The organism is Desulfosarcina sp., assembly GCF_041551955.1.
Taxonomy (GTDB): domain Bacteria; phylum Desulfobacterota; class Desulfobacteria; order Desulfobacterales; family Desulfosarcinaceae; genus Desulfosarcina.
Genome location: NZ_JBFELV010000001.1, coordinates 1 through 54,467, shown reverse-complemented (window position 1 = coordinate 54,467; position 54,467 = coordinate 1). Strand labels below are relative to the sequence as shown.

Here is a 54,467-nt window from a genome sequence, read left to right as displayed (position 1 = left end):
GAAGCGAAGGGTCGAGGACTTGCGTAACGCCTGTGAAAGTGCCGATGACGGCCAAAGGGCGGATATGGCATCACTGGTGGATCAAATGAACGACCTGGACTCGGAGACCATCGTGCGTCAGTTTCTGCGGCCGGCAGCCAATCCCGATATCCCCGATCCCAACCAGGTCCACGAGGACCCGAACACCCCCGAAATGCTCGACCTGACGCCCAGACAGCTGCTGGAACGGGTCACCAGCCTGCACACCGGCTATCGGGTCACCTTGAACCTGACGGACTTGCTTCCCGAGGACGTGGTGGAAATTCTCTACGACTGCGAAGGTCTCATCAGCCGTTTGGAAATTTTCAACCTCAAGGATTACACCACCGGCAAGACCTGCTACATCGAGGAGATCAGCGAACTCCAGCTGGCGCTAAACGAGGGCAATGCCATCAACCTGAAGCGGGTCATCCGGCGAATCATCGGACGGCTGGCCACCGCCAAGCCCTTTTCCGGCAAGACGGAGCGCATCGAGAAGCTGGGCATCATCCTCCACGATATCTCCGCGTTCACGGCCATGTACAGCTCCATGCATCTCAAACCGAGAATCGGCAGCGACTCGACCGGCCACTCTTCACGCATGTACGGCATGGGTCTGGCCATTTTAGAGACACTTCCCCCCAGCGCCCGCCGGTTGTGCAAGCACCGCCAGCACGTGGCGCCGGGGGAGATCCCCTGCGCGCTCGGCGACCCGTCGGAACCGCCCAACCGGGCCATCCGCAGCGTGATTCCTTTCCAGATACCGGTCTACAAGCGGGTCACCTACATCCCCTATCGAAGTCCCAAAGGATCTCAGGGACTTCACCAGCGTCTGATCCAACATCTGCCCTTACTCAAGGTACTCGGCAAAAGCCGTCTGGTCGACTGGCTGGTCCAGACCCACCTCACCCGCATGCAACCTGAGGGGAACATCGTCACCTTAGGGGGTATTGCCGACCGTTCGGATAACGGTCTGCGGCTGGAGTGCAGTCCGGCAGCCGCGCCCAAGCCCACCATTACGCCCTTCTACCTGAACAGTACGGTGAGAAACGGGCTGAAAATACTCATGGGATTCATTCCGGCCTTTCTTAGCTTCTATCTGACCAACTCATGGTGGGTGCTGGCCTACCTGGGGGCGTTCATCTGGTTCGGCATCACGGGGGTCAGAAACATCGTCCAGTCGGTGCTGGGCGGCGGTGGCGTCAGCCGTTCACCGCTGCTGCGCTGGAACGATTACGTCAGTTGGGTGAGGATATCCGATTCACTGCTGTTTACCGGGTTTTCGGTACCGCTGTTGGACTATCTGGTCAAAACCCTTTTTCTGGATCGACTCATGGGCATTACGACGGCGACGAACCCAATGGCCCTCTACACGGTCATGGCCGTGGCCAACGGCATTTATCTGTCCAGCCACAACCTGTTCCGGGGACTGCCCAAAGGCGCCGTGTATGGGAACTTTTTCCGCAGCATCCTCTCCATTCCCATCGCCATCGTACTCAACATGCTCATCGGCAGCCTGCTGGGGATGCTCGGCGTGACGGGTATCGACGGGCATCTGCAAAAATGGGCGGCGGTCATCTCCAAGGGGGCCTCTGACACCGTGGCCGGGGTGATCGAGGGAACCGCGGACCGGTTCAGCAATATTCAGACCCGCTTCCAAGACTATGCGGACACCCTGTCCCAGCTCTTTGACACTTACGGCCGCCTGGAAGCCCAGCTGCCGGAGTTGAATGTATGGGAAACGCTCGATTCCATCGGCAAGGAGCGCATCGATGCCAATGCCGATGCCAAGGACTTGGAAAGACTCATCGTCATCGGGGCACTGGACCTGCTCTATTTCTGGATGTATCAGCCCCGGGCCCGCACGGCCCTCAAGTATCTCTTTAAAACCCTTTCCAATGAAGAAAAGCGAATTCTGGCAGGCTGTCAGACAATCCTTAAGCGCGAACGGGAAATCAGCCAGATGTTCATTGATGGCGTGGTGGGGATAAACTTCTCGAAGGGGCTATCCTTTTACCTGCAGTGCGCACCCGGCTATCTCAAAGCCATGGAGCGGCTTTTTAAACCCATCGCCGGCACCTCCGTCGATTGAAGGCTGCCTATTCCGCCGCCGGCTTTTTAAAGTCAAACAGGTCGGTGCGTTCCCACCGCCAACCTTTATCCCTCATGCATTGGCGGATCAACCGCATCTCGTCGAAGTTGTCATAGGTATCGGGCTCATCGCGAATGCCCTCTCTGACCGATTGCTGGCAATCTTCGTTGTCGATGGTCCACTCCCGCTCACTTTTAGTGGGATGATAGGGTTTGTGGGTGCATGACGCCAAAAACAGTGAAAGTACCAACAACGAAAACGAAAACCATAATCGTCTGTTTTTCATTTACCACGTTCCCGCATGATCAATTCGGGCAGGTTACCCAACTCCCGGTTGCTGATCCGCTTTCCATTCATAAACACCGACGGCGTCCCGCGAACACCGATTTTCTTCCCATTTTCGATGTCTTCCTGGATGATTCGGCGGCTGGATGCAGACTGGCGGTCCTGGTTGAACTGTTCCATGTTCAACCCCATCCCACCGGCGATTTCCAAAATTTTTTCATCGCTGAGCTGCTGGTGATTCTCGAGCAGTTGGCTGTGGAATTCCCAGAATTTTCCCTGGTTGCCCGCAGCCAGCGCCGCCATGGCACCTGGATGGGCGAATTGATGGTTGGAAAGCGGGAAGTGTTTGATTACATAGCTGACGTCATTGGGGAATTTTTCCAGCACCTGCTGGATGTATTGCTCTAAACGAGCACAATACGGTCACTGGTAGTCGTCAAACACCACGAGGGTGACTTTCGCATCCCGGAGCCCCTTGACCGCCCTGCCGGACAGATCGATATCGTAAATGCGGCTGAACCGGATGATGTTGATCCGGGATGGTTCAGCGGCGGTCAGGACCAACCGGTCCGGGTCCTGATAGGCGATCCGGTCGAACTGTTTTTCAACCGGAATGCGGTCCAAAACGACTTGATCGGAGCTCGAATAGATCAGCACCTCCCCGGATGTCAGGACAAAGACCAGTTCTTCGGCCGGATTGGTGGTCACATCCAGAATCGCTGCGTCCATGTCGGTCTTGAGGACGCTTTCGACCTCGAATGTGGCATGCAGCGACGCTGGAAGCAGCATAACCATGAAAAAGAGAGCCAATTTCATTTTTCTTGACATGTAAATCCTCTGGTTGGTGTTGAAAAAGGGGGATACCGGATTGATCGATCGGTCGAGGCCGGCATCAATTGAACCGGAATGATAGGATGTACAATACACCGAAAAAGGGGGCCGGTGCAAGACACAACGCTCCCTTGTCGATGTTTTCGTTGGCAAGTCCCAGAATTTCTACTTCCGTTTTCGAACCTCCGACCCCAGTCTTCGGTCATCCGTCGCCTGATTTCAGGCCCAGGTCCCGGTGATCAGTGCGTTTCAAGCCGTCGATCAATTGTTCGACGGCGTAGTTGTAAATGCGACCGTGATCCTCTCCCTCTAATACGGTCTCCTCCAGCTTCTTGAATTGGGTCAGCCCGTGCAGGGCCCCCCAGAACATGACGGCGTATTTTTTTGGATCCACCGGTCTGAAGATGCCGTCGGAGATACCCGTACGGATAAACCCGGCGATCAGCCGCAGGATGTGGCTGCCTTTTCGGTCGATTTTCTGTTTCAGGTCGCTGCCGAGAATCACCGACGGGGTGGCCAGAAAGTAGTTGATGATGTCGAAATAGTCCTTATGCTCGCTGCTGAAACGCAGGTAGGCCAACCCGGTTTGACGAAGTTTGTCCCCGGGTGCCGTGTGGGCCCGGCCGATGGCGGCGATCTCGCGAAAGAGGATATCCAGGCCCTCCTCCTGAAGCGAGTAGAATATCTCCTCTTTGCTCTGGTAGTAGAAATAAATCGTGCCGATGCCCAGTTCGGCCGTCCGGGCGATCTGATTGATACTGGTGGACTGAATCCCCTTTTTGAACAACAGCCGTCTGGCAGCCGCCAGGATCTGCCGCTTGCGCGCTTCTTTTTCCCGCTCCCTTCTCTCTTTGAGTCCCATAATTATCCTAATGAGGATGAAAACCAATTCATCGTTCGCTCGATACGGTTCAACGCTTCAGTTCCGCCTTGAGCCGGCTGGCCATGCGGCGCTCATAGAATGCCGGCGCCAGCCGACTGATCCAATAGGCCATTTTTCCCATCCCGGTGAGCACCAGCAGGTCTTTTTCTTTCTCCGCACCGCGAAAGATGGCTTCGGCGGCATGCTCCGGGGTGCCCTGCCTGCCGATCCTCGATTGGGGGTGACGGGTGACCGTGCCATCCCCCCCCAACGCCCGATCCTGCAGTCGGGTCTTGATGAAGCCTGGACAGACCACCATGACGTGAACGCCCTGATCCCTGACCTCGCTGCGTAGGGAAGTGAACAGGCCATGCATGGCATGTTTGCTGGCGGCGTAGCCGGTGCGGCCCAAAAGCGGTGCCAGGCCGGCGATACTTTCATTAGAGATGATCAGGCCGCGCCGCTGGATCAGGCTGTGGATGGCCGCCTTGGTGCAGTATAGGGCGCCGAAAAAGTTGACCGCCATGACCTGTTCGTACACCTCGATGCGGGTCTCGGTGAAGGCGCTGCGCTGGGTGATGCCGGCGTTGTTGAACAGCACGTCGATTCCGCCGAAACGGTCGATGACGGACTGTATGGCCGTTTCGCAGTCGGCACGTCGCGTCACATCACAGGGAAGGCCCATGACCCGGCGGCCGGCTTGGCTGAATTGCCGCTCGCAACGGGCCAAACGCGCTTCGTCCATGTCCAGCAGGGCGCAGGTCGCTCCGGCCCGGGCGAATCGTCTGGCCACGGCCAGCCCGATTCCGCTGGCCGCGCCGGTCACGACGATGACCTTGTTGGAAAATTTTCGTCCGGCCACGCATGTCTCCTTTGTTGATTGACGCAGCCCCGCCTGCCAATGCGATCACACCCGGGACGCTTCATGATCCGCCCGCTCAGGGTCAGGCAGCGGGCGACGGGTGAAGATAAACGCCGTGGCCAGACCGGCGATAATATGCCACACCCCCCACCAGGCCACCAGGATGGCCATGCCGCCCAGCCCGTCGAAAAAATTGAAAACCAGCACCAAACCCAGGGCCGAATTCTGAATGCCCACCTCGATGCAGGTGGCGCGTGCGTCGCGTTCATCCAGCCCGGCCAACCGCCCCGACCAGTATCCCAGGTTCAGCGCCAGGGCATTGTGGACAAACACCGCAAACATGACGATGCCCACATAGCTGAGAAAATTGTTCCAGTTGGCCGCCAATGCACCGCCGACAATCAGGATGAAAAAGATCAGCGAAAAGATCTTGAAGGGGCGCCGCACCCGGTCGGCCAGGTTGGGGAAAAAACGGGCCAGCATCTGCCCGATGATCAGCGGTATGCCGAGGATGACGAAAACGGTGATAAACACATCCACGGGACTGAGGCTGACCCGGCGCAGAATGTCGGCCGTGGCCGGATTGAGGCTGCCCCATATGGAAAGGTTGAGCGGGGTCATGACAATCGCCGCCACGGTCGAGATGGCTGTCATGCTGATGGACACCGCGCAGTTGCCCTTGGCCAGGTAGGTCATGATGTTGGACAGATTGCCACCCGGGCAGGCCGCCACCAGAATCATCCCCAAGGCCATGGAGGGATGCGGTTTTAATATCAGGGTCAACAGGAAAGTGAATGCCGGCAGCAGGATGAACTGGGCCATCAAACCGATGCAGGGCGCTTTGGGGGAGACCAAAATGCGCTTGAAGTCGTCGAGTTTCAGGTCCAGGGAAACGCCCAGCATCATCAGGCCGATGGCCGCGTTGATCGCCATGAGCCCCTGGGGATTGAAGTTGAGCCGGACCTGATCGATGGCGAGCGGTTCCATGGGATGTCTCCTTGGTTGTTGTCCGAAGCGAATAACGGAAGCCAGATGACGGATGTCGGAGTTCTGACGTCATTTATTGGGCGAACGGTTATAACCTTTCTGGATAAGCACCTACATCTTTCCCGATCGTGCGGCCGCCCACAACCAGTTGCCCGGTGGATCCACATTGGCATCGGGATCGACGACCACATGAATCACGGCAGGCTTTCCCGAGGCTACTGAGCGTTCCAGGGCCGGCAGGATCTCATGGACAGCCTCCACGTATTCACCGTGGCACCCCATGGCGGTGCCCACCTGGTCGTAGCGGACCGGCGCATGGTCATGGCCGAACCAGGCGGCTTCGCGACCGAACTGGCGCAGTTGGGCGCTCTTTTCCATGCCGTAAGCGCCATCCACGGCCACGAGGATGATAACGGGCAGACGGTTGCGCACGGCGGTTTCCAGTTCCTGGATGTTGAAGCCGAAGGCGCTGTCGCCGGTCACACAGTACACCGGTCTATCCGGACAGGCCAGCTTGGCGCCAATGGCGTATGGCAATCCCGTACCCAGATGCCCGTAGTTCATCGAGTAAATCACCGAACGCGATTTTTTGGCGACATGATAATGCAGGTCCCACAGGGTGGTGTTGCCCCCATCCATCACGAAAATGGCATCGTCGCTGAAAAAATCGTTGCAGGCCTTCAAGATCTGACCGGTCAACATGGGCGTACGCGCCGTGTCGGCCACCGCGTCATCCAAATCCTTTTGAAACTGATCCTGAAGAGCCCTGAGTTCTTTGATTTTAGCATGATGGGGGCGCTTTTCCGTCAGCTTCTGCACTTCATCCAACAGCTGCGCCAACACCAGCTGCGCGTCCCCGATCAGGGCAATATCGGTGGGCCGGTTGAGCCCGATATTGGTGGGCTCGGTGTCGATCTGGATCAGGCGCTGCTTGTCCGGTTCGCCGAACATGGGCGGCTGGCCCCACATATTGAGCTCTCCCAGCCGCGTCCCCACGGCCAGGACCAGATCGGCCTGATTGTTGGCCACGATGCGTGACATGCAAGTGGGATGAAAGCACAGGGGATGATCGTCTGGAATGATGCCGCGGGCCCGGATGGTATGGGTCACCGGGCATCCCAGGTGGTCGGCCAGCCGTTGTACCTGCTCGCCGGCATCGGCACGTTCCGAGCCATTTCCACAGTGAATGTTGATCAGATCGGCGTTTACCAGCATTTCCGCCGCTCGTTGAACGGTCCCGGGGTCTGCCGGCATCCGATCAACCACCCGGTATCGTTGCGGGGCAACGATGGTCACGCCGGCGTCGTCGCCCTTTTGGGAGATGATATCTTCCGGTATGAGGATGTGGGTGGGACCGGGTCTGCCCGACATGGCCGTTCGGAAGGCGTGGCGCACCATATCGGGAATCCGCTTCCAGTGGTCGATTTTCCCGTTCCATTTGACCGCCGGCCTGAACACGTCCAGATGGTTGCTGACCTGCATGCCTCCCTGGTGGACGTATGAATCGGAAATGTCGCTGCGGCGCGTCGTGGTGATGGCCACGACCGGGCTGCCTTCGGCCTGGGCACACATCATGCCGGCCACCAGGTTGGCCGCCCCCGGACCGGCACAGGCCATGACCACCGCCGGCCCTCCGGTCACCCGGGTGTAGGCATCGCAGGCATGGGCGGCGGCCGCTTCATGACGCGGAACCACCAGTCGCATATTCAATTCGTCACCGAGCCGCTCCAGGGCTTCGATCACCATCATGTAGGTGCCGTCGGTGATGGCGTTGATATGACGCACCCCTTCGGCGTGCAGGCACCTTAGTAGCAGTTCCCCTCCGGTTATTTCAGCCATGATCCCTCCAGTATCCGTCGTTTGATGAAATGATTATCATGCCGGCCGCCTTGGGGTATTACCCGTCGGCTCCCCGGACGCTAAAGCTCCATAAGTTGTCCGCCGGTGATGTTGATGGCCTGGCCGGTCATGTAGGCGGCGCGGTCCGATGCCAGAAATACCACCAGGTCGGCGACTTCATCCGGACGGCCGATCCGGCCCAAAGGGATGGTCTTGCACATTTCCTTCTCCCTTTCTTCTATAGTCGAACTGAAGAACTGAGCTTCCAAACCGAAGCGCCATTTTTCGAGGTCCGTGGCAATCTGTCCCGGGCAGACGGCGTTGACCCGCACACCGTTGCCGGCCAATTCGGCGGCCATGACCTTGGTGAGCATGATCACGCCGGCCTTGGCCACGGCGTAGGCGCCGTTGAACAGGGCCGGCACCTTGCCCGCCCGCGAAGCGGTGTTGACGATCACGCCCCCACCCAGGATCATCATCGGCAGCAGCGCGCGGCTGACGCGGAAGACGCCATGCAGGTTCACGTCGATGGTCTTCATCCAGGCACTTTCGTCATAGGTATGCACGGCATTGGGTACGCCGAAGGTGGCGCCGGCATTGTTCACCAGAATGTGAACGGCGTCGAACCGCCCGGCGATGGTTTTCACCATGCGGGCGATGCTGTCGGGGCGGGTGACGTCAAGATTGACGGCCATGGTTTCGACCGCATGGTCCTGGGCGATCTCTCGGGCGATATCGGCCATTTCACTTTCATCGCCGGTCCTGACCGCCAATTCCGGGTCCGCATTCAACCCCAGGTCGGCGATGACCACGTTGGCCCCTTCGGCGGCCAGTTTGCGTGCCACGGCATAACCGATACCGGACCGTTTACCGGAACCGGTCACCACCGCGGTTTTCCCGGCGAGCAATTTATCCATGTTTCCTCCTGGTCGTTGGTGTGATGCAAAGATGATAGGAATCAAGACAGCTTATCGAGCACCGTTCGGTATTTGATCACTAATCTGATTACGAGTCATGGTCAACAAAAAAAATAAAGCTTATGACACCCGATCGGATCGATGACCTGCTCACCGGATTGACCGGCTTTTGGGTCAATCCTCATGCAACTGGGGTCAGTCGCTATCGGGGAACCAACATTATGCGCCATGCAGCCTTGCACAGCTGAGATGAGGATGATGATTGCTTGCCAATATTTTTCTTGGCAGGTGACTTGCAGTGAGAACGGCTGGCAAAGGTTGTCAATGTCGAAGCGTGAACCACGAGACATGCACAAAATAAGGTTTATACAGCGTTTTTTCTATATTCTTAATTTATATCTGGCGACAGGGAGGCGATGAGAACGAATGTGTTTGTCGATGCAAAAAGTGAACAAAGCGTACACCAGAGTGAAGAAATTGAAACTGACGGATAGGTTTGACGGTTCACGGACTGATTACCCAAAGGAGACGCAATGACCCCTCACAACATTTCGAGACGAACATTTTTAAAGTACTGCGGCAGTGTGGCAGCGGCGCTGGGCCTTTCCCAGACCATGATCCCGCAGATTGCCCAGGCCCTGACCAGCGACAACCGCCCCCCCGTATTGTGGCTGCACTTCAGCGAATGCACCGGGTGCAGCGAGGCGTTTTTACGCGCTGCCGACCCAGATGTGACGGCCATCCTGCTGGATGTCCTCAACGTCACCTACCATGAGACCATCCAGGTGGCCTGTGGTGAAAAGGCCGAATACAACCGCGACCAGACCGTACTCAACCACGCCGGTGAGTTCATCTGCATCGCCGAGGGCTCCATTCCCACGGCAGACAACGGGGTTTACGGCATGGTCGGCGGGCGGACCATGCTGGACATCGCCCAATCCGTGATTCCGCACGCCAAACACACCATCGCCTTCGGGACCTGCGCCGCTTACGGCGGCCTGGCCGCAGCGGCACCCAATCCCACCGGTGCCAAAGGGGTCAAAGACGCCATCGGTGTGGACACCATCAATATCACCGGCTGCCCCCCGCATCCGATCAACCTGGTGGCCCTGGTTACCAGCTACCTGCTCAACAACCAGATGCCGGCCCTTCGATCGGACGGGCGGCCCACCTTCTGCCACGGCCAGACCATCCACTCCAGCTGCACCGTTCCCCATGGCTGCATGGAAGGGTATAACTGCAAGGGGCCGCGATCGTATAACAACTGCCACAAGACCCTGTACAACCAGGAGTCGTGGTGTGTGCAGGCCGAACACCAGTGCATCGGCTGTGCGGAACCCAATTTCTGGGACGCCCATGCCCCCTTTTACAACCCCATGTGGGCGTCCATGTTCCACACCTACCGCAAAGATGCCGTGGCCCACGAGGAGCAGACCACGGCCTCCTGCAATCGCTGCCACGGCGGCAATATTTTCGAGGACGAGGAATCCCAAAGCGACAATCCGCGGAAGTTCCAACAGGCCATGCATCGGGAACACGATATCAACCTGGACAGCAACCGCAGCTGCGCCAACTGCCACTCAGAGGCTCCCGGGGGGACATATGCCCCGATCGATGATTAACCGGCAGCCCATCCAATGGCCATTTCGATGAACAACATATCAGAACCAATCAATGAGGAGTTCCAGCATGGCAGATCCTAAAATTATCACCAGCGTCAATTCCATTCAGGTTCCCGAGGGCGGGCAGGCGACCTTTAACGTAAGACTATCCTCAAGGCCGAGAAAAAGAAGCCTTGAGGTCAACGTAGAGCAGGTTTCCGGAGATGAAAACATCGAGGTTTCATCCGGCCGAGAGATGACCTTTTCAAGAAGAAATTACAACCAGTGGCAGACCGTCACCCTGGCTGCCTCCGAGGACAGCGACCACGCAAACGGCCAGACCTCGTTCAGACTTTCCGGAGCAGGGGTCACGGCTGCGACGGTATCCGCAACCGAAGTCGACAACGACAGCTCCGTCCCCACTTATCAGATTGTCACCGATCGCAACTCGATATCGGTTGTGGAAGGTGGCACCGCCGTCTTTCGGGTCAAACTCAGCGCCAATCCCGGCCAATCCGTTTCCGTGACCGTCGGCCATGACAGCGGCGATCCCGACCTGTCGGTGGTTTCCGGCCTGACCTACCTGTTCGACGCAACCAATTGGGATGATTTTCAGCCGATCACCGTAGCGGCCGCCGAAGATGGGGACGACACCGGCAGCCAGGCCACCTTCGCCCTGTCTGCTGCCGGAACCCAGACGGTTTACGTCAATGCCAGCGAACAGGACAACGACAACGGCAGCACTCCTCCCGGGCGCGTGGTCATCGACCCCGTCAGCCGGATCGAAGGGCACCTGCGCATCGAGGTGGAAGTCGATAACGGCCGGGTCAGCAAGGCTTGGTCCACCGCTACCCTGTTCCGGGGCGTCGAAACCATTTTGACCGGCCGCGATGCCCTTGACGCCCCCCTGATCACCCAACGCCTGTGTGGTGTGTGCACCTACGTCCACGATCTGGCCTCGGTGCGCGCCATTGAGGATGCGGTGGGGGTTCAGATTACCGACAATGCGCGCATCGTCCGCAACCTGATGCTCGGCGCCCAGTTCCTGCACGACCACATTGTCCATTTTTATCACCTGCACGGACTGGATTGGGTCGACATTACCAGCGCGTTGAGCGCCGATGCCGCGGCCACAGAAAACCTGGCCCGTGCCATCAGTCCGAATGCCGACCCCATCGATTTTGCCGGCGCCCAATCAAGACTGCAGGCGCTGGTCGCTACCGGCAACCTGGGTCCATTTGCCAATGGCTACTGGGGTCACAGCGCCTACGTCATGAGTCCGGAAGAAAACCTGCTGGTCACGGCCCACTACCTGGAGGCCTTGCGGAAACAGGCCACCGCCGCAAAAATGATGGCCATCTTGGGAGGAAAGAACCCCCACCCCCAGTCTACTGTGGTCGGGGGCGTCACCTGCGGCGGTGAATTGTCCGCCGATCGGTTGAACAGCTTTCGCGCCTACCTGGAGGAGACCCGTAAATTCGTCAACACGGTGTATCTCCCCGATCTCAAGGCGGTGGCAGCCAAATACCCCGAATGGGCAACCGTCGGCAGCTTCTCCAACTTCATGGCCTGCGGCGAGTTCCCCGTGGGTCCCAATGTCCCCGCCGACCTATTCATGCCACGGGGGTTGATCATTAACGGCGATATTTACAATGTACAGGCGTTTGATCCGATCCATATCAGCGAACACGTGGCCCGATCCTGGTATGCCGGATCAACGGATTATCACCCGGAGGTGGGGGAAACCGTGCCCAACTATACGGGTATGGACCTTGACAGCCGCTACAGCTGGCTCAAAGCCCCTCGGCAGGATGGTGAGGCCATGGAGGTAGGCCCCCTGGCCCGTGTGCTCGTGGGCTACGGCTTGGGCCAGGCGGAATTTGTCAATCCCGTTCATCAATTCCTGATTGATACAGGCTTGAGCGAGGCGAATCTGCTGTCCACACTGGGTCGAACCGCTGCCCGGGGCCTTGAAACCGCCATCATCGGCGACGCCATGGTGGGCTGGCTGGACAAACTGGAGAACAACCTGTCATTGGGCAACAAACAGATTTACCAGCACTATTCGATGGGAACCAGCTCAGGCACCGGCTTTCTGGAGGCCCCCAGAGGGGCGCTGGGGCACTGGATTAGCATTCAGGGGTCGACCATCGACAACTACCAGATGGTGGTGCCGACCACCTGGAACCTGGGGCCACGCTGTGCCGAGGGGATTCCCGGGCCGTTGGAGCAGGCCCTGGTGGGGACTCCGGTGGCCGACCCGGCCAGCCCCGTCGAGGTGATCCGGGTGATCCACTCCTTTGATCCGTGTATTGCCTGCGGTGTGCATGTGATCGACACCCGTGCGGACAAAACCTACTCGGTGAAAGTCGTTTAAAAAAGTAGAGAAGGGCTCGAGATTATCAAACTGGTGATCTCGAGCCCTCACCCAATGGCCCCTAAGGACATCTTCCACCTGAATCCCCGAATTCAACTCTTTCATTTGCTTTGGATCGGCGACATCCGTTGAAAGTTCCCCAATGCCCTTTGCGGGTCACAACCAAACCTGACAAAAAGAATTGGACGGTTGAAGGCCTGCCGGCTAACGGCTTTTCTGGTAGGTGCCCACCAGTTCCGCCTGCCCAACAATATGACCCTTCATCGCCGATTCGACGGCTGCCTTGGTTGGTTTTTTCAAATCCGGCAGCAGGGTGTCCAGCGCGTAAAGTTTGTGGAAATAGCGATGCCGCCCGATGGGCGGGCATGGACCGCCATATCCGGTGCGCTTCCAGTCGTTCAGGCCCTCTCCGGTGCCCTCCGGCAAATCCGATGCAGCGCAGGCCTCCGGCAGCCCTTCGGCCTCGGGTGGAATGTTGTAGAGCACCCAGTGCACCCAGGTCATGCGCGGTGCATCAGGGTCCGGGGCATCCGGGTCATCCACGATCAGGACTAGACTTTTGGCGTCCCCGGGCACCCCTGTCCACTGCAGCGGTGGAGCGACATCCTCACCCTGGCAGGTGTACGTGGCTGGAATTTCTCCGTCATGGGTAAATGCGCTGGATGAAATGGAAAATGTCATGGTTGCCTCCGCGTGGGGCCGGTCGGCGGCCCAATTGAAGTTGATCAGAATATCGGCTATCACCCGTCGGTTCAACGAGGCAACGCCATGGTTACTGTTTTACCGCCGAAGGCGTGCACCGAATCATGGGCACGAACGGTCACTTCCAAGATCGTTTCGGCAACGGCCACGCCTGAAAGACTGCGCGTAAAGGGCTGTTCGTCGACGTGAGGATGGTAAAGCGTCCGGGTTCCCAGCAGTGTGCCGTCCGGCGCCAGCACCTCCCATCTGTCTGCGTAGTGATCCCACCCCGTATCGTCGTGGCGCACGGTCACATCGAAGTGAAATATTCCGCTGGCTGTTTGTCTCACCTCGACACGGGTCACATCCGCCTCACCGGCAAAAACCATTGCCGGCAGGGCAGCAATTAGTCCAATGGCAACCTTCAATAGACGCATCATGGGCATTCCCCTCCTATTGGCCAAAACGGTTTGATAGAGCAAGGATCGATACAAGCGCAGGCAGTCTGTGGGTTGTACCTAAAAAAAGTAAGCCTTTTTCAACGATATTTCAACAAGGCGCAAACCCCTTGCCGGCTTCCAATGGTTTAGCGGCAGCCAGAGCGATCGTGCGACAGGCCAACGGCTGACATGAACCGGCTCTGGCTGCTTTCTTTTCAGCCAAGAAAAAACATTGAACCGTTCGCCGATTTGGGGGTAAAAGGAACGTTCGATATATTTTCCCCCAATCAACACGATGCGGAAAGCGGCAACCATGATAGAACGCAAACAAGACGGGATTGCTTTTCTGGCCGGTCGCTGGCCACTGGACCCGGATCGGCCGACCCTGTTGTTCATCCACGGCTCAGGGCAGGAGGGCCGTTTCTGGCAGGCCCAGGTCGACGGCCTGATCGGTGTGGCCAACACCATTGCCGTGGATCTGCCCGGACACGGCAACAGCGACGGCGATGGTTTCCGACAGGTTTCTGATTTTACCCGGTCGGTCATGGACTTCATCGGCGCCATCGACGCGCCCGCCCCCATCCCCTGCGGACTGAGCCTGGGCGGGGCCATCGCCATTGACCTGCTGATTCATCATGGCGACCGCCTCAAGGCAGGCATCCTGGCCAATACCGGTGCCCGGCTCAAGGTGCTGCCGGCGATCATCGAGACCATCCAAAACAATTACGACAGCCACCTGACCGGGTTGGTCAAATTTGCGGTGGCCCAGACCAATCAGACCGACGAAGGTATCTGCCGGGGGGTGCTGGCCACCTCGACCGCCGGCCCGACCGTCACGGCCAATGATTTTCGCGCATGCGATGCCTTCGACGCCATGCCCCAGGTGGCCGGCATCAACGCGCCGGTTCTCATTCTCAGTGCCGTTCACGACACACTGACACCGGTCAAGTACGCCGACTGGATGGCGGCCAACATCCGTGGCGCACGACATGTGACCCTCGATGGGGCCGGCCACATGTCTCCCATCGAACGGCCCGAAGCATTCAACCAGGCGATTTGGCGTTTTGTGGAGTCCCTGGACCAGTGAACCGCATCCCCTCACCCAGTCGCCGCGTAGCCGTTTTCGATTTCGACAAAACGCTCATCGACGGCGATGTGGCCTACCTTTTTATGAACACCGCCATCAAGGCCAGCAAGCTCCGGCGAATGGCCGCCGGCATGCTCATGCCGGTGTTGCTGCCGTTTCTGCTGATCCGGTCGGGCCGGGTCGTCGCCGTGAGCGTGATGTTGTGGATCGCCACCTTCCCTCTGCGCGGCAAAACAGCGCGGGCTGTTTTCTGCGCCTTTGCCGCCGGCGTGCGGTCACCCCCCATAAACGTGCGATTCTACGATGAAGGTCTGAAAGCCCTGGCTGCGCACCGCCGGTTGGGCCATCGGTTGCTTGTCATTTCCGGATCTCCGCAGGAACTGGTCATGCAGGTTGCCCAGCCGGTTCTTGAGCGGGATATCGAAATCATCGGCTCGCAGATTGTGCCCTTTATGGGGGGACTCATCTACCGCAGCTATTGCATGGGGCCCGACAAGATCAAGCACGCCAGGAAACGGGGCGTGCTGAACAAAAGTTGGGACTATGGTTATTCGGACAGCGCGTGGGACATCCCCCTCCTGGCCCACTGCCGCCACCGGTTTCTGGTCAATCCCGACAAAAAGACGATCGAGCGGACAACCGCGGCGCTCGGCGGCCGCGTCACGATATTGAACTGGACGGATACAATCAATAACCCCTAAGGAAAAGAAATGATGCAGATCTACGACTATCTCGACACCCACGGCATCGACTATGAACGCCACGAGCATCCGCCGGTCTTCACCTGTGAAGACGTGAATCGTCTGGTTCCGGCACTGCCCGGCCAGAAGACCAAAAACCTGTTCATCTGCGACAACAAGGGCAAACAGCACTTTCTCGTGACCGTTCCCGATGAGAAGTCGGTGGACCTGAAGTCGTTCGGCGAGGCCCTGACGGTAAAAAAGCTCAGATTCGCTTCGGCGGACCGCCTGAAAAAGCATCTGGACCTCGAACCCGGAGCGGTGACCATCCTCGGTGTAATGAACGACGACGCCCAACAGGTCCGGGTGGTCGTTGACAAAGCCATCTGGGAGGCTGACGCCCTCCAGTGCCACCCGCTGGTCAACACCGCCACCCTGGTCATCTCCCTGGACAATGTCCGCAGGTTTCTCAAGGCCACCGGGCATGAGGCCAAGGTGATGGATGTGCCGGCCCGGGATTGAAACACACGGATTCGCAAGAAGGCCGATATCTGCGTTTCGCTTCATCCCCCGTCACTGCGGCGTACCGTCAGTACGCCTCATTCCTCGCGATTCGCAAGCCTTGATCTCGGCCTTCTTGCGAATCCGTCGGAAATGAATCGTCTACGCGTTCATTTGAACTAGATCACTCACACAGGAAATCCATTTAATGATCGACAACCCGAACAACATCCCATACCCAAAGCTGGCGCCTAATACCGTGGCACTGGTCGGCATCCCCTTTGACGAGTACTCCAGTTTTATGCGCGGGCCGGCCAAAGCCCCGTCGGCCATCCGGCAGACCCTGCACAACGGTGCATCCAACCTGTTTGCCGAGAACGGGGTCAATCTGGACACGCATCCCCTGTTTCGTGACCTGGGGGACCTGACGCTCCCCGGTGGCGAGGAGGCGATGTTCGCCATCGAAACCGCTGTCGAGCGGCTGACTGAACAAAAAGTCCGTATCCTGTCACTGGGCGGGGATCACGCCATCACCTTTCCTGTGGTAAATGCATTGACCAGAACCTATGAGAACCTGACCATCCTGCACTTGGACGCCCACCCGGATCTGTATGACAGCTACGATGGCAGCCGTTTTTCCCACGCCTGTCCCTTCGCGCGCATCATGGAGAGCGGACGCGTCAAACGCCTCATCCAGGTGGGCGTCCGCGGCATGAACGACGAGCAGCGCCGGCAGGTGGAAAAATTCGGCGTCACCTGCATCGAGATGAAAGATTACCGATCCAAGAATCCTATCGCGCTGGAAGGGCCGCTCTACCTCTCGGTGGACATGGATGTCCTGGACCCCGCCTATGCCCCGGGCGTATCCCATCATGAACCCGGCGGCATGTCCACACGCAAGGTCCTCCGGTTGATTCAATCCATAGGGTGCCGCATCGTGGGGGCAGATATCGTGGAAGTCAATCCGGATCGGGACGTCAACGGCATGACAGCAGCGGTAGCTGCCAAATTTGTCAAGGAGATCGCAGGCGTGATGATTCGTCAAGTCAAGTAGCAGGTACCTGACCACCAATTTTTTTGTGGCCGCCCAATCAAGTCCGTCGGTCTTCTGTCCTCATATCCCCTTATCCAGCAGCCGCTTGTCGTGTTTCAGGCGTTCCTGGATTCCCCTGCCCACTTCCCAGGTGCGGGAGAAATCGGACCAGAATTTTTGGTCTTTCGCCTTCCAGTCGGGTCCGAAGCGCTCGTCGAAGTAGCCCCCCAACCGGTCGAAAAGCAGCTTCCAGGGTGGTTTACCCGCGGCTTGCGCGGCCAGCAGCTCCTCGAGCAACTCATCCAGTTCGGCCAGGGTCTCCTTGGGCAGATAAGAGATCGCCCCCTTGCGGATAGACGACATCAGCGTATCCGGGTTGACGGCATGGGCAGTGAGCATCACCGTGGGGATCCCCTTGGCCACCGCTTCTTCGAGCAGGACCAGGCCGTTAACCCCCATGATATCTAAAATAGCCAGGTCGTAGCGACCGGTTCGAATTTTTTCCGATGCGCTGGCATAGTCCCGGGCAAGCTCCACGTCAGCCATGTCCAGAATGTCCTCGATGGTCTCTAGAATATCCGCTTCATCATCCACCGCCAGAATGCGCTTGCCATCCAGGTAGGCTTTTTGGTTTGCCATGGGCTCTTTTCCTTTCCAAATCGGTAAATCAGTTTATACGTCATCAGTGTGGATGAAAACAATAGTGATCAACAATTTATGGAAGCGTCAAAGGCAGCACCAGGCGAAAGGCCGCCCCCTCCCCGAGATTGTTTTTCACGGTGATGTCCCCGCCCAGGTGACGGGCGAGAATTCGTGCGCCTGCCAAGCCTAAACCATGACCGGTCCGGGATAAAAGCACACACGCCTTGAGCCGCGTGTATCGTTCGAAAATCAACTCCCGGTTCTCCTTTTCCACCCCCGGCCCGTCGTCAACCACCTCGACAATCAGCTGGTCCTCCAGCACGTCCATGCCGATGTCTAACCGCCGGCGCCGGTGCTGCAGGGCATTTTTAATCAGATTGCCCACAATCTGCCGGAATTTGGCCTCATCCTGGCACAGTTGCGCATCACGGACAACTTCGGAGCAGGTCAGATGGATGCCGAGCTTCCGCAATACGGCGTCCCGGTCCGGCCCCTGCCCAGCCTCTGAAACCGTCTCCCATGGAATCGCGTCCATTGCCTCCAAGGCTTCCATCAGCACCTCGTCGACGATCGAAGCCGGATCGAACACGCAGGACTGAAAGCATCCGGCATCGGACCGGCCGACCTCCAACATGTCGGCAAGGAGGCTCCGCGCCTTTTTTGAATTGCGCAGCGCCCGGTTCAGCGCCTTTTCCTGCCGATCCGTCAAGGGGCCGAATTTGTCGGGCTTTTCCAAAAGCATGCGAACAGCGGTCTCGATAACCGATATGGGATCCTTGAGTTCATGGATCAGAAACTCCACATTGATGTCGCGAAAAAAACCCCCGCCGGTGAGTGGCGCCATAGGGTTGTCTGTTTCGATTGATTCCTCAGTCATAATTCACGCTTGGCCATGATTGCAGGGTTATCTCCAATATTTATCGGTCGGCCTCTTCCAGGCGGCACGCCAGATCCAACTGGCTTGACGGCAAAAACCGGATCTGCATAGTGGTGCCCCCCGAGGCGTTACAATCAGACGGGCTGCTGCAATGATCGCAGCGATCGATGGCGCCCGGGCAAATGTCACTATCAGTTGGGATGTAGCCGCACCGATGGGATATCATTTTGGTATCGAAGTGGTATCGCTCGGAGAAAATGGTGATTCGCAGCAGGTCAAACCCCTTTCCACCGGCATTGAAGTCATAGGGGGCCTTGGATGCATAATTCGTGGTGTCCCCGGTGGCAAAATAGTGATTGAAGATCAGCTGCTGCTTTTCCGCCGTCACCCCCACACCGGTATCTTTGACTTCGAAAACAGGCCCTTTTTCCCCGTTGCGCACCACCACTGACACCCGCCCTTGGTCCGGCGTGTTCTCGATGGCATTTTTGACCAGCCCTTCCACAATCTTTTCCATCACCTCAACGGGAACCAACACCGGTGCCACCGGTTCAAGCCGGGTTTCCAATCGAATATCACGGTGGGCAAAACGGGGTTTCAATACATCCAGGTGGTTTTTCACCAGCTGGTCCAGGGCGATATCCGTACAAGGAATCTCTTCGTTGCCGAACTCGCGATCGATGGCCTGCTGGATCACTTCCGGCGCCCGGGTACTGCCCGGCTGCGCTTCGGCCAGGGTGACCAGCATGTCGCGACAGGCCTCCAGCAAAAAGGAAAGCATTCCATGGGCCCGATAGTCATGTTCCCGGAGCATGTCGCCGATCTCGTACTGCATGTCCAGCAGCCGCTGGAGATTTCTGCGCGCCCGCGCCAGGACCCTGTCCAGAGCCTTGTCCTGCCTCTCGTCAAGCCGCTTTTCCAGCAGTCCCAGTGAAGCGGAAAGCACCGACAGCGGCGTCTTCAGTTCGTGGGATAGATGGTGGATCACCTGCTCCTTGGCCCGGTTCAGCCCGCGCACATTTTCGTAGGCCCGCTGAAGGGCTTCGTTGATGCGGGCATTTTCAATCGGCAGGGCCACCAGGTTGGCCACAGCCCCCAGAAGCTCCACGTCGCCGGTATCGAAGGCACCCTGTGTCTTGTTTACCGCACACAGCAAGCCGATCATCCGCTCCTGAATGCGAAGAGGCACGTCCAGCATGCTTTTCGTGTGAAACTGGACCTGTTTGTCTACCTGGTCGTAAAAATACGGGCTTTTGGCCGTATCGTTAACGATCAGGGGCTCGCCGGTCCGGTAGACCTGTCCGGCCACCCCCTTGTCCATGGGAAACCGGATCTCCTTCATCCGGCTGCCGGTCTTGTCATCCTCGTATGCCGCAACGGGAATGTAAAACTCCTTTTTCTCTTCGTCGATCAGCATGACCATGGCCCCGGCAACTCCGATCAGTTCCTGGACCTGGCGGGTGATATACTCCAGCATGCGATCCAGCCGGGGAAAGCGGTAAAGGGCGCGGGCAATACGAAACAAGGCCTGGTTGATCTGCTCAGCCCGCTTCCGGGCGGTCACATCGCGCAGGGTGATGACCTGGCCGGCAGGGTTTTCCTGGGCGTCGTAGAAGATGGCCCCGTCCACGACGATGTCCAGAATACGGCCGTCCTTGGTCAACCGGCGGGTTTCGAAGCCGTGGAGCGCTTTTTCCCGGAACAGTTTTTTAACCCCTGCCCGGGTGCGGTCCTTTTCACCGTCGGGAACAAAGGGGATGCGCTTGCCTTCGAGCTCCGTCAATGTCCAGCCGAAGACCTTTTCGAATGCGGGATTGAGGTAGGACACCGTGCTGTCCATGTTGAAAACGAAAACCGGATCGGGCAGAAACTCCAGAAATGCCCGGTACCGCCGTTCAGCCCGGGAGCTGGCCTGGAGCAGCTCCTGGGCGCGCCGCTGTGAGGCTTCCAGTTCCTGTTGGTCGGCGATTTTCTGGGTAACATCCCTGGCCACGCCCTGGAAACCCGTCCTTTTGCCGGACCGATCCACGATGAGGCTGACCGATATTTCTAAAATCCGCTCCTGGCCGTCTTTGCGGACGATCGTCCAGATGATTTCAGACGGAATCTCACCAGATTCATAGAGCCGGTTGAATAGGGTATAGGCATACAGCGCATTTTCCGCATCCATGAATTCGCTGAAGTTGCGTCCCTGGATCTCCGTCGCCGTATAGCCGAAGATTCGGCACAGGGCATTGTTGAAAAAGCGAAAATTGCCCTTCAGGTCCGTTTCATAAAACCCGTCCGCCACATCTTCCAGAAAAACCCGGAATCGGTCTCTGAAGATGTCATCGGCATTGTCCAGGCGGTCGGAGGTCGGAGGAACGTCGGCCATGGGTCTAAAACAATCCCTTAATCCGTGTTTTCCAGGATACCGAACTGTTTGGCGTCCAGCAGGTGCACGCCATGTTCCTGCATGACGGCAATGGCCTTGTCATTATCTGAAAACCGGAAGATCATGACCGCCCGTTCCTGGTTCTGCCGCAAAAAAGCATACATGAACACGACCTGAATGTCGGCATCCAGAATCGGTTTTAGCAAACTGGCCAGTTGACCCGGCTGGTCCTCTATCTCAGCGGCAATCACCTCGTTGACCATGGCGGGGATATGCATCTCCATGAGCAGCTGACGCGCTTTGGCCACATCGGAAACCAGCAGTCTCAGTTGGCCGAAGGCACCGGTGTCCACCAGGTTCAAGGCTCGAAGATTTATCCCCGCGTTTCCCAGCGCATGGGTGACTTCGAAAAGACGACCCGGTGAATTTTCGATGGACACCACAATCTGTTTGAGTTTTAGCATGAACGCCTCCTTGGGGTATGGTTGTCAGCGTCAACGGCTGTCGGGGAATAAGGCAGCCGATTGACACCAAGTCATAAATATTGCTATTTTTATCAAGGTATTATTATGAACCAGCTTTTATTCTGTCAAGATCTATCAAAAAAGGTGACGCCATGAAAATCACGCGCATGTTGATCATCTGCGGCCTGGTCTGGCTTGTGCCCGCCCCGTCGGGAGCACTGACCGTGGAAGAGATTCTGCTGCTCAAACGAAATGGTGTTTCAGAAGAAACCATCCAGATGATGCTCCAAAACGAGATCCATGTCCACTCTCTGCAAACCGGTGCTGCGGGCCCAGCCATGGACATTCAAACCATTACCAGGCCGGATGGCAGACCGGCTATTGTATATTCCACCGGCAGCGGTGATCATGACGCTCGCGAGGCAGAAGAGCGCCTGAAGGAGCAGCGGGCTTGGAAAATGCTGCGTCACATCATCGTGGACACGCGGCCGACAGATGACTGAGGTCGGATGTCAGCGGTCGGACATCGGCCCTCAGTCTTCCGTCTTCCGGCCTCCGTCTTCCGAGATCCGAGCGACCATTCGTTTGAGTCGCCGTTCAAACCCGGCCAGTTCATCGGCCAACCGGTCGCTCAGGTCTCGGGCGGTTTCAAACTGCCCCTGATCAGCCTCCAGCTCCAGTTGTCGGGCCGCATCCACCGCACCATCGATTTGAAAATTACCGGCCAGTCCCTTCAGGGCGTGGGCCGTCCGGCTCAACAACACGCCATCTTCCTCGGCGATGGCTTTTTTCAGGGTCTCCAACATCGGCGGATAGTCGGTGATGAACATATCGGCGACATCTGTGAAAAAGGTGGCGTCATTGTTAAATGCCTCAAGGAGCGCGGCCCGTTCGCCGGCATCACCCTCTGATTCAGATGGTTCGCCCGCCGAGTTTGATTCCGATTCACGCGCTGGAATCGGCACCACCCGGTAGATGGCCTCCAGAAGCGTGGCAGACGAAATGGGCTTGGACACATAGTCGTCCATTCCGGCTTCAATGCATCGCTCCCGGTCTCCGCGCATGGCGTGAGCCGTCATGGCGATGATGGGTACGTGGCGGTTGGTTTGCTTTTCCTGTTCGCGGATCCTGGTCGTCGCGGTGAGGCCGTCCATCTCAGGCATCTGAACGTCCATCAGCACCAGATCGAAACCCTGCTCGGCCAGTGCTTCGATAGCCAACCGGCCATTGTCGACGATGGTTGCCCGGCATTGCCAGCTGTCCAGCAGTCGCCGAATATACTTCTGGTTGAAGGGTGTGTCTTCGGCAACGAGAATATGGAGCGGTGGCAGTGAGGCGCCCCGGCCGGAACCGCTTCTTTCCAACGGTTTTTCAACCGGATCCTTCTCCATGGAAAGGGTCTTGACGATGGCATCCAGCAAATCCGAAGGACGGATGGGCTTGGTCACCGATGCGCCCATATCCGCGTCATCGAACCCGGCCGGCCCTTTGTCGCTGGTGGTGGTGAGCATCATAATGATTCGTGTGGCCAGCCCGGTTGCCCCCTTGAGCCGCTGGACCAATGACCGGGCACCCGACTGTGGCAGACCGGAATCGATCAGGGCCAGATCGAAAGCGGCACCGTCTTTTTTGAGCAGCGCGGCTCCCGCCGCTGCCGAACCTGCGGGTTTCGGAAACATTTTCCAACTGGACAGCATCTCACACAATATTTTCAGGTTGGTGGCATTGTCGTCAACCACCAGTATTCGCAGGCCGCTCAGATCGGCCTGATTCGACGCCTCGACGCCGGCCGTTTCCTTGGCATCCACATCGAAGGCGACAGTGAAATGAAAAATACTGCCTTTTCCCAGCACGCTCTTGACGCCGATCTGCCCTCCCATCAGATTGACCAGTTGCGCGGATACAGCCAGCCCCAGTCCGGTGCCGCCGTATTTCCGAGTGGTGCTGCCATCTGCTTGTTGGAATGCCTGGAAAATAATGACCTGCTTGCCGGCGGCAATTCCCACGCCCGTGTCCTGAACGGCCACGTGAAGCATCAGCCGGTTGCCTTCCCGGGACCGGCATCGGGCAAAAACGATAATTTCACCCGAATCGGTGAACTTGAGGGCATTGCCGATAAGGTTGAGGAGCACCTGACGAAACCGGTGGGGGTCTCCCACCAGCCGATCCGGCACGTCGGGCGCCACCCGGTAGGCCAACTCCAGATTTTTCTCATGGGCCTTGACGGCCAGAATCTTGAGCGCCTCTCCCAAAAAGTCCCTCAGGTTGAACGGGGACCGTTCCAGTTCCAGCTTTCCCGCTTCTATTTTTGAGAAATCGAGGATGTCGTTGATGACCGACAGCAGGGCATAGGCGGCGGATTGAACCACCTTGATGTCCTCTCGCTGCTCGCGGGTCAGGGGCGATTCCAGCAGGAGTTCCACCAACCCGATAATGGCATTTAGCGGCGTCCGGATCTCATGGCTCATATTGGCGAGAAATTCGCTTTTGGAGCGGCTGGCGGTCTCGGCAGCCATCTTTTCCTGTTTCAGTGCGTCGGCCTGCCGCCGGCGGGTGACGTCCCGAAGAATTCCCCGGTAGCCTGCGGTCTCCCCGTTAGCACCGGTAATGGGGGACAAGGAGGTTTCCACCCAGCGCCTGGCACCGTCCTTGCGCACGATGACAAACCCCAGGTCTTTAATCGCCTGATGGGTCCGGTTCACCTTGTCAAAGGCCCCCATCACCTTTTCGGTTTCGGCCGGGGTCAGGAGCCGTCGATAATCCAACTGCTGCAGCTGTTCCGCCGCGTATCCGGTAATCTTGCGGAAAGAATCATTGAAGATTGCAAACTGGCCGTTGCGATCCATTTCGAAATAGCCGTCTTCAATGTTTTCGATGATGGTACGGTGCTTCTCCTCACTGCCGGCCAACGCCTCATAGGCCTTCTGGCGCTGGCGGATGGTGTAACCCACGTGGGAACCGAAAATCATGAAAAAACACAGCACCAGCAGCCGACTCAACACCTCGTTAATTCCAGGATTGAGAAATTGGTCGATGAAGGCGCCGGTTTCGGCGGTCAAGGTGAAAATAAGGGAAGCGAAAACCCAGTAGACAAAGGCCACGCCAAGCCCCAAAAGGAGCACGCTGTCCGACAGCTGCAACGCAAGGGTTCTTTTCTTTGGATTGAGAAATGCCCGTTTCCGTTCACGGGACCTGTTGACCGTAAGAATCTCAGCCATTCGCGCGTCGTCGGCGACCCCCGCTGCCAACCCGGGGGTTACCCACCCTATTTGTAATTGGCGGTTAATCTGTCAGGCAAGGATTTGCTTGATCTTCAGGGCCAGTTGATTCAGGTTGTATGGTTTTTGGATGAAGCCATCACACCCTCGCTTGAGAATGGATTCTGCCTGCCCCTCGATGCTGTACCCGGAGGAAAGAATTACGCGGACGTCCGGCCGTATGACTTTGATGCGGTCATAGACAATCTCCCCGCTCAGATCCGGCATAATCAGATCCAGGATCAACAGGTTAATACGATCCTTGTTCTCTTCGAATATGCGAAGGGCTTCTTTTCCACCATTGGCGAGCAGCACTTCGTATCCGAGTTCATTGAGCATGGCCTTGTCTGCATTGAGGATATATTCCTCATCGTCCACCACGAGGATGGTCCCCGACCCTTTCTCTAGCGGTTTACCGGAAGCGATGACCCGCGGCTTGTCCTTTTCCTTGGGCCGCTGAAGAATCCTTGCCGCAGGGATATAGATCGAGAACGTGGTTCCTTTGCCGACCTGGCTGTCCACCGTGATAATACCCTTGTGCTTTTTGATGATTCCGAATACGGAGGCCAGGCCTAAGCCGGTGCCCTCGCCCATCGGTCGAGTGGTATAGAAGGGCTCGAATATCCGCTGAATATTCTTTTCATCCATCCCCGCTCCGGTATCGGTCACGCTTATTTTCAGGTAGCTTCCCGGAGTCAGGTTGTAGGGTTTGACAAAGGAATCATCCAGGACGATATTGGCCGTAGAAACCGATAACGTGCCCCCTCCGGACATGGCATGCCAGGCGTTGACATAAAGATCCATCAATGCCAACTCGATCTGGGCGGCATCCGCTTCCGCCATAACCAGATCCTCTTCCAGGTGCTGCTCGACATGAATTTCTTTTCTGGTCCGGGCAAACATACTGGAAGACTTTTCAACGATGTCGTTGACATCCTCCAAATCCAAAGAATAGCGTCCGCCTTTGGCAAAGCTCAGCAGCTGACGGGTCAGTTTGGCACCGCTGTCGATACACCGTTCGATCCCCGCCAGTTCATCGTACCCGGGATCACCCATCTTTTTATCCTGAATCAAAATGGAGACATTACCCTGGATTCCCATCAGCAGATTGTTGAAGTTATGGGCAATCCCTCCTGCCAGATTGCCGATAGCGTCCATACGCCGGACATGCTGCAGCTGGTACTCCAGGTCCCGTTGGTCGGTGACATCGGTAATCAACAAGATTGTCGTGTCCGCTTCCCCCTTCACCGGAAAGCTGCGAATGACAATCTCGCGCCCGTTGAGTTCCAAGGGTCGGGTCAACCCTACCACCGGCATTTTCTCAGTGCCTCGATTCATCAGCACATCGATGCGGCTCTTGGACGCGTCGTCAAACAGGTCCTGGGGCTTGGCGGACAGCAGGTTTTCTTGAGGGACGGCAAAAAGCTTCACGGCGGCGGAGTTGGCGTAAACCACGCGTCCGGTATACACTTCGACGATTCCCTCGTTCATGCTCTCCAATATGGTTTCCAGGTGGCGGTTGCGCCCCAGCAGTTCCTTGGTCATGCGTCGAGCATATACCGGAATGCCGTTGACCGAGGCTATTCCCAGAATTTCGTGTTCTGAAATGACCTTTGACGGATCATTGGAGTCCTTAATGGCCGCCAGCACATGCTTGCCCATCTGGCCGAAGGGTCCCTTGGCGATGCAGGCATTCACGCCGATTTTCCTGAAATCCAGGTCCATTTCGGCTACGGCGGCGGAGATGATCACCAGGTAGCAATCTTTCATATGTTCCATGGTTCTGATGATCTGGCACAACTTGTCTCCGCCGATCTTTGGGATAATCAAGTCCACGAAAACGATATCCGGTTCAAAGGTGGTCAGCAGGCTCAATGCGCTCAGACCGTCTTCACAGGTCTTGACTTCATGGCCTTCACCATCCAGCAGATTAGACAGAAATTTTAAAATCATTCGGTTGTCGTCGACCACCAGTATTTTCTTTTTCATGAATGGTAATCCTCTATGTGTTCCGCAAGAAGTGGCATCGGCAACTCAACTAACGGCAACGGACCGGAACCGTCTGATGGATAATATTCTTTCAGGTCAACCGATTATGCACAGGCAGCCGGTGACGGTCAAGCAAATTATCGCCGTCCTCAAACGGATGCCTGCACCGATTTTTAATTGACAGTTTTTCTCTGTCCTTCTAAACATAAGGTTCATATTCCGAAAACGGAAACCCAGTACAGGCGTTTTCATCTCGCCCCTCGGGTTGATGATTGAAGACCCGACCCGTAGACGTGCAATCGATGGGTTTGCACAAAGAGAATCAAGCCATGCGATACAGCGACACCATTGATGATTCGCGGCAGTATCTGCGCCTAACCCTGGAGCTGATCGGCAAACATGGCCTTCCCACCGACCCGTTGAACTACTGCATCTGGTATGAGTATGCATCCGGGAAAAACGAAGCGCTGAATGCGGCCATAGATAAACATCTGGAAAGCAACGGGGGCTTCTCCGAAGCAATCAGTCGGCAGCTGTTCAACCAGCACATCGCCAACGGTAAGGAAACCGTAACGACCCTGGTTCAAGAAGAATTGAAAAGAGTCTTTTCCGAAATCATCATCGCGATCAAGACCACGAACCACCATTTCTCAGCGTCCGGAAACCATTTAGAGATCATCCATGAATCGCTGGCGCCCAGCCTGTCAGCGGCGGGTGTGGACAGGATTGTCGGTCAAATCAAGCGTGAAATTAAAACGCTGGAGTCCTCCAGCACATCCTTCCAGGAGCAGCTCCAGCAGGCGACCCATGAAATCGATGAACTGAAAAAAAAGATGGTGCGTTATCGCAATGAGGCGATCAAGGACCCGTTGACCCGAATTGACAATCGCCGGGGATTTGAAAAAAAACTGCGAGATGCCATCAATAACGCCAGTATTTCCGATATGTCGCTCTGCCTGATCATTGCCGATATCGATCACTTTAAAAAAATCAACGACGCGCACGGCCACCTGGTCGGTGACAAGGTCCTACGAATGGTCGCTGCCACCATCAAAGACTCCATCAAGGGCAAGGACCAAGCCGCCCGAATCGGTGGTGAAGAGTTTGCCATCCTGCTGCCGGACACGCCCTTTGACGGCGCGATGACATTGGCTGACAATATCCGCATCACCTTTGAGCGGCTGGACTTGAAGAAGAGGAACACCGGTGAGATCCTGGGAACGCTCACGCTTTCCTTTGGCGTGGCTAAATATAAGAAAGATGAAGCCGCCGAAGATTTCGTCCGCCGGGCCGATCAGGCTCTGTACCGGTCTAAACACGCAGGCAGAAACAAGGTAACCGGACTTTAGGGGAAAATCCATGGAGGTCAACACGATGCGCCCTCGTCTGCTCGATCACCTGGCCGGTGAAATCGACACGTTAAAAGAAAACGGACTCTACAAAGATGAACGGGTGATCACATCCGCCCAGCAAGCCGCCATTACGGTCGACAGTGGGAAAACAGTCCTCAATTTTTGCGCCAACAACTATCTGGGGCTGTCCAACGATCCGCAATTGGTGGAAAAGGCTCAGGCGGCCCTTTCGACCTACGGTTTTGGTATGTCCTCCGTTCGCTTTATATGCGGTACCCAGGCCATCCACAAAACCCTGGAAGACAGAATCAGCGCCTTTTTGGGAACCGAAGACACCATTTTATACAGTTCCTGCTTTGACGCCAACGGCGGCCTTTTCGAGACCCTGCTGGACGAGAACGACGCGGTGATCAGTGACGCCCTGAACCATGCCAGCATCATCGACGGGGTCCGCCTGTGCAAAGCCCGACGCCTGCGGTACCGGAACAACGACTTGGCAGATTTAGAGCTGCAGCTCAAAGCAGCTGCCGAATGCCGCTTCCGCCTCATCGCCACGGATGGGGTCTTTTCTATGGACGGCATCATTGCCAATCTGAAAGGCATCTGCGACTTGGCGGACCGGTATGATGCCATGGTGATGGTGGATGACTCCCATGCCGTCGGCTTCGTCGGTGATCATGGCCGGGGAACGCCCGAGTATTGCGGTGTGTCCGATAGGGTGGATATCCTTACCGGCACCCTGGGCAAGGCACTCGGCGGCGCTTCGGGTGGGTACACCTCAGGCCGCAAGGAGATCGTCGCCTGGCTGCGGCAGCGCTCCCGACCCTACCTGTTCTCCAACTCACTAGCACCGGTCATCACCGCCACGTCGATCGCCGTGCTGGACCTGCTCGAGGCGCGTTCGGACTTGCTCGTCCGGCTCAAAGAGAACAGCCGCTATTTCAGGCAGGGCATGCAAGCGGCAGGATTCACACTGGTGCCCGGCCACCACCCGATCATTCCGGTGATGCTGGGAGACGCGGTACTGGCTCAGAAACTAGCGGCGCGGATGCTTGACGAAGGCATTTACGTAGTGGGATTCAGCTTCCCGGTGGTGCCGAAGGGCCAGGCTCGCATCCGCACCCAAATGTCCGCCGCCCATACCCGAGACCACCTGGACAGGGCAATCGCTGCCTTCATCAAGGTGGGCCGAGCGCTCGACGTCATCCATTAAGAAACGAAGGCAGGTAATCGCGTGGAAAACATGAAAGCCATTGTCAAGCTGAAACCCGAAACCGGGATCTGGATGGACCACGTGCCGTTCCCGAGCATCAGCCACAACGACGTGCTGATCAAAGTGGTCAAGACCGCCATCTGCGGAACGGATATTCATATTTACAATTGGGATGCATGGTCCCAAAAAACAATCCCCGTACCCATGACCATCGGCCACGAATTCGTGGGCGTCATTTCCGAAATCGGCAGCGAAGTCAGGGGCCTGAAAGAGGGGGACCGAGTGTCTGCTGAGGGCCACATCACATGCGGTCATTGCCGCAACTGCCGCGCCGGCAAGCGTCACCTGTGCCGCAACACCATTGGCGTGGGGGTCAACCGACCCGGCTGCTTCGCCGAGTACATCAGCGTACCGGCATCCAATGTGTTTCGTGTTCCGGACACCATCGACAACGATATTGCCGCCATCATGGACCCCTTTGGCAATGCCGCCCACACCGCCCTCTCCTTCGATCTGGTCGGCGAGGATATCCTGATCACCGGCGCCGGACCCATCGGCATCATGGCAGTGGCCATCGCCCGCCATGTGGGGGCCCGACATGTAGTGGTCACCGATGTCAATGACTATCGACTGCAGATTGTCGCTCGAATGGGAGCTACCGCAGCCATCAATGTCGCCCAGACGACCATTGCCGACACGGCAAAGCGATTGGGCATGAAGGAGGGATTTGATGTCGGCCTGGAAATGTCCGGCAACATACAAGCTTTCAGGGACATGCTTCAGGCCATGAACTATGGTGGTCAGATCGCCCTTCTGGGTATACCGGCCGGCGAGGTCGCGCTAGACTTGACGCAGATCATCCTCAAGGGACTGAAGATCAAAGGCATTTACGGCCGTGAAATGTTCGAAACCTGGTACAAGATGACCAGTATGCTCCAGAGCAACCTGGATATCTCGCAGGTGATCACCCACCGGTTCGGGGTGGACCGTTTCCAGCAGGCTTTCGATGTAATGCGCTCGGGGCAGTCGGGCAAGGTAATTATGGATTGGGAGTAAAACGGCCGGGAAATTCCCCGGCCGTTGCCCTTTTCATTGGTGCCTCGTTCACGGCAGGATGCCGCACCACCCATCCCAAAATTCCGAAATTCCTCAACCCATCAATTGATGCGTCCTATCCTTCTCCGCCGTAACGCCGAGGTTTACCCTGAACCTTTTAATTACCGGAAGGCCACGTCTTAACCTTTGATCACCCGGGGTGTCAGCATCTGGTGCTGCGGACAGATCGATTTTGGGTTCTGGTAGACACAACCGGCAAAGGCGGCCAGGTAACGCCTGATTTCCGACATTTTGACCACCTCATCCACAAAACCCTTGCGGGCACAATAGCTCGGACGGGAATAGTCGTGGTACTCCTGGGCCATCTGGTTCATCTTGTCAATAATCGGCTGCAGGGGTTTGCCCGCCCCTTTCTCCTTGACCAGGCGTCGTGAAAAACTGGCGGCGGCAGCCGTCTCCCCGTGCATGACATATATTTCCGTCGTGGGAACGCCAAGGGTCAGGGCGTTGTGGCGGTTGGCCGTGGGGCCACCCATCACATAATGGGCGGCGGCGGTGCCTTTGCGCAATACCATCAGCAGTTGAGGTACGTCGGTGGATTGGATCGAGTAGATCAAGGACTGACCCAGACCCAGCAATTCGGCCTTTTCGGCGATATCGCCCACGTCGATACCCGACGTATCCTGGAACCAGATGATGGGTACCCGGTCGCGGCCGCACAGGGTAACGAATTCGTTCATCTTGATCAGGCCCTGACGGTAGAGTTTACCCCCGATGCCGGGGTAGTCGGCATATTCCGGGTAGCCTTCACCCAACCACCCTTGGCGATTGCCGATGACGCCCATCAGATAACCGTCGATTTTGACCAGGCCGGTATAGATCTCGGGACCGTAACCCGGCTTGAATTCCATATGTTCGCTTCCGTCGACGATGCGGGCCAGCACCTGGTCGAAGTCGTAGATCTGTTTCTGGTTGAAGGGAATCAGGCTGTATATATCCTCGGCTGGGAAAAGGGGTGCTTTGGGTTCGGCCACCCGGAAAAACTTGGGATTATAGGCCGGGATGTCCTTCATGTAATCCTTGATGCCGTCGAGCACCTGGGATTCCTCCTCGTAGACATACCTGAAAAAACCCGTTCCGTCATAGTGAACATCCACCGATCCGGGTGGTTTGGCTTTAAATTGTTTAGCCGCATTGATCAGGGCCTCGGCCCCCTCTTCATCGAAAAAACCCTTGGGCGACATGCCGCTGAGGATACCGCCGCCGCCCACGGCCATGTTGCAGTCCTTGTGGGCGAACAGGACCGTCGGACTGATCGCCTGGTATCCGCCACCGGCCGGATTGGTGCCGTAGATGGCGGCCAGAATCGGAATCCCTTCCTGATTCAATTCCGCGTGGCGAAAAAAAGTGGTGCCGCCACCGCGCCGATCGGCGTAAAATTTTTCCTGCTCCGTCAGCTTCACCCCGCTGCAGTGGACCAGCCACACCAGGGGAATATTCAAGCGCTTGGAAAGGTCGGTCACCCGCAGGATATTTTCGTATTGCCCGGGCAGCCAGGCGCCGGCCATCACCTTGTTGTCGAAACCGATGATCACGGCCCAACGCCCGGAAATTTTGCCGAGACCGTCCACCACGTTGGTGGTGCCCTCTTCGTTGTCTTCCGGGTTGTACAGGGTGTGCAAGGGGCACCAGGTACCCGGGTCCACCAGATAGTTCAGCCGCTGCCATACCGTCATCTGGCCGCGGGCATTGATTTTTTCTTCTGAGAAACCGGCTTGTTTGACCTTCTCCATTTCCTTTTTCAGCTGGGCTTCGACGTCTCTGATCTGCTTGACATTTTCTTCGGCGCTCTTGATCTGTCCGGCATTCATCTCTCGCCCGAAAACCGGCATTTTCTCAAAATACGGTCTCATGGTTTCTCTCCCGAATCGGTTTAAATGTTTATTCTTCTTGTACAGGCCATTGGCCCTTTTCCATCAATACTTCTCTGAGCACCTTTAAAGCGGTGTTTACCGTAGGGATGCCACCGTAGGTGAATGTCTGAAAAATTACTTCGGCAATATCCTTGGATGTACAGCCCACATTCAAGGCAGCCTGGATGTGCAGCTTGAGTTCTTCCGGCCGGGACAGTACGGTCAACACGGCCACCGTCACCAGTTGGCGCGTCGGATGCGGAATCTTCTCCCGGGCATACAACCTGCCGGTGATAAAAAGGGACAGCTCTCTTCCCAGATCTTTATCAAAATCCCGCCACAATTCGAAGGGTTTTTCTCCATCGATCCCGCTAAAGTACAAAGCCCCGGTCGCTTTCGTTTTTTCGAGGATGTCCTCACTCACAGCATCTGTCCTTTCTATGTCCAATTCAGAAATGAGCCACTTTTTCGTCGAGCAAGGCCGCACAAGGGTTGATGGTGAGGCGTACGGGTCGTACGCCGCAGCCGGAAACCCACGGAGAACGCCGCTCGGCGGGAAAATGGGCATTTCTGGAAGAAACGGATTAGCGGTTGGCCTTCCGATACCCCAACTGATCCAGGGCGATGATCCACTTGCAGATGTTCGCCGACCCCTCCACCATGTAATACGTCGGCGTGTCACGGTAAAACCGCGCCACCGGATACTCCGTCGAGTACCCGTAAGCCCCCAGGATGCGCATGGCATAGTTGGACGCCTTGCTCACCGCCTCCCCGGCAAAGTATTTGGCCATGGCCACGTCCAGGCCGTTGTTCAACCGGCCCTGGTCCTTGGCCCAGGCCGCCTTGTACACCAACAGCCGCGACGCCTCGATCTCCGTGGCCATCTGGGCGATCATGTCCTGGTTCATCTGGTACTGCCCGATGGGCTTGCCGAACTGCTTGCGGTCGTTGCAGTACTTGACCGCCACGTCCAGGCAGGCCTGGGCCACACCTACGGCGCCGGCCGCCGCACTGAGCCGGGTCTGGTTCAACGACCCGAAAACGATCTTGGCACCGTCACCCGGCTTGCCCAGGATGTTCTCCTTGGGAACCCGCGTGTTGTCCAAAAACACCTCCCCGGTCGGCGACGAAAAGGACCCCATCTTGTCCAGCCGCGTCGTCTTGATGCCGTTGAAATGTTTAGGCTCGATCACGAAAGCCGACAGCCCCTTGGATCCCGCATCCGCATCGGTGTAAGCGTAGTAGATCAGCACGTCGGCCACGTCCGCGTTGGAAATCCAGGTCTTGGAGCCGTTGATCAGCCAGTGATCCCCCTTGTCCACGGCCGTGGACGCCATGGCCATGACATCCGAGCCGGCGTCCGGCTCGGTGATGCCGAACCCACCGATCAGGTCGGCCGTGCACAACCCCGGAATGTACTTCTTTTTCAGCGCCTCCGTGCCGTAGGTGAAAATGGTGAAGGCGCAGCCCAGTACCTGCATGTTCACCTGCACCCGCAGCGAACTGGCCGCCCGCGCAATCTCCTCGGTGACGATCATGGCCGCCAGCCAGCCCATGTCCTCGCCCTCGTATTCCTCGGGAATCACCGTGCCGAAAAAACCCAGCTGCCCCATGGGCTTGATGGCCTCCTCATAGGGAAAGTAGTGGTCCTTGTCCCACTGGTCCGCGTTGGGCGCGATCCGCTTGGTGGCAAACTCGCGCACCGCTTTGCGCAGCATCTCCAGTTCCTTGCTCAGCTGAAAATCCATGAGATCTCCTTTAGTTCCGCTACCATGATCAAACACACCGATCTTTATGCCTGACCGGCATTCTTGAAGCCACGGTTAATCTATCCCGGGAAATGGGATATCGGCCGGGGCTTTGACGCCCTCCCCGATGCAAACCGTGCGGCTAAACGGTCGTGTTCGTAAATACAGCCTCCGGAAGGCTGACGCGAGAAGGCAAGCTTGCGTCATGATGAAGTCCATGGCTTTTAGTTGAACCCCATCATTCTGGGGAACCATAAGACCACATCGGGAAGAAATGTGATCAACAGAAGGACAAAGATTTGGATGGCGATAAAAGGCAGCACCGCCTTGGATACGTAAATCAGATCCCGGTTGGCGATAGCCCCGGTGATGTACAGGCTTACGCCCATGGGGGGTGTGCAGTATCCGATAGCCAGATTCACCGTCATGATCAGCCCGAAATGCATCCAGTTGATGTCGAATGCATTCAGCATGGGCAGGAATACCGGGCCAAGAATCATGGTAGCCGAAATGATGTCCATGAACATGCCCACGATCAGCAGCAGGATGTTCATGGCGATCAGAAAAACCGCCGGAGAGGTGATGGCCGAAAGCACCGTCTCGGTAATTCTGCCGGGGATGCTTTCAAGGGTCAGCAGCCTGCCGAAACAGGTGGCCCCGGCGACGATGATCAGAAGCGTTGCCGAGGTGACCGCGGAATTAATCGTGATCTGCTTCACCTGGCTCAATTTCATGGATTTATGGATGAACAGCTCGACGATAAAGGCATACACACACGCCACCACCGCCGCTTCGTTGGCGGTAAAGACACCCGAAAAAATTCCTCCGAAAATGATCACCGGCAGCATCAGCGACCAGAAGCCCTCCTTGAACACGACAAGGGTCTCCTTGAAGGAGGGCATCGGCATGCGTACAATCTCTTTTTTATTGCGGAAAAAGAAATAGGAATACAGGCAAACCAGCAGCATGATCAAAACACCGGGCAAAAAGCCGGTAAGAAACAGCCCTTCGAGGGATACGTTGCTGATCATGGAGAAAAGGATCATGCCGATACTCGGAGGGATGATGACCCCAAGGTTAGGCGAGGTGGTCATCAACCCGAGCGTATACTTTTCCGGATATCCGTTTTCCAGCAGTGCGGGGATCATGAACCCACCTAAGGCCACCACGGTGGCGACGGTGGACCCTGATATGGCGCCGAAGAGTCCGCAGGCCAGGACGCCCGCCATGCCCAACCCCCCCGGCAGCCAGCTGACCATCGCGTTGGCCACTTTGATCAGTTTTTCGACAATGGATCCGGCCGTCATGATATTTCCGCACAGGATGAAAAACAGCACCACGACCAGGGCAAAATTGTCCATGCTGCGAAAGATGGTCTGAAACAGCAAAAGCAGGGGGATGTCCGTAAAGAAGAGGAATCCAAGGACGGCCGTAAAAAAAAGGCACATGAAAACAGGGATGTAGGTGGCCATACACCCCAACAGAATCAGTAGGAGGATCAAGTCGTTGAGCTGCATAAAAGGAAATCTCCTTGTTTTCTGCTCCGGTTGGTTCAGGCGCGTTCAGCTTCCGCTTCAGTTTGCTTGAAATCCTGGTAAATAACCTGCAGCGTTCGAATGAACATCAACACGCCGGTTAAAGGCAAAATGGCATACAGATAGACCAGCGGAATCTGAAGAATCAGGGTCTTTTGAAACGTTCTGGCCTGCATGGCGGCCATTTGCCACCCATAAACCATCATCATTACAGAAAAGATCAGGATCACTGTGTTACTGAAATAGGTCAACGGTGTTTTTAGTTTGGGGAACAGTTGCACCGATGCATCGATCTTGATCATGGAGCGTTTTTTTACCGCTGCGCAACATCCGATAAAAGTGGTGTAGATGATCACCTCACGAACCAGTTCTTCAGACCAGGCCAACGTATAATTGAACCCGTAACGAAGCACCACGTTGAAAAAAAGGGCGATCAGCGCCACCATGACGCTGACAAACAGCGTCCAGTCCTCGAAGAAGGATAGTGCCTTATCCAACACACTGAACATCTTACCAGTCATCAACGGTCCTTTGCCATGGCGTTATAGACAAAAGGGGGTTTCAGCATTGGAAACCCCCTTTTGTCAAGATGTGATTTACATGAAGAACTTATTTGGTGTAGCCGATGAAGCCTTGAACCTCTTCTAGAAAATTGGCCGGCCGGTAGGTGTCTCCCTTATAGAGTTTGTTTATTTCTGCAGCGAAAGCCTGGTGCGTCTTGTCACCCTGGGCTTTGAGCGTTGCCATATCGGCATCCGGAAGCTTGAAAAACTCGATATCGGCGGCTTTGGCCTTTTCAATTTCATCGGTTTCCTGCTGGACGGTTTCGATTCGGATCTTGGCGCAGACGTCATGCACCGTTTCCTTGAATGTTTTCTGGAGATCCGCGGGCAGGCTGTTGAACCAAGCCTTGTTGAATATCCAGATAAACAGTCCCTGGGCATAATTCAACTGGGTGAAGTACTTGGCGACTTCGAATTTCTTGGTAATATTGCAGACCATCGGCGTATGATCCAGCCCGTCGATGACACCCTGTTTCAATGCCACCGGCACATCGGGCCACGGCATCACCACGGGATTGAACCCCCAGTTACTGTAATTGAGCTGGTTGACTGCCGCCTCGGCGATGCGGAACTTGACTTTCTTGGCGTCGGAGATCGTTTTTACCGGCGTGGTCGTTGCCCAGCCATAGTTTCCGTAACCGGTGATGTCCAGTCCCATGATGCCCTGATGATCCATGGCCATCATGAAATGGTCGAACAGCTGTCCGCTCCCGGCAAATTTATCCAATTTCTCGAACGAGTCGATCAGAAAGGGCAGGTTGACCACACCGAAACGCGGCCCCAGGTTGGTCGCTGCGACAGAGCTGACGCCCATGCCCTGGATGGCGCCCATCTGTAATTGATTGAGGACCTCAACCTCACCACCCAGCATGGAAAAGGGTTTGTAGTCCAGGTAGATCTGACCGTTGGTGCGCTTCCATAGTTCGTCACGGATGGCGAACCCGGCATACACACCCTTGATCACCGGATGCGACACATTGGAAACAATGCATTTGTATTTGGCACCCGACGGATCAAAACTTGGTTTCCACGCATCCAGAGACGGCCCGGCTGCAATTACAGGGCTGATCCACAAACCAATCACCACCAACACCACACATGCCATCTTCACGGTTCTGTTACCCATCATCCGGCCCCTCCTTTTGTTCACGCGCTGTTGAAAGAATGACCTATGCCAAGCTACATACCAGCTACTTAACAGCTACTAATTTTTTAAGTCAAGTAAAAGTTTTAAAGATGATTCATCAAATGAAACCCACTACTGTCTTTTAAGGTGCCACGAGACAATCGGGATCTTGCTGAAAAACCTTGGCCGGCACGGCCAAAAGTAGCCTAGCGCTCAGAAAATCGGGTTTTAACCCGATCGATGTTTAGATCGATGGCTTCATCTACCTCAAGCAGGAAGGAAATGGCGTTGCTGCCTCAGCCCGCTTGCGAAAACGCACCAGACTGAAGATGATAGACAGTAGCAACATTTAAGGAAATATGGAGAAAAAGTCAAAACATTTAATCGATGAAAAAAATGAAGAAAAAAAAGGCCCTGATTGATCAGGGCCTTAAAAAGAAAGGAGCAAACGGCCGAGGTGCTTATTTTTCAGTTTCGCCAGGATCGGCGGTCGCCTTGGAATCTTCTTCTGCAACCTGAACCGCGGCGGCGGCCTTCGATTCAGCAGCAACCGGTTCCGCGTTGGCGTCCTTGGCTTCGTCTGGGCTGTCATCGACGACCGCTTCCTTCGTCTCCTTGGCAGCCGGTGCAGTCGCCGTCGCTTTGGTTTCGGCAGCAACCGGTTTGTCCTCGGCCTTCGTCCGGGTCTTTTTGGTCTTGGCCGGCTTCGCGCCATCGGAACTGACTAGTTCGACAAGGGTCATGGCCGCAGCATCGCCCGGCCGCCGACCGATCTTTACGATACGGGTATAGCCGCCGTTGATTGATCCGAATCGTTCAGCGGCCTCTTCAAAAATTTTATGCACGACATCTTTTTCGCGAACGATGGACATGGCCAGCCGCCTGGCATGAAGGTCGCCCCGTTTAGCCAGCGTTACGATGTGATCGGCCCACCTGCGAAGCTCTTTGGCCTTGGCATCGGTGGTTTTGATGCGATCGTGCTTGAGCAGCGAGGTCACCATGTTTCTGAACATCGCCTGTCTGTGGCTCGTGGTTCGATTGAGTTTTACAACGCTTTTTCTATGTCTCATTGGAACGTTTACTCCCCTTCTTCGACGGATTCGTCAGGCGGAACACAGCTGTCAATTTTCATTCCCAACGAGAGCCCCATTTCAGACAGAACCTCCTTAATTTCATTAAGCGATTTTCGTCCGAAATTTTTGGTTTTGAGCATCTCGTTCTCAGTTTTTTGAACAAGCTGGTATATTTTCAGGATCTCGGCATTCTTGAGACAATTGGCGCTTCTCACCGACAGTTCGAGCTCCTCGACGCTTCGGTAAAGGTTGTCATTGAACGCCGGCTTCTCCGATTCATCCTCATTGCCATCATGCTGCGGTTCGGCATCTTCGTCGAAATTGATAAAAATGCTCAGCTGCTCCTTAAGAATTTTTGAGCTGAAAGCAACGGCATCTTCAGGAGCCACACTACCGTCGGTCCACACTTCCAGGGTGAGCTTGTCGTAATCGGTACGTTGCCCGACACGTGCATTGCCCACTACGTAATTGACCCGTTTGACCGGAGAAAAGACCGCGTCGATGGGTATCGTGCCGATCGGTGCTTCCTCATCTTTGTTCGCCTCCGCAAGTGAGTATCCCTTACCCGCCTTGACCACCATGGTCATTTTCAAACTGCCGTCCGCGGCAAGCGTGGCAATGTGCTGTTCAGGGTTCAGGACCTCCACGTGTCCGTCATCGCTGGTGATGTCTTTGGCAGTCACGACCCCTTCACCGGAAGCTTCGATCCGGATGGTTCGCGGTGTGGCGTCATCCATCTTAAGACGGACCTCTTTGAGGTTCAAAATGATCTCGGATACGTCCTCATTCACACCGGGAATAACACTGAACTCATGCTCTACTGATTCGAACTGGACGGATACGATGGCAGCACCGTATAAAGACGAAAGAATAGTTCTTCTCAAGGAATTCCCAAGGGTTATACCGAATCCTCTTTCCAGCGGTTCACATACAAACTTACCATACGCTTCGGTACTGCTGACGCGGATTCTTTCGGATTTGATCATTTCACGCCAGTTCATGTACATAAGTTCGTTTTTAACCATTACATTTTCTCCAGACGGATTTAAAATCAATGCAGAAATGTTTCCTCAAAAGTTACATGCTCAACAATCAAACGACCCATTTATTTGGAGTAGAGCTCGACAATGAGTTGTTCCTGCATCGGTAGAGTAAGGTCTTCGCGAACTGGAAAGCTTTTGATTTCGCCTCTGAACTTCTCCTTTTCAACGGAGATCCACTGTGGCAGCCCCCTTCGAATCACCGCATCCAGAGAATCAACGATGGCCTGAACCTTTCTGCTTTTTTCAGACACCTCTACCGTGTCGCCGACATTTACCAGGTAGGAAGGGATGTTGACCCGTTTTCCGTTGACCACAAAATGGTTGTGCCGGACGAAATGGCGACCCTGTGTTCTGGAATTGGCGAAGCCAAGACGGTAAACAACGTTATCCAAGCGGCGTTCGAGAAGGACCAGCAAGTTCGTGCCGGTGATACCCTTTTTCCGATCGGCCTTTTCGAAAAAGAGCCTGAACTGCTTTTCGGAAAGGCCATACGTGTTCTTGACTTTCTGTTTCTCACGAAGCTGAATGCCGTAGTCCGAGGGTTTGCCTCGACGCCGCTGCCCATGCTGACCGGGGGCGTAGCCTCTCCGATCAAATGCGCATTTATCAGAATAGCAGCGGTCTCCCTTTAAAAACAATTTCATATTTTCACGTCGGCATATCCTGCAGACGGAACCTCTGTATCGGGCCAATTCGTCCTCCTTTTAAACCAGAACTTTGTGTGGCGCGTTTCGTATGTCAAGCATCCACGGTAAGCCGCTTACACCCTTCTCCTCTTGGGCGGTCGGCAACCGTTGTGGGGAATCGGGGTGACATCCTTGATCATGAGGACATTAAAACCCGCAGCCTGAAGTGCGCGAAGCGCAGATTCGCGGCCGGAACCCGGCCCCTTGACATACACTTCAACACTTTTCATACCATGTTCCATGGCTTTTTTGGCGGCATCTTCCGCGGTCAACTGGGCAGCGAAAGGAGTGCTCTTTCGCGATCCCTTGAACCCGTGAACACCTGCGCTGGACCATGAAACCACGTTGCCCATGGCGTCGGTTATCGTAACGATCGTGTTGTTAAACGTGGATTGAATATGAACAACCCCACTGGAGATGTTCTTTCTTTCCTTTTTTTTCATTTTGGTCTTTTTAGGCATTTATCAATTCCTGACAGATGGTGGATTACTTTTTGGCGGCGCTCTTTTTCTTGATCGCGGACCGTTTGGGGCCTTTCCGCGTTCTGGCGTTGGTGCTGGTCCGCTGGCCATGTACCGGCAAGGATCGTCGGTGCCTGAGTCCGCGGTAGCAGCCCAGGTCCATAAGCCGTTTGATGTTCATGGAAACTTCTGTTCGAAGCTCCCCTTCTACTTTAAGTTCACTATCGATTACCTTACGGATGTTGTTGATCTCTGCTTCGGAAAGATCGTCTGTATTGGTATTCGGATCGATTTTAAGCTTGCTCAGGATCCGATTGGAAGCAGTTCTTCCAATACCATAGATATAGGTCAGTCCGATTTCTATCCGTTTACGTCTAGGTAAGTCTACACCAGCGATTCTTGCCAAAGTTCAACCTCCTCTAACCTTGCCTCTGTTTGTGTCTCTTGTTCTCGCAGATAACCCGAACGGTTCCTTTTCGCTTGATGATTTTGCACTTGCTGCAAATCTTTCTAACGGATGCTCTGACCTTCATTGTCTACTCCTTCGTACCGCAGGGCAAATGGGTTGATCGCTAGTTGCCAGTCTTCCGTTCATGGGGTGCGGACCCTTGCCAGTTATTTTGAACGATAGGTGATTCGTCCCCGGGACAAGTCATAGGGGGAAAGCTCTACCGTAACCTTGTCTCCAGGTAAAATCTTAATAAAATGCATTCTCATTTTTCCGGAGATATGCGCCAAGACTTGGTGTTTGTTTTCCAACTCGACCTTGAACATCGCGTTCGGCAGCGTTTCCAAAACAATGCCTTCAACTTTGATGGCCTCTTCCTTGGGCATTCCTGTCTCCTGCATGTGTCGTTGTGTAATTGAAGATCAAGTATATTTCGAACCGTGATCTCCCCACGGATTGCTTAACGTCTTCCCCGGATGCCGCCCTTTTTTAAAAATCCCTCGTAGTGACGGGTGAGCATATGCGATTCCATCTGAGCCACCGTATCAATCGCTACACCGACGACGATCAATAGGGCTGTTCCACCGAAATAGAAGGGAACGTTAAAACGACTGATCAAAATGGATGGAAGCACACATACCGCCGATACATAGATGGCGCCGCCAAGGGTGATCCGGGTCAGCACTCGGTCGATGTAGTCTGCAGTGCGCTTCCCCGGCCGAATACCCGGAATATAGCCGCCGTTTTTTTTCATGTTGTCGGCCACATCAACCGGATTGAACGTCACTGCCGTGTAGAAATAACAGAAAAAGAATATAAATCCGACGTATAGCAGCTCGTAGAAGAAGTTGCCGGGCCGCATCGAATCGGCAATGGTCTTCATCCACGGTATCGTGATGAAACTGGCGATGGTCGCCGGAAACATGATGATCGAAGAAGCAAAAATCGGAGGAATAACTCCTGATGTATTTATCTTGAGCGGCAGGTGCGTGCTCTGCCCCCCATACATGCGTCGCCCGACCACCCGCTTGGCATACTGTACCGGGATACGGCGCTGTCCTTGCTCCACAAAAATAATGAAACCAACGACGAGAACCATAAGAACCACAAGGATAACAATGGCGAAAATGTTCATTTCGCCGGTGGACATCAGCCGGAATGTGTTGAGGATCGCCGAAGGAATGCCGGCAACAATACCCGCAAAAATGATCAACGATATGCCATTACCAATCCCTCGTTCGGTAATCTGTTCGCCGAGCCACATGATGAAGGCCGTTCCAGCGGTCAGCGTCAACACGGTCATCAGTCTGAATCCCCATCCCGGTGCAATCACGATGGCGGCGCCGCCCGGTGATGTCATGCTTTCCAGCCCGATGCTGATCCCGAGGCCCTGAATAATACTCAACACCACGGTGCCGTATCGGGTGTACTGCGTAATTTTCTTTCGGCCTTGTTCGCCTTCATTTTTCAACCGCTCCAGGTGAGGAATCACCACGGTGAGCAGTTGCAGGATGATCGAGGCACTAATGTAGGGCATGATGCCCAAGGCGAATACGGAAAGCTGCTCCAGTGCGCCGCCGGAAAACATGTTGAATATGCCGAAAATGGTTCCTTCCATTTGAGCAAAAAAGGAAGCCAGGGCGACAGTGTCTATTCCAGGCGTCGGCACATGAACGCCGATTCTGTATACGAAAAGCAGGGCCAATGTATACAGAATGCGTTTTTTGAGCTCGGGGATCTTGAAAATGTTTCCGAATCCGCTGCCAACCATGTTCAGATAACCTCTATCTTTCCGCCAACGGCCTCAATTTTTTGTCTGGCGCTGTCGCTGATATGGTTGATCCGAACCGTCACGGGAACCGTCACCTCCCCGTTCCCCAGGACTTTGATGCCATCCCGATCGCCCTTTACCAGGCCGCTTTTGATCAAGGCGACTTCATCGACCACCGCCTGGGATTCAAAACGGTTTAAATCCTTGACGTTAACGATGGCGTAGGTTTTCTTGAAATGGTTTTTAAAACCGCGCTTGGGCAGGCGGCGATGAATCGGCATTTGACCGCCTTCATATCCGGGTCTTACGCCGCCGCCTGAACGGCAGTTCTGACCTTTGCTACCTTTTCCTGCCGTTTTCCCGGAACCAGAGGCGACACCGCGTCCGACGCGTTTTCTTGATTTACGCTGACCCTTTTCAGGTGCCAAATCGTTGAGTCTCATGGATTATTTCTCCTCGGCAACCACCAGGTGGGATACCTTTTCAACCATCCCTCTCACGGATGGTGTATTTTGCAGTTCAACGGTGCGGTTCAGCTTGGTAAGCCCCATTCCCCGGAGCACATTGCGGTGTTTTTCAGGCCGTCCGATCATGCTTTTTACCAAGGTTATTTTCAGCATTCCACTCATGGTTCGTTTTCCTTATCTTAGATCTTGGACCTTGAGTCCTCGCCTGGCGGCAACGGATTCGACGCTCTCGAGTTGTTTCAGACCATCGACGGTGGCCTTGACGACATTGTGAGGATTGTTGGTGCCCATGCATTTCGTCAAGATGTTCTGCACGCCCACAGCCTCCAAGACCGCACGCACCGCGCCACCCGCGATGACCCCAGTACCTTCCGAGGCCGGTTTCAACATCACACGACCCGCCCCGAATCGACCCACGACCTTGAAGGGTAGGGTTCCCTCGGTCAGCGGGACCTTGACCATACTTTTTTTGGCCTTTTCGACGCCTTTTCGGATGGCTTCAGGAACTTCCCCTGCTTTTCCGAGTCCATATCCGACACTTCCTTCACCATCGCCAACGACCACAATGGCGCTGAAGCTGAAGCGCCGACCGCCCTTGACCACCTTGGCCACGCGACTGATGTGCACGACTTTATCGATCAGTTGGTTTTCATCCGTATCTTGCTTGAACAAGGGTCTGCCTCCTTAACTGGTGTGTGCTAAAAATCCAAACCCGCTTCCCGGGCTCCTTCGGATAAGGCTTTGATGCGTCCATGATACAGAAAACCGTTGCGATCGAAAACGACCTTCTTGACGCCTTTGTCCATGGCCCGCTGGGCAAGCAGCTTTCCAGTGAAAACCGCTTTGGCGACTTTGCTTTCGAAGCTGGGTTGATCGTTCACCGATTTTTCGTTGCTGCTGGCTGCCGCGATGGTTCTGCCGGTGGTGTCATCGACAATCTGGCCGTAAATGTGCTTGGCACTTCTAAAAACGGAGAGCCTGGGCCTTTCCACCGTACTGATGATCCTTTTACTGATTCTTTTTTTTCGCTTCAGCCAAATTTTCTTTTTTTCTTTTGTTGAACCCATTTTCCATTCCTTTGATGGCCGCCATTCATCGGTTGTCCGGTAAAACGATGCTGCGCCGTCAACTGTTATTTGGTACCGGTTTTCCCCGCCTTGCGCTGGATGTACTCCTCGGCGTATTTGACGCCCTTGCCCTTGTAAGGCTCCGGCTTTCTCAATTTTCGTATCGAAGCGGCGGTCTGTCCGACCTTTTCCTTATCGATACCGGTGAGTTTGATGACATTGTTTTTATCGACCGTGGCATCAATGCCTTCAGGCAAGGGGAAATCGATGGGATGCGAATATCCCAGGTTCAAGACGATTGACTTTCCCTTCATTTCAGCCCGGTAGCCAATACCATTGATCTCCAGTGTTCGTTCGAATCCCTTGCTGACGCCATCAACCATGTTTGACACGAGGCTGCGGGTCAGCCCCTGAAGAGAGCGGGTTTTCCGGTCTTCCTGTTCGATGGTCACGGAAATGGTGTTGTCCTTGATTGCCAGATCGACCGCAGGGTGAATGGTTCGGGTCAATGTGCCCTTCTCCCCCTTGACGACCAACTCCCTGTTTTTAAAATCTATTTTTGTTTTTTCGGGGAGCATGATTACCTTTTTGCCTACTCGAGACATTTATCGCACCTCTTGTTTACATCCTGTGACAACCAGGGTTAGTTCCGGACCAGGGACGGTGTTTGTCCAATTGATGTCGCATGCTACCAAAGCGTGCAAAGCACTTCGCCACCGATGTTTTTCTCTCTTGCCGCTTTGTCGGTCATCACCCCCTGAGAGGTTGACATGACGGCAATTCCCAAGCCGTTATAGACGGGCATCACGGATTTGGCGTTGAGATAGGTCCTCCGACTGGGCTTGCTGACCCGTTCAATGTTGATGATGGTCGGTTTCTGGGCCCCGGTGTACTTGAGATGGACGCGAAGGATGCCCTGTTTTCCATCATTAATGAACTTGTAGTTGCGGATATACCCCGATTCTTTGAGTACCCTGGCGACCTCTGTTTTTATCTTTGATCCGGGAATATCAACGCTATTGTGCTTGGCTTTCCCGGCGTTTCTGATTCGGGTTAACATGTCGGCTATCGGATCGCTCATCGCTGTTTCCTACTCTAATTAGTTGTTGTATTCGCTTATTGTTGATTACCAACTGGACTTAACAACACCAGGGAGCCTGCCCTGGGAAGCCAGGTTGCGGAAGCAGATTCGGCAAATTCCGAACTTTCTGATGAATGCCCGAGGCCTTCCGCATATGGGGCACCGGTTGTATGCCCGTACGCTGAATTTCGGCTTTCTTTTTACCTTCTGTCTGAGTGATGTCTTCGCCAATGCTCTCTCCTTGTTACTGCCAGGCTTGTTAATTCTTGAAAGGCATCCCCATCAACTTGAGGAGTTCTTTTCCCTCTTCGTTACTTTTGGCTGTCGTCACGATGCTGACATTCAAGCCTTTGATTTTGTCAATCTTGTCGTATTCGATCTCAGGAAATATCAGCTGCTCCTTGACACCCAGCGAATAATTCCCGGCTCCGTCGAAGGCTTTGCCGGAAATACCCCTGAAGTCCCTGACACGGGGCAGGGCCACGTTGACCAGTTTGTTGAGAAAATCATACATCCGTTTTTTGCGAAGCGTGACCATGCAGCCAATCGGCATGCCTTCACGCAGCTTGAAGGAGGCAATTGACTTTTTGGCCCGTGTAACCACCGGCTGCTGGCCGGAGATTTGCTTGAGTTCTTCGACGGCCGAATCAATTATTTTGATGTTGTGGATTGCCTCGCCCAGCCCCATGTTAATCACAATCTTTTCAATTTTTGGGACCTGCATGGGGTTGGTATAGTTGAACTTCTCCTTGAGTTTCGGCACCACTGTCTCATTATAGAAAGTTTTTAGCTGTGACATGTTGTTCCTCCGAGAGCCTCCCTTTTAGCCGGCCCTATGCATCTATAATTTCACTGCATTTTCTGCAGATGCGGACCTTCTTGCCATCGTCGAGGGTTTTGGTTTTCACCCGCACGGGCTCAATGCACTTGTTGCACATCAACATGACATTGGACCAGTGGATCAGTGCTTCGCTCTCAAGGATTCCTCCCTGTCGATTCTGAGCGTTCGGCTTCGTGTGCCGTTTCACGACATTGATATTCTCGACGAGGAGGCGGTTCTTTTTCCCACTGACCTTGAGAACCTTTCCAACCTTGCCTTTATCTTTGCCGGCGATGACCTTCACCTTGTCATCTTTTTTTATATTTATTGCGTCTCGAATCATTTCGTTTTCTCCACGAAGCGGGCCCTTGAATTATAGCACCTCGGGTGCAAGTGATACGATTTTCATAAATCGCTTGGCACGAAGCTCTCTGGCAACCGGCCCGAAGATACGGGTGCCTAAAGGCTCACGCTGGTTGTTGATCAACACGGCGGAGTTGTCGTCAAAACGGATGTAAGATCCATCTGGCCTGCGAATCTCCTTTTTTGTCCTGACCACCACCGCCTTGAGGACATCACCCTTTTTGACCTTGGCATTGGGAATGGCTTCTTTCACCGTGACCACGATGATGTCCCCGATGCCTGCATACCGTCTTTTGGATCCCCCTAAAACTTTGATGCAGTATACCGCACGCGCGCCCGAGTTGTCCGCCACCGTCAGTTTTGTTTCGGCCTGAATCATGTTTTTCGTCCTTTATCGCTATACGGCTTTTTCGATAATGTCGGTAATGCGCCACCGCTTGAGCTTGCTGATCGGCCGAGATTCCGTAATCAGCACCTTGTCCCCGATGTTGCAGCGATTGTCATTATCGTGAGCGGCGAATTTGTTGCGTCGTCTGATGTATTTCTTGTAAAGAGGATGTTTAACCAGCCGTTCAACCTGCACGACGGCAGTTTTGTCCATCTTGTCGCTGACCACGGTACCCACGAGTTGTCTCTGTATTCCACGATTTTTCATGACCGTATCTTAGTCTTTTGTAAGGGTTTGTATTTTTTCGTTCAAAATGGTTTTTAACCGGGCAAGATCCTTTTTGGTTTCCCCAATCTTTTTGGGATTTTCAAGCTGCCCGATTTCATGCTGAAACCGAAGATTGAACAGCGATTCCTTCAGGTCGAGGACCTTATGCTGAATCTCTTCGGCATTGAGGTCTCTGATTTCGGTCGCTTTCATTATAGCTCGCTCCTCTCCACAAACCGGGTTTTAACGGGAAGCTTGTGAGCAGCGAGGCGAAGCGCCTCCTGAGCCATCTCCCGGCTGACACCGGTCATTTCATAAAGTACGCGCCCAGGCCGTATCACAGCCACCCAACCTTCAGGTGCGCCTTTTCCCTTACCCATACGGACTTCAGCTGGCTTCTTGGTATAAGGTTTGTCCGGGAATATGCGGATCCAGATTTTCCCCCCCCTTTTCACGTGACGGGTCATGGCAATACGCGCGGCCTCGATCTGCTTGGAGGAGATTTTCCCACAATCGGTGGCCTGCAATCCAAATTCACCGAAACTCAGATCGCTGCCCCGGTAGGCGGCCCCCTTCATTCTTCCCTTTTGACTCTTACGATATTTGACCTTTTTAGGGCTCAGCATTTCGTATCTCCCACAAGCCTAACCACGAATTTCGGCTTGATCCTTTTTGAGAATTTCGCCATGGAACACAAACACCTTGATTCCGACGATTCCATAAGTGGTGCGGGCTTCGGTGGTCCCATAATCGATGTCCGCCCGCAGGGTGTGCAATGGCACCCGTCCTTCACGGTACCATTCGGTGCGGGCCATTTCAGCACCGCCGAGTCGTCCCGAACAGATGATCTTCACACCCTGGGCACCGAACCGCATGGCGGAGGAAACACCGCGCTTCATGGCCCGTCTGAAGGCGACCCGCCGTTCAATCTGCATGGCCACGTTTTCTGCAACCAGTTGCGCATCCACTTCTGGTTTTCTGACTTCCTGAATGTCAATCAAAACTTCCTGGCTCACGCGACCTTCAAGTTGTTTCTTTAGCTTTTCGATCTCCGAGCCCTTTTTCCCGATAACAATACCGGGACGGGCCGTGAAGATACGTAGTCTGACCCGCCGGGTCGATCGTTCAATTTCTATTTTAGCAACGCCGGCATGATGAAGTTTTTCCTTGATAAACTTACGAATCTGATAGTCCTCAAAGATGTAGTCCGCATATTTTTTACCGGCAAACCATCGGGATTCCCAGGTTTTTACGATCCCCAGCCTCAGTGAGATAGGGTTGACTTTCTGGCCCAAGCTGTTTCCTCCTTACTGTACGGAACCTTCTGCTAACACAACGGTAATGTGCGCGGTTCTTTTTAGTATGCGCGCCCCTCTTCCCCTGGCCCTCGCCTTGAACCTTTTTAGGGACGGTCCCTGATCGACAATCAAATTCCTGACAATCAACTCGTCCACGTCGATGCTCGTGTTCTGATCCGCATTGGCAACGGCGGAACGAACAATTTTTTCGACGATGCCGGCAGATTTTTGCGGCATGAATTTCAGTGCGTTTATGGCTGCCTCAGCCGGTTTTCCCTTGATGGCATCGACAATCATCCTCACTTTCTGAGGAGAAATTCGCACATAGCGTTGTGTAGCTCTGACCTCCATTTAGGGCCTTCCTTTTCTATCTTTTAACCTTTGATTTCCTGTCCGCTGCATGCCCGTAGTAGGTCCGCGTCGGAGAAAACTCGCCTAACTTATGTCCAACCATGTTTTCAGTGACGAACACCGGGAGAAATTTCCGGCCGTTGTGAACGGCGAGCGTGATGCCGACCATTTCGGGCAGGATGGTCGAACGCCGTGACCACGTCTTGATTACCTGGTTGGTCCGGGTGCCTTGTGCTGCGGACACTTTTTTGAAAAGTTTCTGGTCGATAAAAGGACCTTTTTTTAGCGATCGGGGCATGATGTCTCCTGCTGATTGTCCATTTCAAACTGAATATCCCGCTGACCGGCACAGGTTGGTTCAGAAGCGGGGTGATTACTATTTCGTTCGCCGTTTGACGATGTAGCGATCGGTGCGTTTGTTCTTTCGGGTGCGGTAACCTTTGGTCGGCATGCCCCAGGGAGAACACGGATGTCTGCCACCGGAAGAACGGCCTTCACCGCCGCCCATGGGATGGTCTACCGGGTTCATCGCCACACCGCGGACCTTTGGCCGACGTCCTTTCCATCGATTACGGCCCGCTTTACCAAGGGAGACGTTCTCATGGGTGATGTTTCCCAGTTGACCGACCGTGGCCTTGCAGGTGAGCAATACCATCCGGACTTCGCTGGACGGCAATTTCACCAGTGCATAGCGGTCTTCTTTGGCCATTAGCTGCGCGAACGTTCCGGCACTGCGAACGATCTGGCCACCTTTGCCAAGCCGCAGCTCGATATTGTGAATATGTGTACCCAAAGGGATGTTGGCCAGCGGCAGTGCGTTGCCCGGCTGTATATCGGCGTCAGGCCCCGACATCACCGTGTCACCGATGGATAGTTTGAGCGGCGCGATGATATAGCGTTTTTCACCATCCACATAGTGCAACAAGGCGATGCGGGCGGACCGGTTGGGGTCATATTCGATCGCGGCCACCTTTGCAGGGATGCCTTCCTTGTCACGCTTGAAATCGATGATTCGGTAGTACCGCTTGTGACCGCCGCCCCGCCGCCTGCTGGTAATACGGCCATTGACGTTCCTGCCGCCTGACTTCTTAAGAATTCTGACCAGGCTTTTTTCAGGGGTGGTCTTGGTCACCTCTTCAAAACCGGCGAAACTCTGGAAACGCCGACCCGGGCTGGTCGGTTTAACTTTTTTAACTGCCATCGTTATACTCCTAGCGTCTATACACCTTCGAAGAAATCGATCCGTTCACCAGGCATCAGGGTAACGATGGCCTTTTTCCAGTCCTTGCGTTTCCCCAGAATCCGTCCCCGCCGCTTAATTTTTCCCTTGACATGGACCGTGCGTGTCTTGGCCACCTTAACGCTGAAGATCCTCTCGATGGCCTGGGCAATCTCGACGCGGTTGGCGCGCATATCCACTTCGAAAGAGAGCTGGTTATTTTCCTCTTTCTGGATATTGGTTTTTTCGGTGATCACGGGTCGTTTTATAATGTCATACCGATTCATCAGCCCAATCTCCCCTCTATCCCTTCAATAGCCGGCTGAACGAGAATCAGCTTGGGGTATTTAAGGATGTCGTAAACATTCATCCCCTGCAACGGAAGAATCTTGACACCAGGCACATTGCGGGAGGAAAGCGCCAGCCGTTCGTTATTCTCCCTGGTGATGATCAGTGCCTTTTCGGCCTTGAGGGTTTTAACGATTCCAGCAAAGACCTTGGTCTTGACCGCTTCGAGATCAATGTTGTCGACGACGACCAGCTGCTGGTCCTGAGCTCTGCAGGTCAGCGCCATCTTCAGCGCCATCTTTCGCACCTTTTTGAGCACCTTTTGAGTGTAATTTCTTGGATCGGGACCGAAGACCGAACCGCCGCCTCGAAGGATCGGGGACTTGATGTCACCCTTTCGCGCCCGTCCCGTTCCTTTTTGCCGGTAGAGCTTGCGGCGACTGCCCTGGACATCGGACCGGTGCTTGACAGATGCCGTTCCCGCCCGTTTGGCAGCCAATTGGGCGACGACGACCTGATGCAGGACGCTCTTTTTAACCGGAACATTGAAAATCGAGTCTTTCAGTTCGGTCTGAGAGACGACGTCTCCGGCGATATTTACTACATCAACAACAGCCATAATGTTCCTCGTCCACTGCGCTCCCGCAACCCAGTCGCTCCAAGAGATGAAACGCTGCGTTGACGGTGGCCTTAAGTCCTGGCGATTATGCGAACAGGACCTTGTTTATCGTTACGATTCCGGAACGGCACCCCGGGAGGGGGCCTTTCAGCAGAATGAGATTCTCTTCGGGGCGAATGTCAACAATTTCCAAATTTCTGACCGTATGGGTATCCCCGCCGTACTGTCCGGGCAACCGTTTTCCCTTGGTGACCTTTGACGGCCAGGCGCTGCAGCCGATAGATCCGGGCCTGCGGTGACAATGCCCACCGTGGGTCTCTCTTCCACCGCCGAATCCGTGGCGCTTGATGACACCCGAGAACCCGCGCCCTTTTGAGATGCCGGTCACATTGACTTTTTCACCGATGGCAAAGATCTCGGGCCCGATGGCCTGTCCCACCGTAAAATCATCCGGGTTTTCCACCGGCACTTCCTTTAGCGTGGCAAAGCAGGCATCGCCGCTTTTTTTGAAGTGCCCCTTGAGCGGCTTGGTGGTCTTGGCCTCTTTTCTGGCGCCGAAGCCCAATTGAAGTGCCTTGTATCCGTCGGTCTTGTCACGCTTGACCTGGGTGATCACACAAGGCCCCACCTGCAAAACGGTGACCGGGATGTATTTGCCATTGGGCGCAAACAGAGAAGTCATGCCCAGTTTCTTTCCTACCAGTCCTTTACACATCTTTACTTATCCCGTGTTAAAGCCCGCGTTATAATTTGATCTCCACGTCAACACCAGGAGACAGGTCAAGCTTCATCAGTGCATCTACGGTCTGCTGGGTTGGTTCAAGGATGTCGAGCAGCCGCTTGTGCGTCCGCATTTCGAACTGCTCCCTGGATTTCTTGTCCACGTGAGGGGACCGAAGGACGCAGAACTTATTTATGGTTGTCGGTAAGGGAATCGGACCCACCACCTTTGCCCCGGTTTTGCGGGCGGTGTCGAATATATCGCTGGCCGACTGGTCCAGAAGCTTGTGATCGTAGGCCTTGAGCCGGATCCTGATCTTGGAGTTCATTATCATCGTTATAGGCTCTCTTTTTATTCAATTATCTCGCTGACGACACCGGCACCCACCGTACGGCCGCCTTCACGAATGGCGAACCGAAGCTCCTTCTCCATGGCGATCGGCGTGATCAGTTCGGCCGTGATCGCCACGTTGTCGCCCGGCATCACCATCTCCACGCCTTCCGGCAGATTCAGTATCCCGGTCACGTCAGTCGTGCGGAAATAAAACTGCGGGCGGTATCCGTTGAAAAACGGCGTGTGCCGGCCGCCCTCTTCCTTGCTCAAAATATAGGCCTCGGCCTTGAACTTCGTGTGCGGCGTAATCGATCCCGGGGCCGATACCACCTGCCCCCGCTCCACTTCGTCGCGCTTGGTCCCCCGAAGCAAAACACCGATGTTGTCGCCCGCCTGACCTTCGTCAAGCAGCTTGCGGAACATCTCCACACCCGTGCACACCGTCTTCGTGGTATCGCGGATACCCACGATCTCCACCGTGTCGCCCACGTGCACGATCCCGCGCTCCACACGGCCAGTCACTACCGTCCCACGACCGGAAATGCTGAAAACATCCTCGATGGGCATCAAAAACGGCTTGTCCACATCGCGCTCGGGTTCCGGAATGTAGCTGTCGATGGCGTCAAGAAGCTCAAAGATGCACTTGGCGTCGGGTGCATCCGCATCGTCGCACTCCAGCGCTTTCAAGGCGCTGCCGCGGATGATCGGCGTGTCGTCTCCGGGAAACTCGTACTTGTCCAGAAGCTCACGCAGCTCCAACTCCACCAGCTCGATCAGTTCCTCGTCATCCACCATGTCGCATTTGTTCAAAAACACGAGGATCCGGGGAACACCCACCTGGCGGGCCAGCAGAATGTGCTCGCGCGTCTGGGGCATCGGGCCGTCATCGGCACCCACCACCAAAATCGCACCGTCCATCTGCGCTGCGCCGGTGATCATGTTCTTGATGTAGTCCGCATGGCCCGGGCAGTCCACATGGGCATAATGGCGAGTGGCCGTCTGGTATTCTACATGGGCCGTAGCAATGGTGATCCCACGCTCTTTTTCTTCCGGCGCCTTGTCGATCTGATCAAAGGGAATAAAATCGGCCAACCCTTTCAATCCACTCAACTTCGTAATCGCCGCCGTCAGGGTCGTCTTGCCATGGTCGATATGCCCGATGGTTCCTACGTTTACGTGCGGCTTCGTCCTCTCAAATTTTTGCTTCGCCATCTCCGGGTCCTCCTGTTAGCGGGGAGTGTCACCCCAACAAGGCAAAAGGCTTTGATCGTCAGGCAATTGGCAGGCCTGTGCGGCGCTCAAAACCTAGTGCAGATAATATATAGTGGAATTGGATCGTTACCAGCGGAAGTGGGCAAACGCCTTGTTGGCATCTGCCATCTTGTGCGTATCCTCTCGCTTCTTCACGGAAGCACCGCGCCCGTTGGCGGCGTCCATCAACTCCCCGGCCAGCTTCGCGCCAAAGCCTTTTTCACCTCGCCCCCGTGCATAACTGATAACCCATCGAAGTCCCAGAGCCGTTCGCCGCGACGGGCGAACCTCAGTAGGCACCTGATATGTGGAACCACCCACGCGTCGGGATTTGACTTCAATATGCGGTTTCACATTCTCCAGCGCTTTCTCGAAAACCTTCAGCGGGTCTTCATTGGTTTTCTCACTGATGATGTCAAAGGCCCCGTATAGCAGTGATTCGGCAATACTTTTCTTCCCGTCGCGCATGAGCGAGGCAATAAACTTGGACACCAGTTTGCTGTTGTGTTTGGCATCCGGGATGATCACCCGTTCGGGAACTTCTCTTCTTCTTGGCATAGCTCACACCATTTTCATTGAATATCGACTGTCGGTCCGCTGATTTCTATGCGGCTATTTCGGCCGCTTGGCGCCGTACTTTGAACGCCCCTGCCGCCGTCCATCCACGCCCAAGGTATCCAACGTTCCACGAACGATATGATACCGAACACCGGGCAAGTCCTTGACACGCCCCCCCCGGACCAGCACCACGGAGTGCTCCTGAAGGTTATGCCCGATTCCAGGAATATAGGCCGTCACTTCCACACCGGTGGTTAAACGGACCCTGGCAACTTTTCGCAAGGCCGAGTTTGGTTTTTTGGGTGTCGAGGTATAGACACGGGTGCACACCCCTCGTTTTTGAGGTGCCCCTCTCAGCGCCGGTGTATTGGTCTTTTTTTCAACCCGTTTCCGACCCTTACGCACTAGCTGGTTGATTGTTGGCATATTAACCCCTTCAACTGATCATTGATCATCAAAATTCTTCGCGCACAGAAACTGACTTAGTATAGTTTCAGCCTTCTATTGTCAAGATAATTTTTTACCGTTTCTCTTGCAAACTATCAGTCGGAACCGCTTGCCACCACCGAGAGATCCCGGTATTCAGCCACACCGGTTCCGGCGGGAACGATTCTGCCCATGATTACGTTTTCCTTGAGGCCTCTCAGGGAATCCTCGGCCCCGGCAATGCTGGCATCGGTCAATACCTTGGT

General features: G+C 55.1%; 63 protein-coding genes and 2 pseudogenes. 11 read left to right on the top strand and 54 right to left on the bottom strand.

Going from position 1 to position 54,467, the window contains the following annotated elements:
- On the top strand, window positions 1-2,110 hold a 2,110-nt coding region (locus ABYV26_RS00325; protein WP_372677047.1), incomplete at its 5' end, for a hypothetical protein.
- A gap of 7 nt (window positions 2,111-2,117) precedes the next feature.
- Here the strand turns inward: ABYV26_RS00325 and ABYV26_RS00320 are convergent.
- The 8 genes and pseudogenes from ABYV26_RS00320 to ABYV26_RS00285 all read right to left on the bottom strand — a co-directional run bounded on the left by ABYV26_RS00320 (window position 2,118) and on the right by ABYV26_RS00285 (window position 8,693).
- Entirely contained in the window at window positions 2,118-2,396 is a 279-nt protein-coding gene (locus ABYV26_RS00320; protein ID WP_372677045.1) for a hypothetical protein, read from the bottom strand.
- A pseudogene (locus tag ABYV26_RS00315) lies at window positions 2,393-2,806 on the bottom strand (DsbA family protein); the annotation flags it as partial. The gene ABYV26_RS00320 and the pseudogene ABYV26_RS00315, both read right to left, overlap by 4 nt.
- 12 nt (window positions 2,807-2,818) lie before the next feature.
- Complete coding sequence (locus tag ABYV26_RS00310) at window positions 2,819-3,223, bottom strand: hypothetical protein (RefSeq protein ID WP_372677044.1); 405 nt, start codon at window positions 3,221-3,223, stop codon at window positions 2,819-2,821.
- A 205-nt stretch (window positions 3,224-3,428) separates the two neighbouring features.
- Complete coding sequence (locus ABYV26_RS00305; protein ID WP_372677042.1) at window positions 3,429-4,088, bottom strand: TetR/AcrR family transcriptional regulator; 660 nt, start codon at window positions 4,086-4,088, stop codon at window positions 3,429-3,431.
- A gap of 49 nt (window positions 4,089-4,137) precedes the next feature.
- Complete coding sequence (locus ABYV26_RS00300) at window positions 4,138-4,950, bottom strand: SDR family oxidoreductase (RefSeq protein ID WP_372677040.1); 813 nt, start codon at window positions 4,948-4,950, stop codon at window positions 4,138-4,140.
- 45 nt (window positions 4,951-4,995) lie between these two features.
- The gene (locus ABYV26_RS00295) at window positions 4,996-5,937 is read right to left on the bottom strand and encodes a bile acid:sodium symporter family protein (RefSeq protein ID WP_372677038.1); all 942 of its coding nucleotides are present in this window, start codon (window positions 5,935-5,937) and stop codon (window positions 4,996-4,998) included.
- A gap of 111 nt (window positions 5,938-6,048) precedes the next feature.
- Window positions 6,049-7,776, bottom strand: a complete 1,728-nt coding sequence (locus ABYV26_RS00290; protein WP_372677036.1) for a thiamine pyrophosphate-binding protein — start codon at window positions 7,774-7,776, stop codon at window positions 6,049-6,051.
- Window positions 7,777-7,856: 80 nt separating this feature from the next.
- On the bottom strand, window positions 7,857-8,693 hold the full coding sequence (locus ABYV26_RS00285; protein WP_372677034.1) for an SDR family NAD(P)-dependent oxidoreductase: 837 nt from the start codon (window positions 8,691-8,693) through the stop codon (window positions 7,857-7,859).
- Between the two features lie 533 nt (window positions 8,694-9,226).
- Between ABYV26_RS00285 and ABYV26_RS00280 the strand changes: the two genes are divergently transcribed.
- Both ABYV26_RS00280 and ABYV26_RS00275 read left to right on the top strand, forming a co-directional pair.
- The gene (locus tag ABYV26_RS00280; RefSeq protein WP_372677032.1) at window positions 9,227-10,315 is read left to right on the top strand and encodes a hydrogenase small subunit; all 1,089 of its coding nucleotides are present in this window, start codon (window positions 9,227-9,229) and stop codon (window positions 10,313-10,315) included.
- Window positions 10,316-10,382: 67 nt separating this feature from the next.
- Window positions 10,383-12,671, top strand: a complete 2,289-nt coding sequence (locus ABYV26_RS00275) for a nickel-dependent hydrogenase large subunit (RefSeq protein ID WP_372677030.1) — start codon at window positions 10,383-10,385, stop codon at window positions 12,669-12,671.
- Between the two features lie 204 nt (window positions 12,672-12,875).
- Here ABYV26_RS00275 and ABYV26_RS00270 read toward each other — a convergent pair whose 3' ends face one another.
- Both ABYV26_RS00270 and ABYV26_RS00265 read right to left on the bottom strand, forming a co-directional pair.
- Window positions 12,876-13,352, bottom strand: coding sequence for a YbhB/YbcL family Raf kinase inhibitor-like protein (locus ABYV26_RS00270; RefSeq protein WP_372677028.1), 477 nt, complete (start codon window positions 13,350-13,352; stop codon window positions 12,876-12,878).
- 71 nt (window positions 13,353-13,423) lie between these two features.
- Complete coding sequence (locus ABYV26_RS00265) at window positions 13,424-13,792, bottom strand: hypothetical protein (protein WP_372677026.1); 369 nt, start codon at window positions 13,790-13,792, stop codon at window positions 13,424-13,426.
- A gap of 313 nt (window positions 13,793-14,105) precedes the next feature.
- Between ABYV26_RS00265 and ABYV26_RS00260 the strand changes: the two genes are divergently transcribed.
- From ABYV26_RS00260 to speB, 4 genes are all read left to right on the top strand, one after another.
- Entirely contained in the window at window positions 14,106-14,879 is a 774-nt protein-coding gene (locus ABYV26_RS00260; protein WP_372677024.1) for an alpha/beta fold hydrolase, read from the top strand.
- Window positions 14,876-15,580: a haloacid dehalogenase-like hydrolase gene (locus ABYV26_RS00255; protein ID WP_372677022.1), complete on the top strand. Its 705-nt coding sequence runs from the start codon at window positions 14,876-14,878 to the stop codon at window positions 15,578-15,580. The genes ABYV26_RS00260 and ABYV26_RS00255 overlap by 4 nt, the downstream gene beginning before the upstream one ends.
- Window positions 15,581-15,589: 9 nt before the next feature.
- Window positions 15,590-16,081: a prolyl-tRNA synthetase associated domain-containing protein gene (locus tag ABYV26_RS00250; protein ID WP_372677020.1), complete on the top strand. Its 492-nt coding sequence runs from the start codon at window positions 15,590-15,592 to the stop codon at window positions 16,079-16,081.
- 187 nt (window positions 16,082-16,268) lie between these two features.
- The gene (gene speB / locus ABYV26_RS00245; protein ID WP_372677018.1) at window positions 16,269-17,114 is read left to right on the top strand and encodes an agmatinase; all 846 of its coding nucleotides are present in this window, start codon (window positions 16,269-16,271) and stop codon (window positions 17,112-17,114) included.
- Between the two features lie 60 nt (window positions 17,115-17,174).
- Here speB and ABYV26_RS00240 read toward each other — a convergent pair whose 3' ends face one another.
- The 4 genes from ABYV26_RS00240 to ABYV26_RS00225 form a co-directional block, all read right to left on the bottom strand.
- On the bottom strand, window positions 17,175-17,732 hold the full coding sequence (locus tag ABYV26_RS00240) for a response regulator (RefSeq protein ID WP_372677016.1): 558 nt from the start codon (window positions 17,730-17,732) through the stop codon (window positions 17,175-17,177).
- Between the two features lie 76 nt (window positions 17,733-17,808).
- The gene (locus tag ABYV26_RS00235; protein WP_372677015.1) at window positions 17,809-18,612 is read right to left on the bottom strand and encodes a sensor histidine kinase; all 804 of its coding nucleotides are present in this window, start codon (window positions 18,610-18,612) and stop codon (window positions 17,809-17,811) included.
- Window positions 18,613-18,652: 40 nt separating this feature from the next.
- Window positions 18,653-20,986: a PAS domain S-box protein gene (locus ABYV26_RS00230; RefSeq protein ID WP_372677013.1), complete on the bottom strand. Its 2,334-nt coding sequence runs from the start codon at window positions 20,984-20,986 to the stop codon at window positions 18,653-18,655.
- A gap of 17 nt (window positions 20,987-21,003) precedes the next feature.
- Window positions 21,004-21,450 (bottom strand): amino acid-binding protein, encoded by a 447-nt coding sequence (locus tag ABYV26_RS00225; RefSeq protein WP_372677011.1) that lies wholly within the window; start codon window positions 21,448-21,450, stop codon window positions 21,004-21,006.
- A 152-nt stretch (window positions 21,451-21,602) separates the two neighbouring features.
- Here ABYV26_RS00225 and ABYV26_RS00220 point away from each other — a divergent pair, with 152 nt between their 5' ends.
- Window positions 21,603-21,953: a hypothetical protein gene (locus tag ABYV26_RS00220; RefSeq protein ID WP_372677009.1), complete on the top strand. Its 351-nt coding sequence runs from the start codon at window positions 21,603-21,605 to the stop codon at window positions 21,951-21,953.
- Window positions 21,954-21,983: 30 nt separating this feature from the next.
- Here the strand turns inward: ABYV26_RS00220 and ABYV26_RS00215 are convergent, their stop codons facing one another.
- Both ABYV26_RS00215 and ABYV26_RS00210 read right to left on the bottom strand, forming a co-directional pair.
- Window positions 21,984-24,668, bottom strand: coding sequence for a response regulator (locus ABYV26_RS00215; RefSeq protein WP_372677007.1), 2,685 nt, complete (start codon window positions 24,666-24,668; stop codon window positions 21,984-21,986).
- A gap of 72 nt (window positions 24,669-24,740) precedes the next feature.
- Entirely contained in the window at window positions 24,741-26,696 is a 1,956-nt protein-coding gene (locus ABYV26_RS00210) for a response regulator (RefSeq protein ID WP_372677005.1), read from the bottom strand.
- A gap of 302 nt (window positions 26,697-26,998) precedes the next feature.
- On the opposite strand from ABYV26_RS00210, the gene ABYV26_RS00205 reads away from it, so the two are divergent.
- From ABYV26_RS00205 to tdh, 3 genes are read left to right on the top strand one after another with little or no spacing between them, the layout of a single operon-like run.
- Window positions 26,999-28,045 carry a GGDEF domain-containing protein gene (locus tag ABYV26_RS00205; RefSeq protein ID WP_372677003.1) on the top strand — a complete coding sequence of 349 codons (1,047 nt, stop codon included), beginning with the start codon at window positions 26,999-27,001 and terminating at the stop codon, window positions 28,043-28,045.
- A gap of 10 nt (window positions 28,046-28,055) precedes the next feature.
- A complete protein-coding gene (locus ABYV26_RS00200; protein WP_372677001.1) occupies window positions 28,056-29,261 on the top strand; it encodes a glycine C-acetyltransferase in 1,206 nt (401 codons plus the stop codon).
- A gap of 30 nt (window positions 29,262-29,291) precedes the next feature.
- Window positions 29,292-30,317, top strand: a complete 1,026-nt coding sequence (gene tdh, locus ABYV26_RS00195) for an L-threonine 3-dehydrogenase (protein ID WP_372677053.1) — start codon at window positions 29,292-29,294, stop codon at window positions 30,315-30,317.
- Between the two features lie 179 nt (window positions 30,318-30,496).
- Here tdh and ABYV26_RS00190 read toward each other — a convergent pair whose 3' ends face one another.
- The 38 genes and pseudogenes from ABYV26_RS00190 to rpsL form a co-directional block, all read right to left on the bottom strand.
- On the bottom strand, window positions 30,497-32,230 hold the full coding sequence (locus ABYV26_RS00190; RefSeq protein WP_372677000.1) for an acyl-CoA carboxylase subunit beta: 1,734 nt from the start codon (window positions 32,228-32,230) through the stop codon (window positions 30,497-30,499).
- Window positions 32,231-32,258: 28 nt separating this feature from the next.
- Window positions 32,259-32,654: a carboxymuconolactone decarboxylase family protein gene (locus ABYV26_RS00185; RefSeq protein WP_372676998.1), complete on the bottom strand. Its 396-nt coding sequence runs from the start codon at window positions 32,652-32,654 to the stop codon at window positions 32,259-32,261.
- Between the two features lie 160 nt (window positions 32,655-32,814).
- Entirely contained in the window at window positions 32,815-33,978 is a 1,164-nt protein-coding gene (acd, locus tag ABYV26_RS00180) for a glutaryl-CoA dehydrogenase Acd (protein ID WP_372676996.1), read from the bottom strand.
- 224 nt (window positions 33,979-34,202) lie between these two features.
- Window positions 34,203-35,495 (bottom strand): TRAP transporter large permease, encoded by a 1,293-nt coding sequence (locus ABYV26_RS00175; protein WP_372676994.1) that lies wholly within the window; start codon window positions 35,493-35,495, stop codon window positions 34,203-34,205.
- Between the two features lie 35 nt (window positions 35,496-35,530).
- Entirely contained in the window at window positions 35,531-36,034 is a 504-nt protein-coding gene (locus tag ABYV26_RS00170; protein ID WP_372676992.1) for a TRAP transporter small permease, read from the bottom strand.
- Window positions 36,035-36,122: 88 nt separating this feature from the next.
- The gene (locus ABYV26_RS00165) at window positions 36,123-37,205 is read right to left on the bottom strand and encodes a TRAP transporter substrate-binding protein (RefSeq protein WP_372676990.1); all 1,083 of its coding nucleotides are present in this window, start codon (window positions 37,203-37,205) and stop codon (window positions 36,123-36,125) included.
- A gap of 701 nt (window positions 37,206-37,906) precedes the next feature.
- Window positions 37,907-38,272: pseudogene (rplQ, locus tag ABYV26_RS00160) on the bottom strand (50S ribosomal protein L17); the annotation flags it as partial.
- A gap of 8 nt (window positions 38,273-38,280) precedes the next feature.
- Window positions 38,281-39,300, bottom strand: a complete 1,020-nt coding sequence (locus ABYV26_RS00155) for a DNA-directed RNA polymerase subunit alpha (RefSeq protein WP_372677051.1) — start codon at window positions 39,298-39,300, stop codon at window positions 38,281-38,283.
- 80 nt (window positions 39,301-39,380) lie between these two features.
- On the bottom strand, window positions 39,381-40,010 hold the full coding sequence (gene rpsD / locus ABYV26_RS00150) for a 30S ribosomal protein S4 (protein ID WP_372676988.1): 630 nt from the start codon (window positions 40,008-40,010) through the stop codon (window positions 39,381-39,383).
- A gap of 68 nt (window positions 40,011-40,078) precedes the next feature.
- Window positions 40,079-40,465 (bottom strand): 30S ribosomal protein S11, encoded by a 387-nt coding sequence (rpsK, locus tag ABYV26_RS00145; RefSeq protein ID WP_372676986.1) that lies wholly within the window; start codon window positions 40,463-40,465, stop codon window positions 40,079-40,081.
- A 25-nt stretch (window positions 40,466-40,490) separates the two neighbouring features.
- Window positions 40,491-40,871 carry a 30S ribosomal protein S13 gene (gene rpsM, locus ABYV26_RS00140; RefSeq protein WP_372676984.1) on the bottom strand — a complete coding sequence of 127 codons (381 nt, stop codon included), beginning with the start codon at window positions 40,869-40,871 and terminating at the stop codon, window positions 40,491-40,493.
- Between the two features lie 13 nt (window positions 40,872-40,884).
- Window positions 40,885-40,998 carry a 50S ribosomal protein L36 gene (gene rpmJ, locus ABYV26_RS00135; RefSeq protein ID WP_083456323.1) on the bottom strand — a complete coding sequence of 38 codons (114 nt, stop codon included), beginning with the start codon at window positions 40,996-40,998 and terminating at the stop codon, window positions 40,885-40,887.
- Window positions 40,999-41,080: 82 nt separating this feature from the next.
- On the bottom strand, window positions 41,081-41,299 hold the full coding sequence (gene infA / locus ABYV26_RS00130) for a translation initiation factor IF-1 (protein WP_155303848.1): 219 nt from the start codon (window positions 41,297-41,299) through the stop codon (window positions 41,081-41,083).
- Window positions 41,300-41,373: 74 nt separating this feature from the next.
- Window positions 41,374-42,684 (bottom strand): preprotein translocase subunit SecY, encoded by a 1,311-nt coding sequence (gene secY, locus ABYV26_RS00125; protein WP_372676982.1) that lies wholly within the window; start codon window positions 42,682-42,684, stop codon window positions 41,374-41,376.
- Between the two features lie 2 nt (window positions 42,685-42,686).
- Window positions 42,687-43,127 (bottom strand): 50S ribosomal protein L15, encoded by a 441-nt coding sequence (rplO, locus tag ABYV26_RS00120; RefSeq protein ID WP_372676980.1) that lies wholly within the window; start codon window positions 43,125-43,127, stop codon window positions 42,687-42,689.
- Between the two features lie 3 nt (window positions 43,128-43,130).
- The gene (rpmD, locus tag ABYV26_RS00115; RefSeq protein WP_372676978.1) at window positions 43,131-43,313 is read right to left on the bottom strand and encodes a 50S ribosomal protein L30; all 183 of its coding nucleotides are present in this window, start codon (window positions 43,311-43,313) and stop codon (window positions 43,131-43,133) included.
- Between the two features lie 12 nt (window positions 43,314-43,325).
- Window positions 43,326-43,823 carry a 30S ribosomal protein S5 gene (rpsE, locus tag ABYV26_RS00110; protein ID WP_372676976.1) on the bottom strand — a complete coding sequence of 166 codons (498 nt, stop codon included), beginning with the start codon at window positions 43,821-43,823 and terminating at the stop codon, window positions 43,326-43,328.
- Window positions 43,824-43,849: 26 nt separating this feature from the next.
- Window positions 43,850-44,218 (bottom strand): 50S ribosomal protein L18, encoded by a 369-nt coding sequence (gene rplR, locus ABYV26_RS00105; RefSeq protein WP_372676974.1) that lies wholly within the window; start codon window positions 44,216-44,218, stop codon window positions 43,850-43,852.
- 65 nt (window positions 44,219-44,283) lie between these two features.
- The gene (rplF, locus tag ABYV26_RS00100) at window positions 44,284-44,823 is read right to left on the bottom strand and encodes a 50S ribosomal protein L6 (protein WP_372676972.1); all 540 of its coding nucleotides are present in this window, start codon (window positions 44,821-44,823) and stop codon (window positions 44,284-44,286) included.
- 83 nt (window positions 44,824-44,906) lie between these two features.
- Window positions 44,907-45,299 carry a 30S ribosomal protein S8 gene (gene rpsH, locus ABYV26_RS00095; protein WP_372676970.1) on the bottom strand — a complete coding sequence of 131 codons (393 nt, stop codon included), beginning with the start codon at window positions 45,297-45,299 and terminating at the stop codon, window positions 44,907-44,909.
- Window positions 45,300-45,344: 45 nt separating this feature from the next.
- Window positions 45,345-45,530 (bottom strand): type Z 30S ribosomal protein S14, encoded by a 186-nt coding sequence (locus ABYV26_RS00090; RefSeq protein ID WP_155316388.1) that lies wholly within the window; start codon window positions 45,528-45,530, stop codon window positions 45,345-45,347.
- Between the two features lie 28 nt (window positions 45,531-45,558).
- The gene (rplE, locus tag ABYV26_RS00085) at window positions 45,559-46,098 is read right to left on the bottom strand and encodes a 50S ribosomal protein L5 (RefSeq protein ID WP_372676968.1); all 540 of its coding nucleotides are present in this window, start codon (window positions 46,096-46,098) and stop codon (window positions 45,559-45,561) included.
- 34 nt (window positions 46,099-46,132) lie between these two features.
- Window positions 46,133-46,462, bottom strand: a complete 330-nt coding sequence (rplX, locus tag ABYV26_RS00080) for a 50S ribosomal protein L24 (protein WP_372676966.1) — start codon at window positions 46,460-46,462, stop codon at window positions 46,133-46,135.
- A 30-nt stretch (window positions 46,463-46,492) separates the two neighbouring features.
- Window positions 46,493-46,861: a 50S ribosomal protein L14 gene (gene rplN, locus ABYV26_RS00075; RefSeq protein WP_372676964.1), complete on the bottom strand. Its 369-nt coding sequence runs from the start codon at window positions 46,859-46,861 to the stop codon at window positions 46,493-46,495.
- An 18-nt stretch (window positions 46,862-46,879) separates the two neighbouring features.
- Window positions 46,880-47,137, bottom strand: a complete 258-nt coding sequence (gene rpsQ / locus ABYV26_RS00070) for a 30S ribosomal protein S17 (RefSeq protein ID WP_372676962.1) — start codon at window positions 47,135-47,137, stop codon at window positions 46,880-46,882.
- Window positions 47,138-47,146: 9 nt separating this feature from the next.
- Complete coding sequence (gene rpmC / locus ABYV26_RS00065) at window positions 47,147-47,350, bottom strand: 50S ribosomal protein L29 (protein WP_372676960.1); 204 nt, start codon at window positions 47,348-47,350, stop codon at window positions 47,147-47,149.
- Window positions 47,350-47,763, bottom strand: coding sequence for a 50S ribosomal protein L16 (gene rplP / locus ABYV26_RS00060; protein WP_372676958.1), 414 nt, complete (start codon window positions 47,761-47,763; stop codon window positions 47,350-47,352). The genes rpmC and rplP overlap by 1 nt, the downstream gene beginning before the upstream one ends.
- A gap of 18 nt (window positions 47,764-47,781) precedes the next feature.
- Window positions 47,782-48,432 (bottom strand): 30S ribosomal protein S3, encoded by a 651-nt coding sequence (gene rpsC, locus ABYV26_RS00055; RefSeq protein WP_372676956.1) that lies wholly within the window; start codon window positions 48,430-48,432, stop codon window positions 47,782-47,784.
- Window positions 48,433-48,444: 12 nt separating this feature from the next.
- Window positions 48,445-48,786, bottom strand: coding sequence for a 50S ribosomal protein L22 (gene rplV / locus ABYV26_RS00050; protein WP_372676954.1), 342 nt, complete (start codon window positions 48,784-48,786; stop codon window positions 48,445-48,447).
- Between the two features lie 16 nt (window positions 48,787-48,802).
- Window positions 48,803-49,084 (bottom strand): 30S ribosomal protein S19, encoded by a 282-nt coding sequence (gene rpsS, locus ABYV26_RS00045; RefSeq protein ID WP_372676952.1) that lies wholly within the window; start codon window positions 49,082-49,084, stop codon window positions 48,803-48,805.
- Window positions 49,085-49,162: 78 nt separating this feature from the next.
- Entirely contained in the window at window positions 49,163-49,987 is an 825-nt protein-coding gene (gene rplB / locus ABYV26_RS00040; protein ID WP_372676950.1) for a 50S ribosomal protein L2, read from the bottom strand.
- Window positions 49,988-50,004: 17 nt separating this feature from the next.
- Entirely contained in the window at window positions 50,005-50,292 is a 288-nt protein-coding gene (rplW, locus tag ABYV26_RS00035) for a 50S ribosomal protein L23 (protein ID WP_372676948.1), read from the bottom strand.
- Window positions 50,292-50,912, bottom strand: a complete 621-nt coding sequence (rplD, locus tag ABYV26_RS00030; RefSeq protein ID WP_372676946.1) for a 50S ribosomal protein L4 — start codon at window positions 50,910-50,912, stop codon at window positions 50,292-50,294. Before rplD ends, rplW begins: the two co-directional genes overlap by 1 nt.
- Before the next feature lie 85 nt (window positions 50,913-50,997).
- Window positions 50,998-51,627: a 50S ribosomal protein L3 gene (gene rplC / locus ABYV26_RS00025; RefSeq protein ID WP_372676944.1), complete on the bottom strand. Its 630-nt coding sequence runs from the start codon at window positions 51,625-51,627 to the stop codon at window positions 50,998-51,000.
- A gap of 28 nt (window positions 51,628-51,655) precedes the next feature.
- Complete coding sequence (rpsJ, locus tag ABYV26_RS00020) at window positions 51,656-51,961, bottom strand: 30S ribosomal protein S10 (RefSeq protein ID WP_372677049.1); 306 nt, start codon at window positions 51,959-51,961, stop codon at window positions 51,656-51,658.
- Between the two features lie 23 nt (window positions 51,962-51,984).
- The gene (tuf, locus tag ABYV26_RS00015) at window positions 51,985-53,178 is read right to left on the bottom strand and encodes an elongation factor Tu (protein WP_372676941.1); all 1,194 of its coding nucleotides are present in this window, start codon (window positions 53,176-53,178) and stop codon (window positions 51,985-51,987) included.
- A 126-nt stretch (window positions 53,179-53,304) separates the two neighbouring features.
- A complete protein-coding gene (gene rpsG / locus ABYV26_RS00010) occupies window positions 53,305-53,775 on the bottom strand; it encodes a 30S ribosomal protein S7 (RefSeq protein ID WP_372676939.1) in 471 nt (156 codons plus the stop codon).
- Between the two features lie 54 nt (window positions 53,776-53,829).
- The gene (rpsL, locus tag ABYV26_RS00005) at window positions 53,830-54,201 is read right to left on the bottom strand and encodes a 30S ribosomal protein S12 (RefSeq protein ID WP_372676937.1); all 372 of its coding nucleotides are present in this window, start codon (window positions 54,199-54,201) and stop codon (window positions 53,830-53,832) included.
- Between the last annotated feature and the right edge of the window lie 266 nt (window positions 54,202-54,467).

Bases quoted from the DNA above. Each gene is read 5' to 3' on its own strand.
- ABYV26_RS00165 (WP_372676990.1), bottom strand. From the start codon at position 37,205: ATGATGGGTAACAGAACCGTGAAGATGGCATGTGTGGTGTTGGTGGTG.
- acd (WP_372676996.1), bottom strand. From the start codon at position 33,978: ATGGATTTTCAGCTGAGCAAGGAACTGGAGATGCTGCGCAAAGCGGTG.
- ABYV26_RS00270 (WP_372677028.1), bottom strand. From the start codon at position 13,352: ATGACATTTTCCATTTCATCCAGCGCATTTACCCATGACGGAGAAATT.
- tuf (WP_372676941.1), bottom strand. From the start codon at position 53,178: ATGGCGAAGCAAAAATTTGAGAGGACGAAGCCGCACGTAAACGTAGGA.
- ABYV26_RS00295 (WP_372677038.1), bottom strand. From the start codon at position 5,937: ATGGAACCGCTCGCCATCGATCAGGTCCGGCTCAACTTCAATCCCCAG.
- secY (WP_372676982.1), bottom strand. From the start codon at position 42,684: ATGGTTGGCAGCGGATTCGGAAACATTTTCAAGATCCCCGAGCTCAAA.
- ABYV26_RS00155 (WP_372677051.1), bottom strand. From the start codon at position 39,300: ATGGTTAAAAACGAACTTATGTACATGAACTGGCGTGAAATGATCAAA.
- rplD (WP_372676946.1), bottom strand. From the start codon at position 50,912: ATGGCTGTTGTTGATGTAGTAAATATCGCCGGAGACGTCGTCTCTCAG.
- rplN (WP_372676964.1), bottom strand. From the start codon at position 46,861: ATGATTCAGGCCGAAACAAAACTGACGGTGGCGGACAACTCGGGCGCG.
- rpsH (WP_372676970.1), bottom strand. From the start codon at position 45,299: ATGAGCGATCCGATAGCCGACATGTTAACCCGAATCAGAAACGCCGGG.
- rplC (WP_372676944.1), bottom strand. From the start codon at position 51,627: ATGTGTAAAGGACTGGTAGGAAAGAAACTGGGCATGACTTCTCTGTTT.
- rpmJ (WP_083456323.1), bottom strand. From the start codon at position 40,998: ATGAAGGTCAGAGCATCCGTTAGAAAGATTTGCAGCAAGTGCAAAATC.
- rplV (WP_372676954.1), bottom strand. From the start codon at position 48,786: ATGGAGGTCAGAGCTACACAACGCTATGTGCGAATTTCTCCTCAGAAA.
- ABYV26_RS00275 (WP_372677030.1), top strand. From the start codon at position 10,383: ATGGCAGATCCTAAAATTATCACCAGCGTCAATTCCATTCAGGTTCCC.
- infA (WP_155303848.1), bottom strand. From the start codon at position 41,299: ATGCCCAAGGAAGAGGCCATCAAAGTTGAAGGCATTGTTTTGGAAACG.
- rplO (WP_372676980.1), bottom strand. From the start codon at position 43,127: ATGAGACTCAACGATTTGGCACCTGAAAAGGGTCAGCGTAAATCAAGA.
- ABYV26_RS00305 (WP_372677042.1), bottom strand. From the start codon at position 4,088: ATGGGACTCAAAGAGAGAAGGGAGCGGGAAAAAGAAGCGCGCAAGCGG.
- ABYV26_RS00230 (WP_372677013.1), bottom strand. From the start codon at position 20,986: ATGGCCGACGTTCCTCCGACCTCCGACCGCCTGGACAATGCCGATGAC.
- ABYV26_RS00200 (WP_372677001.1), top strand. From the start codon at position 28,056: ATGGAGGTCAACACGATGCGCCCTCGTCTGCTCGATCACCTGGCCGGT.
- rpmC (WP_372676960.1), bottom strand. From the start codon at position 47,350: ATGAAAGCGACCGAAATCAGAGACCTCAATGCCGAAGAGATTCAGCAT.
- rplB (WP_372676950.1), bottom strand. From the start codon at position 49,987: ATGGCAGTTAAAAAAGTTAAACCGACCAGCCCGGGTCGGCGTTTCCAG.
- ABYV26_RS00235 (WP_372677015.1), bottom strand. From the start codon at position 18,612: ATGACTGAGGAATCAATCGAAACAGACAACCCTATGGCGCCACTCACC.
- ABYV26_RS00320 (WP_372677045.1), bottom strand. From the start codon at position 2,396: ATGAAAAACAGACGATTATGGTTTTCGTTTTCGTTGTTGGTACTTTCA.
- ABYV26_RS00290 (WP_372677036.1), bottom strand. From the start codon at position 7,776: ATGGCTGAAATAACCGGAGGGGAACTGCTACTAAGGTGCCTGCACGCC.
- rplF (WP_372676972.1), bottom strand. From the start codon at position 44,823: ATGTCTCGAGTAGGCAAAAAGGTAATCATGCTCCCCGAAAAAACAAAA.
- rpsJ (WP_372677049.1), bottom strand. From the start codon at position 51,961: ATGAACTCCAAGATCAGGATCCGGCTCAAGGCCTACGATCACAAGCTT.
- ABYV26_RS00205 (WP_372677003.1), top strand. From the start codon at position 26,999: ATGGGTTTGCACAAAGAGAATCAAGCCATGCGATACAGCGACACCATT.
- ABYV26_RS00210 (WP_372677005.1), bottom strand. From the start codon at position 26,696: ATGAAAAAGAAAATACTGGTGGTCGACGACAACCGAATGATTTTAAAA.
- rpmD (WP_372676978.1), bottom strand. From the start codon at position 43,313: ATGAGTGGAATGCTGAAAATAACCTTGGTAAAAAGCATGATCGGACGG.
- ABYV26_RS00175 (WP_372676994.1), bottom strand. From the start codon at position 35,495: ATGCAGCTCAACGACTTGATCCTCCTACTGATTCTGTTGGGGTGTATG.
- ABYV26_RS00220 (WP_372677009.1), top strand. From the start codon at position 21,603: ATGAAAATCACGCGCATGTTGATCATCTGCGGCCTGGTCTGGCTTGTG.
- ABYV26_RS00225 (WP_372677011.1), bottom strand. From the start codon at position 21,450: ATGCTAAAACTCAAACAGATTGTGGTGTCCATCGAAAATTCACCGGGT.
- ABYV26_RS00170 (WP_372676992.1), bottom strand. From the start codon at position 36,034: ATGACTGGTAAGATGTTCAGTGTGTTGGATAAGGCACTATCCTTCTTC.
- ABYV26_RS00240 (WP_372677016.1), bottom strand. From the start codon at position 17,732: ATGGCAAACCAAAAAGCCTACCTGGATGGCAAGCGCATTCTGGCGGTG.
- tdh (WP_372677053.1), top strand. From the start codon at position 29,292: ATGAAAGCCATTGTCAAGCTGAAACCCGAAACCGGGATCTGGATGGAC.
- ABYV26_RS00250 (WP_372677020.1), top strand. From the start codon at position 15,590: ATGATGCAGATCTACGACTATCTCGACACCCACGGCATCGACTATGAA.
- rpsS (WP_372676952.1), bottom strand. From the start codon at position 49,084: ATGCCCCGATCGCTAAAAAAAGGTCCTTTTATCGACCAGAAACTTTTC.
- ABYV26_RS00265 (WP_372677026.1), bottom strand. From the start codon at position 13,792: ATGATGCGTCTATTGAAGGTTGCCATTGGACTAATTGCTGCCCTGCCG.
- ABYV26_RS00190 (WP_372677000.1), bottom strand. From the start codon at position 32,230: ATGAGACCGTATTTTGAGAAAATGCCGGTTTTCGGGCGAGAGATGAAT.
- ABYV26_RS00260 (WP_372677024.1), top strand. From the start codon at position 14,106: ATGATAGAACGCAAACAAGACGGGATTGCTTTTCTGGCCGGTCGCTGG.
- rplE (WP_372676968.1), bottom strand. From the start codon at position 46,098: ATGTCACAGCTAAAAACTTTCTATAATGAGACAGTGGTGCCGAAACTC.
- rplP (WP_372676958.1), bottom strand. From the start codon at position 47,763: ATGCTGAGCCCTAAAAAGGTCAAATATCGTAAGAGTCAAAAGGGAAGA.
- rpsQ (WP_372676962.1), bottom strand. From the start codon at position 47,137: ATGAAAAATCGTGGAATACAGAGACAACTCGTGGGTACCGTGGTCAGC.
- rplR (WP_372676974.1), bottom strand. From the start codon at position 44,218: ATGGGTTCAACAAAAGAAAAAAAGAAAATTTGGCTGAAGCGAAAAAAA.
- ABYV26_RS00285 (WP_372677034.1), bottom strand. From the start codon at position 8,693: ATGGATAAATTGCTCGCCGGGAAAACCGCGGTGGTGACCGGTTCCGGT.
- speB (WP_372677018.1), top strand. From the start codon at position 16,269: ATGATCGACAACCCGAACAACATCCCATACCCAAAGCTGGCGCCTAAT.
- ABYV26_RS00280 (WP_372677032.1), top strand. From the start codon at position 9,227: ATGACCCCTCACAACATTTCGAGACGAACATTTTTAAAGTACTGCGGC.
- rpsL (WP_372676937.1), bottom strand. From the start codon at position 54,201: ATGCCAACAATCAACCAGCTAGTGCGTAAGGGTCGGAAACGGGTTGAA.
- ABYV26_RS00215 (WP_372677007.1), bottom strand. From the start codon at position 24,668: ATGGCTGAGATTCTTACGGTCAACAGGTCCCGTGAACGGAAACGGGCA.
- rpsG (WP_372676939.1), bottom strand. From the start codon at position 53,775: ATGCCAAGAAGAAGAGAAGTTCCCGAACGGGTGATCATCCCGGATGCC.
- ABYV26_RS00310 (WP_372677044.1), bottom strand. From the start codon at position 3,223: ATGTCAAGAAAAATGAAATTGGCTCTCTTTTTCATGGTTATGCTGCTT.
- rplX (WP_372676966.1), bottom strand. From the start codon at position 46,462: ATGATTCGAGACGCAATAAATATAAAAAAAGATGACAAGGTGAAGGTC.
- rpsK (WP_372676986.1), bottom strand. From the start codon at position 40,465: ATGCCTAAAAAGACCAAAATGAAAAAAAAGGAAAGAAAGAACATCTCC.
- rplW (WP_372676948.1), bottom strand. From the start codon at position 50,292: ATGAATCGGTATGACATTATAAAACGACCCGTGATCACCGAAAAAACC.